The sequence below is a fragment of the Corynebacterium sp. HMSC075D04 genome (assembly GCF_001815635.1).
Classification (GTDB): domain Bacteria; phylum Actinomycetota; class Actinomycetes; order Mycobacteriales; family Mycobacteriaceae; genus Corynebacterium; species Corynebacterium coyleae.
This window is the reverse complement of sequence record NZ_KV821352.1, coordinates 78,631-134,354: the sequence shown is the minus strand read 5'-3', so window position 1 is coordinate 134,354 and position 55,724 is coordinate 78,631. Positions and strand designations below refer to the sequence as shown.

54 protein-coding genes, 2 tRNA genes and 3 pseudogenes (1 of these 59 running past the window's edge) are annotated in these 55,724 nt (G+C 60.8%); 34 read left to right on the top strand and 25 right to left on the bottom strand.

Going from position 1 to position 55,724, the window contains the following annotated elements; genetic code table 11:
* The 4 genes from HMPREF3048_RS07800 to HMPREF3048_RS07785 form a co-directional block, all read right to left on the bottom strand.
* Positions 1-90 carry the 5' end (the start) of an ABC transporter permease gene (locus tag HMPREF3048_RS07800; protein ID WP_070771775.1) on the bottom strand. It extends 657 nt beyond the left edge of the window, so the window shows 90 of its 747 coding nt (coding positions 1-90); the start codon lies at positions 88-90; its stop codon lies beyond the left edge, outside the window.
* A complete protein-coding gene (locus tag HMPREF3048_RS07795) occupies positions 87-1,001 on the bottom strand; it encodes an ABC transporter ATP-binding protein (RefSeq protein ID WP_070771774.1) in 915 nt (304 codons plus the stop codon). Before HMPREF3048_RS07795 ends, HMPREF3048_RS07800 begins: the two co-directional genes overlap by 4 nt.
* 83 nt (positions 1,002-1,084) lie before the next feature.
* A complete protein-coding gene (locus HMPREF3048_RS07790) occupies positions 1,085-1,765 on the bottom strand; it encodes a response regulator (protein WP_070771773.1) in 681 nt (226 codons plus the stop codon).
* Positions 1,762-2,874 carry a sensor histidine kinase gene (locus HMPREF3048_RS07785; RefSeq protein ID WP_070771772.1) on the bottom strand — a complete coding sequence of 371 codons (1,113 nt, stop codon included), beginning with the start codon at positions 2,872-2,874 and terminating at the stop codon, positions 1,762-1,764. The genes HMPREF3048_RS07790 and HMPREF3048_RS07785 overlap by 4 nt, the downstream gene beginning before the upstream one ends.
* A gap of 139 nt (positions 2,875-3,013) precedes the next feature.
* Between HMPREF3048_RS07785 and HMPREF3048_RS07780 the strand changes: the two genes are divergently transcribed.
* Together HMPREF3048_RS07780 and HMPREF3048_RS07775 are read left to right on the top strand one after the other, a co-directional pair.
* On the top strand, positions 3,014-3,202 hold the full coding sequence (locus HMPREF3048_RS07780) for a hypothetical protein (RefSeq protein WP_070423003.1): 189 nt from the start codon (positions 3,014-3,016) through the stop codon (positions 3,200-3,202).
* On the top strand, positions 3,184-3,891 hold the full coding sequence (locus HMPREF3048_RS07775; protein WP_070423002.1) for a hypothetical protein: 708 nt from the start codon (positions 3,184-3,186) through the stop codon (positions 3,889-3,891). Before HMPREF3048_RS07780 ends, HMPREF3048_RS07775 begins: the two co-directional genes overlap by 19 nt.
* Positions 3,892-3,928: 37 nt before the next feature.
* Here HMPREF3048_RS07775 and HMPREF3048_RS07770 read toward each other — a convergent pair whose 3' ends face one another.
* The gene (locus HMPREF3048_RS07770) at positions 3,929-4,243 is read right to left on the bottom strand and encodes a metal-sensitive transcriptional regulator (RefSeq protein WP_070423030.1); all 315 of its coding nucleotides are present in this window, start codon (positions 4,241-4,243) and stop codon (positions 3,929-3,931) included.
* Between the two features lie 34 nt (positions 4,244-4,277).
* A complete protein-coding gene (locus HMPREF3048_RS07765; RefSeq protein WP_083316821.1) occupies positions 4,278-6,395 on the bottom strand; it encodes a heavy metal translocating P-type ATPase in 2,118 nt (705 codons plus the stop codon).
* Between the two features lie 174 nt (positions 6,396-6,569).
* Between HMPREF3048_RS07765 and mnmA the strand changes: the two genes are divergently transcribed.
* Positions 6,570-7,649: a tRNA 2-thiouridine(34) synthase MnmA gene (gene mnmA, locus HMPREF3048_RS07760; protein ID WP_070771771.1), complete on the top strand. Its 1,080-nt coding sequence runs from the start codon at positions 6,570-6,572 to the stop codon at positions 7,647-7,649.
* A gap of 159 nt (positions 7,650-7,808) precedes the next feature.
* Here mnmA and HMPREF3048_RS07755 read toward each other — a convergent pair.
* Together HMPREF3048_RS07755 and HMPREF3048_RS07750 are read right to left on the bottom strand one after the other, a co-directional pair.
* A pseudogene (locus HMPREF3048_RS07755) lies at positions 7,809-8,406 on the bottom strand (IS256 family transposase); the annotation flags it as partial.
* 912 nt (positions 8,407-9,318) lie between these two features.
* Positions 9,319-9,678 (bottom strand): annotated as a pseudogene (locus HMPREF3048_RS07750) (IS256 family transposase); the annotation flags it as partial.
* A 178-nt stretch (positions 9,679-9,856) separates the two neighbouring features.
* On the opposite strand from HMPREF3048_RS07750, the gene HMPREF3048_RS07745 reads away from it, so the two are divergent.
* A complete protein-coding gene (locus HMPREF3048_RS07745; protein ID WP_070771769.1) occupies positions 9,857-10,435 on the top strand; it encodes a hypothetical protein in 579 nt (192 codons plus the stop codon).
* A gap of 307 nt (positions 10,436-10,742) precedes the next feature.
* Here the strand turns inward: HMPREF3048_RS07745 and HMPREF3048_RS07740 are convergent, their stop codons facing one another.
* Both HMPREF3048_RS07740 and HMPREF3048_RS07735 read right to left on the bottom strand, forming a co-directional pair.
* Positions 10,743-11,366 carry a response regulator gene (locus HMPREF3048_RS07740; RefSeq protein ID WP_070771768.1) on the bottom strand — a complete coding sequence of 208 codons (624 nt, stop codon included), beginning with the start codon at positions 11,364-11,366 and terminating at the stop codon, positions 10,743-10,745.
* A gap of 181 nt (positions 11,367-11,547) precedes the next feature.
* Complete coding sequence (locus HMPREF3048_RS07735; RefSeq protein ID WP_141758882.1) at positions 11,548-12,669, bottom strand: sensor histidine kinase; 1,122 nt, start codon at positions 12,667-12,669, stop codon at positions 11,548-11,550.
* Positions 12,670-12,729: 60 nt separating this feature from the next.
* Here HMPREF3048_RS07735 and HMPREF3048_RS07730 point away from each other — a divergent pair, with 60 nt between their 5' ends.
* Positions 12,730-13,116, top strand: a complete 387-nt coding sequence (locus HMPREF3048_RS07730; RefSeq protein WP_070771766.1) for a hypothetical protein — start codon at positions 12,730-12,732, stop codon at positions 13,114-13,116.
* A gap of 7 nt (positions 13,117-13,123) precedes the next feature.
* On the opposite strand, the gene HMPREF3048_RS07725 is transcribed toward HMPREF3048_RS07730, so the two are convergent.
* From HMPREF3048_RS07725 to HMPREF3048_RS12295, 3 genes are read right to left on the bottom strand one after another with little or no spacing between them, the layout of a single operon-like run.
* Entirely contained in the window at positions 13,124-13,798 is a 675-nt protein-coding gene (locus HMPREF3048_RS07725; RefSeq protein ID WP_070423028.1) for a 3'-5' exonuclease, read from the bottom strand.
* A 45-nt stretch (positions 13,799-13,843) separates the two neighbouring features.
* Positions 13,844-14,464: a Fic family protein gene (locus tag HMPREF3048_RS07720; protein WP_070422997.1), complete on the bottom strand. Its 621-nt coding sequence runs from the start codon at positions 14,462-14,464 to the stop codon at positions 13,844-13,846.
* Entirely contained in the window at positions 14,455-14,619 is a 165-nt protein-coding gene (locus tag HMPREF3048_RS12295; RefSeq protein WP_167594517.1) for a hypothetical protein, read from the bottom strand. Before HMPREF3048_RS12295 ends, HMPREF3048_RS07720 begins: the two co-directional genes overlap by 10 nt.
* A gap of 127 nt (positions 14,620-14,746) precedes the next feature.
* Here HMPREF3048_RS12295 and ligA point away from each other — a divergent pair, with 127 nt between their 5' ends.
* Complete coding sequence (ligA, locus tag HMPREF3048_RS07715) at positions 14,747-16,774, top strand: NAD-dependent DNA ligase LigA (protein WP_070771765.1); 2,028 nt, start codon at positions 14,747-14,749, stop codon at positions 16,772-16,774.
* Here the strand turns inward: ligA and HMPREF3048_RS07710 are convergent.
* The 4 genes from HMPREF3048_RS07710 to HMPREF3048_RS07695 are packed head-to-tail and all read right to left on the bottom strand — an operon-like array spanning position 16,719 to position 19,188.
* Positions 16,719-16,997, bottom strand: coding sequence for a hypothetical protein (locus tag HMPREF3048_RS07710; RefSeq protein WP_070771764.1), 279 nt, complete (start codon positions 16,995-16,997; stop codon positions 16,719-16,721). The two genes, ligA and HMPREF3048_RS07710, sit on opposite strands and share 56 nt — an antisense overlap.
* Positions 16,994-18,007: a serine hydrolase domain-containing protein gene (locus HMPREF3048_RS07705; RefSeq protein WP_070771763.1), complete on the bottom strand. Its 1,014-nt coding sequence runs from the start codon at positions 18,005-18,007 to the stop codon at positions 16,994-16,996. Before HMPREF3048_RS07705 ends, HMPREF3048_RS07710 begins: the two co-directional genes overlap by 4 nt.
* Positions 18,007-18,471 (bottom strand): ArsR/SmtB family transcription factor, encoded by a 465-nt coding sequence (locus HMPREF3048_RS07700; protein ID WP_070771762.1) that lies wholly within the window; start codon positions 18,469-18,471, stop codon positions 18,007-18,009. Before HMPREF3048_RS07700 ends, HMPREF3048_RS07705 begins: the two co-directional genes overlap by 1 nt.
* Positions 18,472-18,522: 51 nt before the next feature.
* Positions 18,523-19,188, bottom strand: a complete 666-nt coding sequence (locus HMPREF3048_RS07695) for an ACT domain-containing protein (protein WP_070452292.1) — start codon at positions 19,186-19,188, stop codon at positions 18,523-18,525.
* 101 nt (positions 19,189-19,289) lie between these two features.
* Between HMPREF3048_RS07695 and gatC the strand changes: the two genes are divergently transcribed.
* The 5 genes from gatC to HMPREF3048_RS07670 are packed head-to-tail and all read left to right on the top strand — an operon-like array spanning position 19,290 to position 23,968.
* A complete protein-coding gene (gatC, locus tag HMPREF3048_RS07690) occupies positions 19,290-19,589 on the top strand; it encodes an Asp-tRNA(Asn)/Glu-tRNA(Gln) amidotransferase subunit GatC (protein ID WP_070771761.1) in 300 nt (99 codons plus the stop codon).
* Between the two features lie 3 nt (positions 19,590-19,592).
* Positions 19,593-21,074 carry an Asp-tRNA(Asn)/Glu-tRNA(Gln) amidotransferase subunit GatA gene (gatA, locus tag HMPREF3048_RS07685; protein ID WP_070771760.1) on the top strand — a complete coding sequence of 494 codons (1,482 nt, stop codon included), beginning with the start codon at positions 19,593-19,595 and terminating at the stop codon, positions 21,072-21,074.
* Between the two features lie 22 nt (positions 21,075-21,096).
* Complete coding sequence (locus tag HMPREF3048_RS07680) at positions 21,097-22,383, top strand: MFS transporter (protein ID WP_246818873.1); 1,287 nt, start codon at positions 21,097-21,099, stop codon at positions 22,381-22,383.
* A gap of 10 nt (positions 22,384-22,393) precedes the next feature.
* Positions 22,394-23,425, top strand: a complete 1,032-nt coding sequence (locus HMPREF3048_RS07675; protein WP_070569341.1) for an ATP-dependent 6-phosphofructokinase — start codon at positions 22,394-22,396, stop codon at positions 23,423-23,425.
* A gap of 18 nt (positions 23,426-23,443) precedes the next feature.
* On the top strand, positions 23,444-23,968 hold the full coding sequence (locus tag HMPREF3048_RS07670) for a mismatch-specific DNA-glycosylase (protein WP_070771758.1): 525 nt from the start codon (positions 23,444-23,446) through the stop codon (positions 23,966-23,968).
* Between the two features lie 288 nt (positions 23,969-24,256).
* Here HMPREF3048_RS07670 and HMPREF3048_RS07665 read toward each other — a convergent pair whose 3' ends face one another.
* Both HMPREF3048_RS07665 and HMPREF3048_RS07660 read right to left on the bottom strand, forming a co-directional pair.
* Entirely contained in the window at positions 24,257-24,574 is a 318-nt protein-coding gene (locus tag HMPREF3048_RS07665; protein WP_070771757.1) for a transcriptional regulator, read from the bottom strand.
* Positions 24,574-25,011 carry a hypothetical protein gene (locus tag HMPREF3048_RS07660; RefSeq protein WP_070452306.1) on the bottom strand — a complete coding sequence of 146 codons (438 nt, stop codon included), beginning with the start codon at positions 25,009-25,011 and terminating at the stop codon, positions 24,574-24,576. Before HMPREF3048_RS07660 ends, HMPREF3048_RS07665 begins: the two co-directional genes overlap by 1 nt.
* A gap of 531 nt (positions 25,012-25,542) precedes the next feature.
* Between HMPREF3048_RS07660 and HMPREF3048_RS07655 the strand changes: the two are divergent.
* Both HMPREF3048_RS07655 and HMPREF3048_RS07650 read left to right on the top strand, forming a co-directional pair.
* Positions 25,543-25,933, top strand: a pseudogene (locus HMPREF3048_RS07655) (6-phosphofructokinase); the annotation flags it as partial.
* 75 nt (positions 25,934-26,008) lie between these two features.
* Entirely contained in the window at positions 26,009-27,013 is a 1,005-nt protein-coding gene (locus HMPREF3048_RS07650; protein WP_070771756.1) for a bile acid:sodium symporter family protein, read from the top strand.
* Positions 27,014-27,022: 9 nt separating this feature from the next.
* Here the strand turns inward: HMPREF3048_RS07650 and HMPREF3048_RS07645 are convergent, their stop codons facing one another.
* Entirely contained in the window at positions 27,023-27,976 is a 954-nt protein-coding gene (locus HMPREF3048_RS07645) for a GNAT family N-acetyltransferase (protein WP_070771755.1), read from the bottom strand.
* Positions 27,977-28,077: 101 nt separating this feature from the next.
* Between HMPREF3048_RS07645 and gatB the strand changes: the two genes are divergently transcribed.
* From gatB to HMPREF3048_RS07630, 3 genes are all read left to right on the top strand, one after another.
* Positions 28,078-29,580, top strand: coding sequence for an Asp-tRNA(Asn)/Glu-tRNA(Gln) amidotransferase subunit GatB (gene gatB, locus HMPREF3048_RS07640; protein WP_070484358.1), 1,503 nt, complete (start codon positions 28,078-28,080; stop codon positions 29,578-29,580).
* Between the two features lie 126 nt (positions 29,581-29,706).
* Complete coding sequence (locus HMPREF3048_RS07635) at positions 29,707-29,949, top strand: type II toxin-antitoxin system Phd/YefM family antitoxin (RefSeq protein WP_070422983.1); 243 nt, start codon at positions 29,707-29,709, stop codon at positions 29,947-29,949.
* Positions 29,946-30,365: a type II toxin-antitoxin system VapC family toxin gene (locus HMPREF3048_RS07630; protein ID WP_070422982.1), complete on the top strand. Its 420-nt coding sequence runs from the start codon at positions 29,946-29,948 to the stop codon at positions 30,363-30,365. The genes HMPREF3048_RS07635 and HMPREF3048_RS07630 overlap by 4 nt, the downstream gene beginning before the upstream one ends.
* Positions 30,366-30,433: 68 nt before the next feature.
* On the opposite strand, the gene HMPREF3048_RS07625 is transcribed toward HMPREF3048_RS07630, so the two are convergent.
* A complete protein-coding gene (locus HMPREF3048_RS07625; RefSeq protein ID WP_070422981.1) occupies positions 30,434-31,837 on the bottom strand; it encodes a YkvI family membrane protein in 1,404 nt (467 codons plus the stop codon).
* 158 nt (positions 31,838-31,995) lie between these two features.
* Between HMPREF3048_RS07625 and HMPREF3048_RS07620 the strand changes: the two genes are divergently transcribed.
* Complete coding sequence (locus tag HMPREF3048_RS07620) at positions 31,996-32,865, top strand: DoxX family protein (protein ID WP_070452316.1); 870 nt, start codon at positions 31,996-31,998, stop codon at positions 32,863-32,865.
* Positions 32,866-32,883: 18 nt separating this feature from the next.
* On the opposite strand, the gene ilvD is transcribed toward HMPREF3048_RS07620, so the two are convergent.
* Both ilvD and HMPREF3048_RS07610 read right to left on the bottom strand, forming a co-directional pair.
* Positions 32,884-34,722: a dihydroxy-acid dehydratase gene (gene ilvD, locus HMPREF3048_RS07615; protein WP_070771754.1), complete on the bottom strand. Its 1,839-nt coding sequence runs from the start codon at positions 34,720-34,722 to the stop codon at positions 32,884-32,886.
* Positions 34,723-34,725: 3 nt separating this feature from the next.
* Entirely contained in the window at positions 34,726-35,271 is a 546-nt protein-coding gene (locus tag HMPREF3048_RS07610) for a PH domain-containing protein (RefSeq protein WP_070771753.1), read from the bottom strand.
* A 326-nt stretch (positions 35,272-35,597) separates the two neighbouring features.
* Here HMPREF3048_RS07610 and HMPREF3048_RS07605 point away from each other — a divergent pair, with 326 nt between their 5' ends.
* Genes HMPREF3048_RS07605 through ilvC form a run of 3 tightly spaced genes read left to right on the top strand, consistent with a single transcriptional unit; the run spans position 35,598 to position 39,011 of the window.
* Positions 35,598-37,397 (top strand): acetolactate synthase large subunit, encoded by a 1,800-nt coding sequence (locus tag HMPREF3048_RS07605; protein WP_070484259.1) that lies wholly within the window; start codon positions 35,598-35,600, stop codon positions 37,395-37,397.
* A gap of 2 nt (positions 37,398-37,399) precedes the next feature.
* Positions 37,400-37,918, top strand: a complete 519-nt coding sequence (ilvN, locus tag HMPREF3048_RS07600) for an acetolactate synthase small subunit (protein ID WP_070422976.1) — start codon at positions 37,400-37,402, stop codon at positions 37,916-37,918.
* Between the two features lie 55 nt (positions 37,919-37,973).
* Complete coding sequence (gene ilvC, locus HMPREF3048_RS07595) at positions 37,974-39,011, top strand: ketol-acid reductoisomerase (protein ID WP_083279502.1); 1,038 nt, start codon at positions 37,974-37,976, stop codon at positions 39,009-39,011.
* Between the two features lie 134 nt (positions 39,012-39,145).
* Here ilvC and HMPREF3048_RS12100 read toward each other — a convergent pair whose 3' ends face one another.
* Positions 39,146-39,631: a hypothetical protein gene (locus HMPREF3048_RS12100; RefSeq protein WP_070484248.1), complete on the bottom strand. Its 486-nt coding sequence runs from the start codon at positions 39,629-39,631 to the stop codon at positions 39,146-39,148.
* Positions 39,632-39,877: 246 nt separating this feature from the next.
* Between HMPREF3048_RS12100 and HMPREF3048_RS07585 the strand changes: the two genes are divergently transcribed.
* From HMPREF3048_RS07585 to HMPREF3048_RS07550, 8 genes are all read left to right on the top strand, one after another.
* Positions 39,878-40,789 carry a cation diffusion facilitator family transporter gene (locus HMPREF3048_RS07585; protein ID WP_070771790.1) on the top strand — a complete coding sequence of 304 codons (912 nt, stop codon included), beginning with the start codon at positions 39,878-39,880 and terminating at the stop codon, positions 40,787-40,789.
* Positions 40,790-40,810: 21 nt separating this feature from the next.
* On the top strand, positions 40,811-42,577 hold the full coding sequence (locus HMPREF3048_RS07580; RefSeq protein ID WP_070771752.1) for a DUF262 domain-containing protein: 1,767 nt from the start codon (positions 40,811-40,813) through the stop codon (positions 42,575-42,577).
* Positions 42,578-42,611: 34 nt separating this feature from the next.
* Positions 42,612-43,463 (top strand): hypothetical protein, encoded by an 852-nt coding sequence (locus HMPREF3048_RS07575; protein WP_070771751.1) that lies wholly within the window; start codon positions 42,612-42,614, stop codon positions 43,461-43,463.
* 66 nt (positions 43,464-43,529) lie between these two features.
* A complete protein-coding gene (locus HMPREF3048_RS07570) occupies positions 43,530-44,546 on the top strand; it encodes a 3-isopropylmalate dehydrogenase (protein WP_070569316.1) in 1,017 nt (338 codons plus the stop codon).
* A 10-nt stretch (positions 44,547-44,556) separates the two neighbouring features.
* The gene (locus HMPREF3048_RS07565) at positions 44,557-46,050 is read left to right on the top strand and encodes a cell wall-binding repeat 2 family protein (RefSeq protein ID WP_070771750.1); all 1,494 of its coding nucleotides are present in this window, start codon (positions 44,557-44,559) and stop codon (positions 46,048-46,050) included.
* Between the two features lie 50 nt (positions 46,051-46,100).
* Entirely contained in the window at positions 46,101-47,963 is a 1,863-nt protein-coding gene (locus HMPREF3048_RS07560) for a DUF294 nucleotidyltransferase-like domain-containing protein (protein WP_070771749.1), read from the top strand.
* A 1-nt stretch (position 47,964) separates the two neighbouring features.
* Entirely contained in the window at positions 47,965-48,528 is a 564-nt protein-coding gene (locus HMPREF3048_RS07555; RefSeq protein ID WP_070484230.1) for an exonuclease domain-containing protein, read from the top strand.
* Positions 48,529-48,583: 55 nt separating this feature from the next.
* On the top strand, positions 48,584-49,375 hold the full coding sequence (locus tag HMPREF3048_RS07550) for a fumarylacetoacetate hydrolase family protein (protein WP_083279509.1): 792 nt from the start codon (positions 48,584-48,586) through the stop codon (positions 49,373-49,375).
* Between the two features lie 26 nt (positions 49,376-49,401).
* On the opposite strand, the gene HMPREF3048_RS07545 is transcribed toward HMPREF3048_RS07550, so the two are convergent.
* Positions 49,402-50,541, bottom strand: a complete 1,140-nt coding sequence (locus tag HMPREF3048_RS07545; protein WP_070484227.1) for an isochorismate synthase — start codon at positions 50,539-50,541, stop codon at positions 49,402-49,404.
* A 156-nt stretch (positions 50,542-50,697) separates the two neighbouring features.
* Between HMPREF3048_RS07545 and HMPREF3048_RS07540 the strand changes: the two genes are divergently transcribed.
* From HMPREF3048_RS07540 to HMPREF3048_RS07515, 6 genes are all read left to right on the top strand, one after another.
* Complete coding sequence (locus HMPREF3048_RS07540) at positions 50,698-51,702, top strand: CE1 family esterase (protein WP_083308071.1); 1,005 nt, start codon at positions 50,698-50,700, stop codon at positions 51,700-51,702.
* Positions 51,703-51,791: 89 nt separating this feature from the next.
* Positions 51,792-53,288, top strand: coding sequence for a glutamate--tRNA ligase (gltX, locus tag HMPREF3048_RS07535; protein WP_070771748.1), 1,497 nt, complete (start codon positions 51,792-51,794; stop codon positions 53,286-53,288).
* A gap of 177 nt (positions 53,289-53,465) precedes the next feature.
* Positions 53,466-53,537, top strand: a tRNA-Gln gene (locus HMPREF3048_RS07530).
* A gap of 30 nt (positions 53,538-53,567) precedes the next feature.
* Positions 53,568-53,640, top strand: a tRNA-Glu gene (locus HMPREF3048_RS07525).
* Between the two features lie 174 nt (positions 53,641-53,814).
* Positions 53,815-54,984, top strand: a complete 1,170-nt coding sequence (locus tag HMPREF3048_RS07520) for an alpha/beta hydrolase (RefSeq protein WP_070771747.1) — start codon at positions 53,815-53,817, stop codon at positions 54,982-54,984.
* Between the two features lie 34 nt (positions 54,985-55,018).
* Positions 55,019-55,724, top strand: a 706-nt coding sequence (locus HMPREF3048_RS07515; protein WP_246818874.1) for an alpha/beta hydrolase-fold protein, incomplete at its 3' end; no start/stop codon positions are given.

Here is a 55,724-nt window from a genome sequence, read left to right as displayed (position 1 = left end):
CATGTTGGCGAATAGGACGATCCCCACCGTCATGAGCAGGCTCAGCCACACGATTTTGGTGCGTTTGAGTTTGGCAAATTCCACCATCATGCGCTTGCCACCTCGTCGTTGGTCAAGCCGATGAAGATGTCCTCGAGGCTGCGCCGTTTTCGCAGGACCTGGTGGAGTGGCACGCCGTGTGCAACCAAAAGGGCGATGGTATCGGCGAGGTGGTCGTCGTCAAGCCCGGAAAGCTCCACACCACCCTCGACCCGTTTCGGTTGCAGTGCGCGAAGGACCGAAACTGCGGTTGCAACCTCAGGCGTCTGGATGAACACATCCGGCAACTGCGCGCTGTACAGCTCGTCTTGGGAGCCCTGAAACACGAGCTTGCCGTGATTGATGATGGTCAGGTCGGTCGCCATCTTCTCAATTTCGGACAACAGGTGGCTCGACACCAGCACCGTGCGGCCTTGGTCGCGTGCGAGGCTGATGATGAGTTCGCGGATTTCCTCGATGCCGGCGGGGTCGAGGCCGTTGGTGGGCTCGTCGAGAATAAGTAATTGTGGGTCGCGTGCGAGTGCCATCGCGATGCCGAGGCGCTGCTTCATACCCAGCGAATAGTTTTTCACCAGCTTGTCCATCTGGCTCTCGAGGCGCACCAGCGACACCGCGCGGCGCACCGCTTCGGGATCGGCGCCGAGCAGACGCGCGACAATACGCATGTTTTCACCACCCGTGAGGTGTGGGTAAGCGGCGGGGGCTTCGATGAGCGAGCCGACACCGGCAAGGACATGCGCGCGGTTCGCTCGCGTCATGGGGTGTCCGAGCACGCTGATGTCGCCATGCGTGGGGGCGATGAGGCCGAGCAGCAGCTTCATCGTGGTGGATTTGCCGGAGCCGTTCGGCCCGAGCAAACCGTGCACGACGCCGGGAGCGACCTTGAGGTCTAGGTTGTGGACGACGTCTGTGTTTCCGTAGGTTTTGGTCAGACCGTGGGTCTGAATCATCGGTGTTTCCATGCGTTCAAGGTTCGCGCATGGCACGGGCCTTCCGCGTCGGCGCGGGGCACGATTTTGCGTGTGATACCCAGGTATGACGCGGCTTAGGAATCCAGCAGGTCCGCGCGCGAGACCAACCCGGTCCGGTACGCGAAAAGTGCCGCGTGCACCCGGTCGCGCGACTGCGTCTTCGCCAGCACCCGGCCCACGTGGGTTTTCACCGTGGGCATGGAGATGAACATACGCTGAGCGATCTCGCCGTTGCTCCAGCCCCGGGCAATCGCGACAAGCACCTCGCGCTCGCGTTCGGTCAGCTCGCCCAGCGCCAACCGGTCGGCGGGAGATAAGGCCACCGCATCCTCTGTCGGAGCAGCAAGCTTTGCGACGATCCGGTTCGTCGCCCTCGGCGAAATCACCGCGTCACCGCCTGCAACCGTGCGGATCGCGTCCAGCAGCGCCTCCGGTTCCGCGTCCTTGAGCAGGAACCCGCTCGCGCCCGCGCCAATCCCGCCGAGCACGTAGTCCTCGTCGTCGAACGTGGTCAGCACGATCACCTTGGTGTCCGGATGGTGCTGGGTGATACACCGGGTGGCGGCGATGCCGTCGAGGACGGGCATTTGCACGTCCATAAGCACAATGCCCGCCGGATCGCTGTCGCACGCCTGCACTGCCTCCTCGCCGTTCGCGGCAAGCCAGCGGACCTCCATGTCCGGCTGGGAGTCCAGCACGTTGCGGATGCCGTGGAGAAACAACGCTTGGTCGTCTGCGAGTCCGAGAGTGATCATGAGTTCAGCGGGATCCTTGCCGTTGTGGTCCAGGTGCCGGCGGGGGTGGCGGATGCGGTCACCGTGCCGCCGGAAAGCGCCGCGCGCTGCCGCATGCCCTCCACTCCGTGGCCCGGACGAGTGGTCGCGCCGGGAGCGACCGGGTTCGTCATTTCTACCACGACGTTATCTGCGCCCCAGCGCACCGCGAGCTCGGCGTGGCCGGTGCCGTGCTTCATGGCGTTGGTCAGGGACTCCTGCACGATGCGCTGGACGGTAAGCGCGGTGGCCGGGGCCAGGTGCTCGGGAGGGGTGCCCTCGGCGGTGTATGCGACGTTAAGCCCGCCCGCGCGGCTGGTGGCGACCAGGCCGTCGATGTCCAGTTGCGTTGTTGGTTCAAGGGGGCGCTGTTCAGGGTCGCGGAGCAGCTCCACCACGCCGCGCATCTGGCGCAGCGAGTCGCGGCCAACGCTGCCGATGGTGCGCAGCGCCTCGTCCTTCGCCTCCGGGGTGGCGGCAAAGCGTGCGCCGTCGGCCTGTGCGACGATGACGGTCAGCGAGTGGGTGACAATGTCGTGGATCTCTCGCGCGAGGTGGGCGCGCTGCTCCTGGGCATCGCGCTCGAACTGCTCACGCTGTCGGGCCAGATCCTTCTCTGCGGTCTCCTCGGCACGGTGGCGCAGCTCGCCGAACAGCAGCGCCACGGTCAGCAGAATGATGCTCCAGAAGACGTAGGGGAGTCGCTCGGCAGGCTCGAGCGCGGTGAGCGCGGGGATGATGAACGCGGTGGCTGCGGCGTCGCCAAGCAACAGTGCAGCCGTGGCGAAGTCGCGGTGCGGGGCAGGCAGGTGGCGCCTGGCGACGTACGCGGCGAACGGCGCCACGGCGATTGTGCCGACGGGGAGCGAGTTGCAGAACGCCGCGGGAATGAGCACCGTAAGGATCGCAGCGAACGTTTCCAGTGGCCAGCGCCAGCGGGTAAACGGGGCCGCAACGGCGCAGGCCAGCAGTGCGAGCCCGACGACCAACTGTCGCGAATCCGGCAGCAGCCCAACTAGGCAGGGGACCAGCATGAACGCTGCCATGCTCGCATTGCGGATCCGCACTGCGCGGGTAGTGGAAAAGTTCATGGCCGTCCACGCTACTTGCCGCCGCGTGCAGCCGCGTCGTACTGCGGTATGACGTTTAAGAATGAAGGTCTTGCGCTACGATCGCTAGTACTGATCCAGGGGATCGATGTCCAAGGTATCTACGCAGAAGGAGGGGCAAATGTCGACTCCGGTTACCCGGATGCTCTCGAACGACGAGATCATCCGGGAATTGGCCAACATCGAAGAAGAGATGCAACCGTACAACGTCGATGTCTTGCGTCGGCTTCGCGAGGCCGGTGCCCTGAAGTTTGAAGAAGAACGCCTGTTAGAACGTTACGAAGCGTTGTCGTGGATGCTCAACGGGTAGATGTTTTGTCTGAGCACGCCTGGATAGAACACGCAACGACGTTCGTTGGTGAAATACAGGATCTGCTCGAAAACACATTAGTAGGTACCACCGCGCTAGAGACTTTCGAAACCTCCAAAGAGACCTTTCGCTCGTGGTTCAAAATCTCGAAGGAACTCGCCATAGGCAGATCGGGAAGCAACCGTTTACACCTAGCTGTCGACTTCCGGCTACGGCCAAGCAATTCCAGGAGTGGGGTTGCGGTTGAAAAAAGCTCGATAAAGGTCGAATTTAAGGCGACACAACGTTTCGTACCAATTGTTCGCTTCGAGTTCGACCGCGAAGCCAGAAACAAACCCCCGAGCCATTTTCAGTTTCACGCGGAATCCGTACCGTTGGGGTTACTCCTAGCAAGAAGCGGCCGCTACGAGGCTGCGGCGCAGCAGCAGAATATTCACTTTCCCCTCGGTGACCCGCAGTTCCGCGTCACGGTGGAGGACGTTGTGGAGTTAGTTGTTAGAGAATTCGATGCACAACCAATGCCGGGGTGGGAGGAACGCGTGGAGGAGGGGCGTAGACGATTCATTGAAATGCAAACTGAGGCAGTTATCCGGCGGGACCCCGCAAAGGCAGTTGAAGTATTACGCTCCGCCGGATGTTATGTGCAGCCTCCATCGGGGTGGACCGACGTTTCACCTCTCGCTGAGTAGGGACCCGCAACAGACGCACGAGTCCTCCCACGGTTGTCTAGGATTTCACCAGTCGAGCGATAGCTGCTGACGCTTCTTCGATCTTGGCGTCGGCTTCCTGCCCGTCGCTGATCGCATCGGCTACACAGTGCTTCAAGTGGTCGTCCAGCAAACCCAGTGCTACGCCCTTCAGCGCCGCGTTGACCGCACTGATCTGGGTGAGGATGTCAATGCAGTAGGCGTTTTCGTCGATCATGCGGTGAATACCGCGGGTCTGCCCCTCGATGCGTTTGAGCCGAGCGAGGTAGCGGTCTTTCTCGCTGATGTAGCCGTGGTTGGCCGAGTTCCCGGAAGCGGGGGTGGGGGTGTTCATCATTGGTCTCCTGGATGGTGTGCACGGTGTCGGGTCACTTGGACCGGTTAAGTATCCGGTCGGTGCTGCTCTGTGGGGTGAGATCGAGGCGGCGGAGCAGCTGCGCATTCAGAGCCACGACGACGGTTGAGGCCGACATCAGGATTGCGCCGACGCTCATCGGCATCACGAACCCGATTGGTGCAAGGATACCGGCAGCCAGCGGAACGGACAGCAGGTTGTAGCCGGCCGCCCACCACAGGTTCTGCTTCATCTTCCGGTAGGTCGCACGGGAGAGCTCGATGACCGAAAGCACCGACCGCGGGTCGGAGCTTGCCAGGACGACACCCGCCGAGCCGATGGCCACGTCTGTGCCGGCACCGATCGCGATGCCGACATCGGCCTGGGCCAGCGCGGGGGCGTCGTTGACACCGTCACCGACCATCGCGACCCTGTGGCCCTCGGCTTGTAGTTCCTTGACTTTCGCGGCCTTGTGCTCGGGACGCACACCTGCGAAGACCCGGTCAATGCCCAGGTCCCTGGCTACGGTGTCCGCGACGGCCTGCGCATCGCCGGTGATCATGACGACTTGGGCGCCCGCAGAGTGCAGTGCGTCGACGGCGTCGCGGGATTCGGGGCGGATTTCGTCGGCAAGCCGGAGTGCTCCGATCACCTCGCCGTCGGCGAGGACGTGGAGAATGATCGCGCCCTCCTTTCGCCACTCGTCGGCGACCGGGAGCTCCCCGGCGGAATGCTGCTCAAGCAGGTAGGGGCCACCGACCTCGATTACCTCACCGTCAACAGTTGCCTTCACGCCCACTGCTGGGGACGAAGAAAAGTCGATTGCCTGCGGGACGGCTACGCCACGGGCCTGAGCAGCCCCGGTGATGGCGCGGGCGAGCGGGTGTTCGCTGTCTGCTTCGGCGGCCGCTGCCAGGGCAAGCACGTCTTCTTTATCACGCCCGCCGGCGGGTTCGATCGCGGTGACGGTGGGCTCACCTTTGGTGAGGGTGCCAGTCTTGTCGAACAGTACTGCGTCGACGGTGCGCATCGATTCGAGCGCGAGCCGATCCTTGATCAGCACCCCGCCACGGGCGGCGCGCTCGGTCGCGATCGAGACGACCAGCGGGATCGCAAGGCCTAGGGCGTGGGGGCAGGCGATGACGAGCACCGTGATAGTGCGCACTACCGCTTCATTTGACACACCGACGACGGTCCAGACCACGGCGGTCAGAATGGCGGCGCCGAGGGTGAACCAGAACAACCACGCGGCGGCCTTGTCTGCGAGGCGCTGCGCCCGCGATGACGATTCTTGCGCATCGGTGACGAGCTTTTGAATGCCGGCCAACGCGGTGTCGTCACCCGTGGCCGTGACCTTGATGCGCAGGCCCGAGTCTGTCGCGATGGTGCCAGCGACCACGTGCTCGCCTTCACCGCGGCGCACCGTTTTTGATTCACCGGTGACCATCGACTCGTCCATGCTGGCGCTGCCGTCGACAATTGTGCCGTCAGCAGGCACGGACGCGCCGGGTCGCACGATCACGACATCGCCGACCTCAAGATCCGCCGGGGTGACCTTCACCACTTCGTCGCCGTCGATCTTCTCGGCCTCGTCGGGCAGAAGAGCGGCGAGCGAGTCCAGGGCCGAGGTGGTCTGGGCGAGGGAGCGCATCTCGATCCAGTGCCCCAGCAGCATGATGACCACCAGCAGCGCCAGTTCCCACCAGAAATTCAGCCCGCGGTCTAGCAAGTTCAGGCTCGCACCCCAAGAGGAGACGAAGGCGACCGTGATCGCGAGGGCGATCAGCAGCATCATGCCGGGTTTGCGGGAGCGGATCTCTGAGACAGCACCCGTCAAGAACGGGCGACCTCCCCAGAAATAAATGACCGTGCCCAAAAGCGGCGAGATCCACCGGACCCATTCCGCGTCAGGCAGCTGGTAGCCGATGAGATGGGCGAAGGTTTCGTTAAATCCGACGACCGGGATCGCGAGAACCAGCATGATCCAGAAGAGCCTGCGGAACTGGGCAACGTGGTCTCCGTGTCCTGCGTGTCCTGCGTGTCCTGCGTGGTCGTGACCACCGTGTCCTGCATGGGCCTCGTGAGCGTCATGCTCATGATGGCTGGCGTGCCCACCGGGTCCGATGCCGGAGTGGGCGTGCCTGTCGTTCATGGTTCTGTCCTTTCGTCGCAATTCATGGTTGTGATCGGTTCGGCCGCGCCGGGGGCTAGCGCGGCGATCGTGTCCCACGCTAATACCCCATGGGGGTATATGTCCAGATGGTGGTCTCGATGCATGCAGCCGGACGTTTCACCTTTCGTGGGAGCGGGACTACACTGCGCCGACATGCGAGTATTAGCAGCCATGAGCGGGGGAGTTGACTCTTCAGTTGCGGCGGCGCGTCTGGTGGAGGCGGGTCACGACGTAGTCGGTGTGCACCTCGCGTTGAGTAAGGATGCGCAACAGACGCGCGAGTCTGCCCGCGGGTGTTGCTCGCTCGAGGACTCTGCCGATGCGCGTCGCGTGTGCGACAAGTTGGGCATCCCGTTTTACGTGTGGGACTTCTCGGACCGCTTTAAAGAAGAGGTCATTGACAACTTCGTGTGGTCGTATGAGAACGGCGAGACTCCAAACCCGTGCTTGCGCTGCAACGAGAAGATCAAGTTTGCAGCCCTGCTCGATCGCGCGGTGACGCTCGGCTTCGATGCGATTGCCACAGGGCATTACGCAATTATCGACGACGCCGGCAACCTGCGCCGTTCCACCGACCCGAACAAAGACCAGTCCTACGTGCTCGGTGTGCTTACTCGCGACGAGTTGGACCGCTGCATCTTCCCGGTCGGCGATACGGAGAAGCCCCAGATCCGCGAGGAGGCTGCCCGCCACGGGTTTGCCACCGCGTCCAAGCCGGATTCTTATGACATCTGCTTCATCCCCGACGGCAACACACAGGCGTTTCTAGGCCGTTCCATCGGCATGCGCCCCGGCATGATCCGGGACACCGAAGGCAACGAACTTGCCGAGCACGACGGCGCGTTCCAGTACACGATCGGCCAGCGCAAGGGCTTGAACCTCCGCGTGCCTGCTGCTGACGGCAAGCCGCGCTATGTCACCGATGTGGACACCGCCACCGGCACCGTGACCGTGGGCCCGCGCGACGCGCTGCGCGTCACGGAGATTACCGCCGACCGCCTGAAAGTGCTGCACCCGGCGATGGAAGGCGAGTTCGAGGCGAACGTGCAGATCCGCGCCCACGGCGGGGTAGTGCCGTGCACTGCGCGTATCGAGGGCGACCAGATGACACTTACCCTCCACCAGCCACTCGAGGGCGTGGCCCGCGGCCAGGCAGCGGTGCTGTACCTGCCGGACCCGGACGGTAAGGGCGACATCGTGCTCGGCTCCGGCACGATTTGCGCCACTGGGTAGAGTTCTGGCCCACCGGGTCCTGCAAACCTCGTTAGTCGCACCTCGTTTATAGCCGAAAAGGAGATGCGGACAAGCTGTTGGAGTGCATGTGGGGGACTTTGTCTCGTTGTTCTGTACTCAGTGCTTGTCGGCGTGTCGCGGAGGTTAGATTTGGCCTTTTTAGATGCCGATTGAGTGGGTGTAGTTGGTGTCGATAGCGTTGTCGTAGAGGGCTGGGCGTCGAAGTTTCGTGGTCGGCTTGGTTCTAGGTTTGGGTCAGGGTAGATACTTTGGCGAGTTGACCCTGGCCCCAGTTGGACTGTCTGGCGATTCGTATTGGATCGTCAGGCAGTTCCGTTTTCAGATACAGCCACCAATCCAGCATGCGGCGTTGTCGCTCGCCGGATCTGCCGCGGTATGTTCTGGCGAGCAGTTTGAGCTGGGCGTTGATGCCGTCTTCTAGGTTGTTGGTGGTGGATTTGATCCGTTCAGACGCAAGGACTGCGGTTGGTGGGGTGAGGTAGACAAACAGCAGATCGGACCGGAATAGGTGGTTGAGGCTGTTGTAGGCCTTGCGCACGTTGTGGTGTGGCCACACGCGGGTCCAGGCACCTGTTTTTGGGTCTTTGATCAGGGTTTTCTCGTTCATCCATCCCCGGTAGATCGTGGAGAATTCGTGCAATTGCGCGCCCAATGTGGCGGCTTCGTCCAGGGCAGTGATCCGGATCAGTTTCAGCGCGAGTGTGTAGATGGTGCGCCCGGCGTCGGTGCGAGGTTGGTGGTGTAGCCTGTTCAGAAGACTGAAATGGTAGCGGTGTGGTGAGTATTTGGTAGCGGCTGAGTGAGCATCCGGTAGCGGAGGCTCACCCGGGCTCGGCACCGTCGGCGAGCCGGTGAAGAATTCAGGGATGGCCGCGTTGTCAGGGGCGGGTTTGGTACCGGCGTCCTGAAGGCTCGGTACTGCCGCGTTCCAATTAGTTGGTACGTGGACAGCCGAACTGAGCCGACTGCACGGCCCCGGCTGTTAGGCATTAGTCGTTCGAGCAGCCCACTGAGGCGGCGCCGTTGCGCATGGTGATGACTTCTATGCGGATTCGGTGGCCATTATGCTGCAGACGGCTCTCCGGCAGCGTTACTCGCAACTGCCTGCCTGCAACGGTTCAATGTGTCTTCGGCGCTTAGAACGCTCGGACCCCGGGCTGCCCAGAATGCCCACCACTGTTGTCGGCCTGGTGTCGAGACAGCGGTGCAGTCCGCGAGCAGGCTCCAGACGTCTACTTCTTATAACAGGTCACGCTGACACAACATCACCGAAACAGGGTGCTTCCAGCATCAACTGTGAAAGAGATCTGCAGTACCGAGTACGTGGAGCACCGGTACCAACTACGCGGAATCGTGGTACCAACTACTCCGAATCGACAGGTATCAAGGATGAACTTGGGCCGCTCCTGAAGCGAGATGAAATGCAACCCGGCTTCGTTAGTGCCGATGAGTTGGGGCGGTCGGGGAGGCTTCCGCAGCATAGCTCCAATTTCAAATGCGGACTTCATCTGGAACGTCCCGCACCCTAATGAAGCGGATACAGGAACCATCATCACCCCATGCAATTTGAGCTGCTACCGGATGCTTCACTGAAGCGCTACCGGATAGTCACGACACTGCTACCAAATAGCCGGTCGCAACAGTGTAGCCGGCGTACTACGCGTTGGGCGTGGACGGGGCAGCGTTGGATTATCGTGGTGGGCCAGCGTTTTTTGATCGCGCTGTATGCGCCTTGGCCGTCGGCGATGACGGCGATGAGTGGGGCTTCAATGCGTTCGAGCAGTCGTTGATAGTCGCGTGTGGTTTCGTATTTGCACCAGTGCCAGGCGATGACGTGGTCGATTGTCGCCGCGACGATCAAACAGCCATCGGGGGTGTAGGTGGCGTTGAGGAATACCTGGTTGTAGATCCGCTTGTCGTGGCCGTCGGTGGGTTCAGGCACATCAACGAGCCAGAACGGTTCGAATCGGCGTTGCAGCGTGCGCGGCGAGCACCCCACACGGCGGGCAAGGATCGAGTCGGCACCTCTAAATCCATGGTTTTTACAAGTCGATACTTTCGTATCAATATCCTTCCAGATGGCGGAAAGACGTTGAAGAGACTTAATTTCCCCATTAGATGTAGTGGTGGGCAGTTTGAAAGCTGCTGTCTTGTCCCTCTTTTCATCAATCCGAAAGGATCTATTTATGTGTTTGAAGAAAGCTTTAATCCTCCCTGTAGCTGTTTCTACCGCTCTCGTCACAGTCCCTGTCGCTACGGCCAGCGCAGCTCCTGCCATGCAGGAGCGGGAGTGCGTCGAGACTCTCCAGGTTCCCACTACTCTCGGTGCAGACCGAGAGACTGTTTCGGAAAATGACCTCAAACAAATCAATGAGGATATCGAGTCCGCGGGTGGTTCCCCCTTGCCTGCGGGAACAGTTGAGTACGGGTTCAACGCTGATGGTGACGCGGTAGCCATTGACTCCAATGGTCGGGAAACGGTCTTGTCTTCAGCAAAGAAGATGGATGCTGAGCTGAATTCAGTACTAGTCCAGACTAGGTCCGCAGAGGGCCAAGACGATAAAGGAGTTCTTAGCGCAGCTGCCGCAACCATTGCTGGTTGTGCAGGTGGCGTAATCGGTTACGATACAATCCTGAAAATTTTGGAAAAGAGGGTTTCCTACTGGGCCTTGGTGAAGTTCCTCGCTAAGAGAATTGGACCAGGACTTGCGATCAGCTGCATTGCCGGTGCAGGTGGCGCCCTTGCCACCTACATGGGATGGTAAAAAATGCGCTTAGTGGTAACGATCTGCGGATTCTTAGTGGCACTTGGCATATTTCATTTTTACACTGATATGCCTTGGTTCCCTTCTGTGTTCTTTGGAGGCATCGCTGGGCTTATCGCAGGTGTAGCTCTGACAAAATCCGGGCGGCAGGCAGCCCGTCGAATTGTGTATAACCTTTCTCGGGGATGGTCCTAGCACCGAGCGCCAGGATTGAATCAAGGTGGGGTGCAAAACACTCGCACTATGAAAAGGTTGGTGGGCTCACTCGAGCACTAAGCGGCGTGGGTCCGCCAACTATATAGGCCGTTCAGAATGAGAGCGCTATAAGCTCTGCCCTGGATCTGCAGTCCATCTTCTTTAGCAGGGAAGACACCATTCTTTTTACGTGGGGCTCCGAATAGAACAACGCGTTCGCTATTTGCCTGTTACTTTTTCCTTGGCACAGCAATTGCATGACGGTTTCCTCGTTATCGGTCAAGGAGGCTTGCTCTATCCGTTCGGAGAAACGCCCCCATGAGGACCGGGCAACCAGCCGTTTCACGCATTGAGGTGACAGACTGGTCCCTCCGTTGAGTGCATCCCTGAGCGCCTGAATGATTTTCTGCGGTGGCTGGCCTTTAATGACGTACCCGGACGCCCCACGCGCAAGAGAAGTAATCATCGTATCGTCGGTGTCGTATGCTGTCATCACGACAAAGACCGGTGGGGCATCGAAACTGTTCAACTTCTTCAGCAGTTCGATCCCATCCATATCGGGCATACGTACATCAGACAATACGATGTCGCAGGTGTGATTGTTGAGCCATGTCAGTGCACTGCGCCCGTTTGTGGCAGTGGCGATAACTTCTAGGTCTGGAGCTTTAGAGAAGTAAACCGGAAATGATTCACGGATTACGGGATCATCATCAACAAGCAGGATCGTGAAACTCATTTGCTGCACCAAGGGTGTGTTTGACCTTTACTGCACCCCAGCCAGTCCTTAATAAACTGGTTCGTTTGGATCACTGGTTCACCCTCAGTGGGAGGTGCCACGACTGGTGGGAGGGGACCTGCCGCAAGGCCAACGGTGAAGATTAGAGAGGCCAAAATTTTCATATCAATTACGGAACCTTTCAAACCGGAACCTGGAAAGTGATCGTCCAACGGGCATCAGTGCTATCTAGTGTCATGCTTCCGCCTACGATAGCAATCGTTCGTTGCATAGAGTCTAGACCGAAATTGCTGGAGCCAGCTCGCCCACGGCCAAGCCTATAGGTGTTGGCGAGAGTCACCGTCACTTCTTCGGTATTTGCAGTCGCGGTGATACTAACTGTGGAATAAGGGACGGCATATTTGATGATGTTGGCACTAGCTTCAGATAGGCATTGAGTGAGCGCCCTTTTGATAGACTCAGCGCCAGGATCCACACGAATAGTCGTGGTGGTCTCAACGTGAAACCCGGCCTCCTGAAGTGAACGGGCAGTTTGCATCACTGTCATTGTTAGTGCCGGTTCGGTCACCTGCGGATGATTAATCGTCTGGGCATTGAGCTCATCTACCAGCGTGCGGATGTCACCCATTGATTTACGCGCTGTGGTGGCACACCGCTGTAGAGCTTGCTCCTTCTCCGGCATGGAGATCGCTAGTGCTTCAAGTCTTGCTATCAGCGCGGTTAAATCAGCAGCCACCATGTCATGAAGAAATCCCGCTACCTCTACCTGACGTTTGCGCATCTGGAACTTCTGTCGCATCTCTTTTGTGTGCATCCTAGCGATAAACCACCCGGCAGCAAAGGCACTGACCATCATGAGAGTAAAGGTGGTGACAGACTGGGGATCCATACTCAACGACTTTTGATCAGGGGAGAAAAACCCGAGTAGCGTCGTAATAGCAGCAAAGACCATAGCAGTCTTGTACTTGTGTTGCGCAGTAACCACCGTAACCAGCAGAACCGCCGTCAATGTCAACAGATCGGGTGAATGGCCAGACAAGTTAACGAACGCGAGCAAAATAAGACATCCCAAAACTGCAGCAGTAGGAAGATATGCCGCAAGAGGCAGTGTAGCCACTAAAAAGAGGAATAAAACCCCGGTACCAACATCGACAGGAGCGATCACCAGCACACGCAAGCCCCACAAGACAAGGGCAAGCAGGCACAGCACCAGTGCTATCGATAGGCGAATAGAACGAAAAAAATTAACAAACACATTGAATACCAATAGCTCTATCGATGGAAAACATAAAAGAATAGTCAAGAATGAAGGTCACGGTTCACCCCAACACTCAGTTTCTGAATGTCCAACTGTCGACAATAGATGTCTCCCCTCCTGGGAGGTGATCTTCTTCAACACTGCGCCACCGATTACGAGGCCATCGCGGCGATCCCAGAGCCGCAAGAAACCCTGCAACGCTTCGGCGAGCACCTGCTGCACACGCCGATGCTTATCGACGACACCCCGTGGCAGACCACCGACCCCCGCACCTGCAACCGCGACGCGCTGGCCCGACTGCTCGATGCGGGTGCTCGCATTGCGATCCCGACCATGCAGCCGCGCGAACTGTATCGCGTGTTCGACGAGTTACAGATCGACCCGGCACAGACCCAGATCGATGTGTACGCCGAGCCGGCAGACACGCTGCTTGCAAGCGCGCGCAGTTACGCTGCCGCTCGCGAAATGCACGAAGAACTGGCCAGCCAGTAGTGGCACTTTAGCCCTGCATTGGCCAAGCGGTGAGCACGCCGGAGGCGTCGCGCCCGTTGGCCTCAAAGTACTTCTTGCGGTCGGTCTGCATGCGGAAGTACTCCACGGCCTGCCACTCCATGAGGTCGCCGGACTCCATCTCGGCCAGGTCTGGGTAGGCCTTGCGCACCTGCATCCACGCCACACGTGCGGCGGCGAACGCGTCGGCGGTCGCCTCGTGGGCGTTGTCGATGCGCACCCCGTAGTGCTCACACATCGCAGTCAGGTTCCGTGGGCCCTTGCGGTAGCGGTCCTTCGCCCGGTCGACCACCAGCGGGTCGAACACAGGGCCGGTGACGGTGAAATCACCGGTGAGGTTGCGCAGCACCGTCAGGTCGTAGGGGGCGTTGAACACCACGAGTGTCAGGCCGTCTTCCCAGCCCTTCTTGATTGCCTCGACCGTCTCGCGCACCACCTCGTCGTGGTCGCGACCCTCCGCACGCGCTTTCTCCGTCGTAATGCCGTGCACCTTGGCGGCTTCTTCGGGGATTTCAATCCCGGGGTCGGCGAGGGTTTCGTTGGCGTCGACCACGCCGTCGTCGATACGCACTAGCGCAGACGTGACCACGCGAGCCTCGCGCGGGTTAGCGGAGGTGGTCTCCAGGTCGAAGGAGAGCATGCGGGAGGCATCGAATGTGGCCATGCCGGTCATTGTAACGAGCGCGCCGACACGAGTGATCCAAAGTCGTTAACCGAGCTTGCGGACTCCGATAAAGCTGGAGAGCGGAGTTGGATCTCGATTGAGGTCATAAGTGCGCAACAGGTCGATGTACACGCTCTTATCCAGGTCCCAGTCGTATTCATAAGTATGGGGAAGACCCTGTGACGCAGCAAATACGAGATCAGCCATGAGACGGGTGACTCGGCCGTTACCGTCGGTGAACGGATGGATACGAACTAGCTCAGCGTGGGTAGCAATACCCAACTGTCTGGCGGTGAGTAACGAAGCCTCTGCTTGATAACCAAGATTGCCAAAGGAAGCATGTAACTCAGTGGAAATGAATTGCGGATCCACACCGATATTGAGCCCAGTGCGACGGAACGCTCCAGACCAGGTCCAGATGCCGTCGAATAACCACCGGTGAAGCTCGACAAGGAACGATGTTGTCAGTATCTCGTCGAGATGAAGTTCCGAATTGTCGATGTCCTCGAGAACCCTCGCACGAGTAACTGCAAGGGTCTGCTGTTCGAGGCTATGAATTGTGAGCTTGTCAGGGATACGGTCAAAATGTTCGAGCAGCGCCGGTTCGAGCGCACTCATCTCATCTCCGTCGAGCGGGGTTTCGCCGTAGCCGGGGTCTAACCCCATCCGCGTTCCTCGAAAAGCCGTGAGAGGATTTGCTGTTCAAGCTCGGACGGTTCGTAGGTCTCAGGAACGGCACGGCTCTCAAGTGCCATCGAGGCACGTGCAGCGCGGATCGATGCCCCGGATGCTTCAAAGCATTGCGCGTGTGTTGCTGTCATGGTGTGCCTCCCTTCTTCTAGCGCATTGTAGTAGCAGATCGAGTGCCTTGCGGAATACAGCCTGGTGAACTTGGGAGGCCTGCTGCAAGCGACAGGATGATTGTTCTAACACCTACACTGGCTCCTCGTGAGTGAAATTTCCGCTGATCTGCACCGTGAATGGGACGAACTAGCCGCAGAGGTCCGCAAGCACCGCGACCTGTACTACAACGGCCAGCCGGTGATTACCGACGCCGAGTTCGACGAGATGTTCCGCCGCCTCCAGAAGATGGAGGAGGAACACCCGGAGTTGGCGGTGCCGGATTCGCCGACCAAGCAGGTCGGTGCGCCGACGGCCGATTCCGCGTTCGCGGACGTGACACACCCCGAGCGCATGATGAGCCTGGACAACGTGTTCTCCGAAGATGAGATGCGCGAGTGGCTGGACAAGACCCCGGGGCCGTACCTGACGGAGTTGAAGATCGACGGGCTGTCCATCGACCTGATCTACGAAAACGGGGAACTGACCCGCGCAGCTACGCGTGGCGATGGCACCACCGGCGAGGACATCACCGCCAACGCGCGCGTCATCGAGGACATCCCGCACAAACTCACTGGCGACGCACCCGCGTTCCTCGAGGTCCGCGGCGAGGTATTCATCCGCCCTGAGGACTTCCCGGAACTCAATGAGTTGCGCCAAAAGGAAGGCGGCAAACCATTCGCCAACCCCCGCAACACGGCAGCCGGCGGCCTGCGCCAGAAGAATCCGGAGGACGTGAAGAAGCGCAAACTGCGTATGATCTGCCACGGCATCGGCGCGCGCGAAGGCTTCAATCCGGCGACCCAGCACGAGGCGTACGAGAAACTCGCCGAGTGGGGCCTGCCGGTCTCCGAGTACACGCGCCGGGCAGAGACTGCGAACGATGTGCTCAAGGCCGTGAAGTACTGGGGCGAGCACCGCAATGATGCGATCCACGAGATGGATGGGCTTGTGGTCAAGGTGGATTCCGTCGCCGAGCAGCGCGGTCTTGGCGCGACCTCGCGTGCGCCGCGTTGGGCGATCGCGTACAAGTATCCGCCGCAGGAAGTAACCACGAAACTGCTCGACATTGAGGTCTCTGTCGGCCGCACGGGCCGCGCGACGCCGTACGCGGTGCTGGAGCCGGTGTTCGTCTCAGGCTCAACGGTGTCCATGGCGACCCTGCACAACCAGCACGAGGTCAAGCGCAAGGGTGTGATGATCGGCGACACCGTGGTGGTGCGCAAGGCCGGCGAGATCATCCCGGAGGTGCTTGGCCCGGTTGCGGATCTTCGCGACGGCACCGAGCGTGAGTTCGTTTACCCCGAGAACTGCCCCTCGTGCGGCACGAAACTTGCTCCCGCGAAGGAGGGCGACGCGGACTGGCGCTGCCCGAATACCCGCTCGTGCCCCGCACAGCTCGCCACCCGCCTGGAGTACATCGCATCACGCGGCGTATTCGATATCGAGGCACTCGGCGAGAAAGGCGCGCAGGATCTCATCGCGTCGGGCGTGCTTATCGACGAAGCCCACCTCTTCGATCTCACCGAAGACGATTTGAAGAAGTCCAGCGTGTACACACGCAAAGACGGTCAAGTCAACGCGGCAGGCAAGAAACTCCTGGCCAATCTAGAAACGGCGCGCCACGCGGACCTGTGGCGTGTGATCACAGGGCTATCCATCCGTCACGTCGGCCCGACCGCCGCGCGTGCGCTCGCTTCACGCTTCCACTCGATGCAGGCGCTTATCGACGCCCCCGTGGACGACCTCGCCGAAACCGACGGCGTGGGCGACGTGATCGCCGAGAGCTTCAAAGAGTGGTTCACCGTGGACTGGCACCAAAACATCGTGGACAGCTGGGCCGCAGCCGGCGTGACTATGGAGTCGGACGATCAGGACCGCGCCCCGCAGACGCTGGAGGGGCTGACCATCGTCGCCACCGGCACGCTGGAGGGCTTCACCCGAGATGAAATTAAGGAAGCCATCCTGTCGCGCGGCGGCAAGGCGGCAGGTTCGGTGTCGAAGAAAACCGATTACGTGGTGGTGGGCGAGAACGCCGGCTCCAAGGCCGCGAAGGCGGAGGAGTTGGGCCGGCCGATCCTTAACGAGGAGCAGTTTGTGCAGCTGCTCGAGGGCGGCCCTGACGCGCTTGCGTAAGGCGCGCGGCGCTGAGGCCGACCAGCGCTGCCGCCCAGACGGCGAGGGCCCACCACAGCCAGATGGGGAACTGGCCGTTCCAGTTCACGCCAAATGAGAGCATCCACACCACAGCTGCGGAGATGACCGCGTTGACGAGGATGTAAATGGGGCCCTTGGCGTTTCGCACGGCGTTGAAGGTCGCGGACGCAAGGAGCAGCAGAATCATGACGAGTGCGATCATCGGGTCTCCTTCATAAGGTCGATGCCGAGCGCGTCTACCCAGGCTTCGGTGTCGCCCGCGACGAACGCGGCGCGACTGTGGTCGGCGCGTTCCGGGTCCCAGACCAGCATGGTGCGGAAACCGCCGGTGCCGCCGTTGTGGAACGTGATTTCTTCACCGCCTTCGTCGAGGCTTGCCCAGCCGTAGTCGGGCACACCGTGCGAGGACACCCATTCCACGTATTTCGCCATGTCGGCAGCAGTGGAGCGGATCGCGCCAGCCGGTGCCCAGCCGTCCATGTCCCACGGGCCAGCGGGGTGCCCGTTGGCGGCCAGGCCTGTGGGCGCGTCGTCGACTGTGCCGGGCATTGCCACATAGGTCGAGGTCATGCCGGCGGGCTCGAAGATTCGGGTGCACAGCAGTTCGTCGTAGGGCACGCCGGCGTGTATGGCCAGCAGCTGGCCGAGCAGCGCGTGGCCGTAGTTTGAGTATTGTTCCTCGCCGCGGTTGTTCAGCTCGGCGGAACCGGCGGCGTCGAGTATGTCCTGCGGTGTGTCGCGCCGGTAGGGATTGCCGCCGTCGCGGATGTTCGCCACGAACATGTCCGCGAGGCTCAGACTTTCGGTGGGGGCGAGCCCGGAGGTGTGGTTGAGCAGCTCCTCGATGGTCACATCGGCGACGGGGGCGGAGGGGACGTCGATAAGCTCCTGCACCTGAGTATCCAGGCTGAGCTCGCCGGCGTCGATGAACTGGCGGACAAGCTCCGCGTTGAATGTTTTGGTGATCGAGCCGATTTCGAAGTCATTGTGCTCGTCGGCGCCGAGGCCGCCGAAGCGGACTTCGCCGTCGTCGTAGGTGAAGGCGGCGAGATTGTGGTGGCCGTCCTCTGCGAGGCGCTCGAGGGCAGAGGATATCTCGGTATCGCCGGTGTGTTCAGAGGCCACGGAAATGTCGCGGGGGCCGGTGGAGAGCATCAACGCGGCGGCGATGGCGGCGGCGATTACGCCGGCAGCAATGTTGGTAGCGCGCATCAGTGGTCCTCTCCGGCGATCACGATCGCCATGAGCGGGATAACGCGGGCCGGGGGAATCTCGAACATCCCGCCCTGCTTGCGCACCCAGCCGGCGGCCTGCAGTTCCTTCAGGTGGTGGTACGCGGTGCCGGTGGAGGAAACCAGCTCAGATTCGACCAGCTCCGTCACGCTCGCCGGTGTGGCTAAAAGGTGGCGCAAGATGGCGCCGCGGACGGGGTGCGCGAGCGCGGCGATGCGGTCTATCGCGTCGTCCCACGGTTGGTCAGTGATCCACGCTGTTGGGCGGATCCATTCGTAGGAGTAGGTGCCGGTTGGCAGTGTGATGTCGCCGGCGAAGGACACTCTGCCTTGCTCTGTTTCTTTGCTGGAACCGGGGAGTGGGGAGGGCTCGGGTGGTGATGCGTGTTCGAGCGCGGCGACGCGTGCTTCGAGGTCAGAGAGCCGTGCTTCAATCGGTTGCATGCTTTCTAGAATTACAGAATTCTAGAAAGCATGCAACGGCTGAGGTCTGCGCTAGCGCAGGATCGCGCCGATGATGTAGCCCAAATCGCCGACCTCGCGCACCTCGGAGGCCAAGAAATCGGGACCGCCCACACGGCCGACGACGAGCACGAGGTCGGTGCCGTGCAGGGGTGCCACGGTCAGGGCGGTGTCCAACTGGAACCAAGACTCTGGCACCCATTCGTCGAAATCGGGCTGCAAGATGCGCGCGCCCTCGATTGCGGGCATCTGCGGGGTGGAACCGTCATCCTCGGGCGCGGCGGAGGAGGCAGCGACGCGCTCCAAACCGGCGTCGGTGTTGCTCAGCACCACCGCCCAGGAGGAGGTGACGGCCTTCGGCATGACGTTGACCAACTCTTCGAGCGTGTCGGCCTGTTTGCCCGAATGTGCCGCGATCTGGGCGAGCATTTGGATCTGTCCGCGGCGGTCGACGCGCCCGGTGAAGGGGCGGATCGAGTCCACTTCGGCGCCGTCGACGGATGCGACGGCGGTGATCAGGGTGTCCACCATGACTCCGGTGGGCAGGGTGACCACGATGTCGTCGGTCACGGTGCCGTCGAGTGAGGACTCGACGATGTCCACGGAGTTGATGTCGGCCTCCACGATGCCGAACGCCTCAGCGAGCTGGCCGAGGCTGCCCGGCACATCGGGGAGTGAAACGCGGATGAGGTACGACATGGCCTTATTTATAGCAACTGGGGGAGAAGAAGCGGTGGCGCGACGTGACGTAAGATAAGGCGCGTTAATCGCAACCCACGTTATGCCGAAGGGATGGGACTGTGGCTGAGATTTCACGCGACGAGGTGTCGCGCATCGCACGCCTGGCGCGAATTGCGCTGAAAGACGAGGAGCTGGACACGATTGCCCAGCAGCTGGACACGATTGTGGAAGCAGTGTCGAAGGTGCAAAGCGTGGACACCGAGGGCGTGACCCCGATGAGCCACCCGCACTCCATCGACGCCGGTATGCGCGCCGATGTGGAAAAGAAGGTGCTGACGCAGGAGCAGGCGCTGGATCAGGCGCCGGCTGTGGAGGACGACCGCTTTATGGTGCCGCAGATTCTCGGAAAGGGAGACTAAACGATGACGCAGTACACGATTCCGGCAGAGGGGCTCGTCGCAAAGCCAGCGCACGAACTTGCGGCGATGATTCAGGCTGGCGAGGTCACCTCGCGCGAAGTTACCCAGGCGTTTTTGGACCGCATCGCGGAGATTGACGACGAATTGGGGGCCTTCCTGCACGTCGGCGCCGAAGAGGCCCTGGCTGCGGCTGACAAGGTCGACGAGCAGGTAAAGAACGGTGAGAAGCCGGCGTCTGCGCTTGCTGGTGTGCCGCTGGCACTGAAGGACTTGCTGGTGACCACGGATGCGCCGACGACGGCTGCGTCGAAGATGCTTGAGGGCTACATGAGCCCGTACGACGCCACTGTGGTCAAGAAGCTGCGCGCCGCTGGCATCCCGATTCTTGGCAAGACGAATCTGGATGAGTTCGCGATGGGTTCCTCGACGGAGAACTCCGCGTACAAGCAGACGAAGAACCCACACGATTTGGAGCGCGTCCCGGGTGGTTCCGGTGGCGGTACCGCTGCGGCGCTTGCGTCAGGTGAGGCGCCGCTGGGCATCGGTACCGATACGGGCGGCTCGATCCGCCAGCCGGCATCGCTGACCGGCACCGTTGGCGTGAAGCCGACCTACGGTGGCGTGTCGCGCTACGGCGTGATCGCCTGTGCGTCCTCGCTTGACCAGGTCGGCCCGTGCGCGAACAATGTGCTTGATACTGCGCTGCTGCACGAGATCATCGCTGGCCACGACGAGTTCGACGCCACCTCCGTGGACCGCGAGGTTCCGGCGTGTGCCGACGCTGCTCGTGAGGGTGCGTCCGGCGACCTCAAGGGTGTCAAGATCGGCCGCGTGAAGCAGTTCGAGCGCCCCGGCACCCAGGAAGGTGTCAAGGAAGCCATCGACGCCGCCTACGCACAGCTCGAGCGCCAGGGCGCAGAGATCGTCGAGGTCGACTGCCCGAGCTTCGACGACGTCATGGGTGCGTATTACATCATCCAGATGTCCGAGGTGAGCTCGAACCTCGCACGTTTCGACGGCATGCGTTACGGCCTGCGCGTCGGCGACGACGGCTCCCGCTCCGCTGAAGCAGTCATGGCAGCCACCCGTGGCGAAGGCTTCGGCGGCGAGGTCAAGCGCCGCATCATCCTCGGCACCTACGCGCTGTCGGTGGGCTACTACGACGCCTACTACCTGCAGGCGCAGCGTGTGCGCACCCTGATCGCCCAGGACTTTGCCAAGGCGTTCGAGGGCTGCGACGTCATCGCGGCGCCGTCTGTGCCGTCGACCGCGTTCAAGCTGGGCGAGAAGGTCGATGACCCGTTGGCCATGTACAACTTCGACCTGTTCACGCTTCCGCTGAACCTGGCTGGTTTGCCGGGCATGTCGGTTCCGGCGGGCAACGCCTCCGATACCGACCTTCCGGTTGGTCTGCAGTTGATCGCCCCGGCGTTCGAGGACGCACGCCTCTACCGCGTGGGTGCCGCATTTGAAGCCGGCCGTTAATCCCTGGAATACCCTCGCAGCCTTGGCTGCGGGGTATTTTCTTGTCCTGATCGACCAGGGCTTTATGCCCGTGATCACTCCGCTACTGCCGTACGAGGTTGGAGGGGCAGTGTGGCTGACCAGTGTGTACTTGCTGTGCACGGTCGCACCCATGCCGGCTACGGGGCGGCTTGGCGACGCCTTCGGGCAGCGCCGCATGTTCCTCACCGGCCTGGCCGTCTATGTTGCGGCGCTGGCACTGGCAGGCGCGTCGTGGTCGTTCGGTTCCCTGATCGTCGCGCGTGCGCTCCAGGGCTTCGGCGCGGCGGTGTTCCTGCCGCAAGCCTTCGGTCTGATCCCGCGCGTGTTTGCCGACGACAAGCAAGGCCGCGCATTCGCCGTGTGGGGCGTGATCGGTTCGGTGGCCTCGCTGATCGGGCCGGTTGTTGGCGGTGCGATTGCGCAGTCCCAAGGTTGGCGTGCGGCGTTTTACGCCCAGGCTGGGTTAGGCGCCGTTGCGCTGGTCGCCGGTGTCATCGCTCTGCCGCGATTGACGACGACAGGGAAGCGGGTCACCTTATTACCGGTCGTGCTGTCCTTCGGCGGGCTTGGGCTGTTGGTCTACGGCATCCAGTTCGGCTATTGGCCCTCGATCCTGTTCGGTGTGCTGCTGCTGGGCGTGCTTGTGCAGTCCGCACGCAACGGTACCGACGACGGGTTCCTACCAATCGAGCTCCTTTCGGACCGCGCTTTTGCACTAGGCACACTCGGCGTGGCCTCCATGGGGTTCACCGTCGCCTCGATGTTCATCCCCCTGATGTACTGGCTGCAGACGGTCGCCGGAGCGTCGCCGTCGGCAGCGGGCCTGATCACGGCGCCGATGTCGGTACTTGCGCTGGTGCTTACCCCGGTGGCCGGCTACCTGACCGATCGCCGCAACCCCGGCAAACTCTGCGCGATCGGGTTTGCCCTCAGCACTGTGGCGCTGGTGCTGGCGATCGCGCTCATCAACGCCGGCGCCAACCTGTGGTGGTTCACCGCAGTCACAGCGCTGCTGGGTATCGGCGGCGCGTTTGTCTGGGCGCCGAACGCGGCAGTCACCATGCGCGGCATCACCGAGGGACAGACCGGCGCTGCGTCCGGGTTGTACAACACCGCGCGCCAGGTTGGCAGCGTGCTCGGCGTGGCACTTGTGGGGGCAGTGCTCGCCTCCGGGGAGATCGATGTGACGGCGTCGAAGGCGCTGGTGTTGCCGGTTGTGGCGATGGTGGTGGGCGTGGTGTCGTCGATACGCATTGCGCCGCGGGCAGGGGCAGGCGCAGCGCGCTAGGCTGGCGTGCATGCGACTTGCCACGTTGACCTCTGGAGGAGATTGCCCCGGACTCAACGCCGTTATCCGCGGCGTGGTCCGTACCGCGAACACCGAATACGGCTCCACCGTCGTTGGATACCGCGACGGTTGGGTCGGTTTGATGGAGGACCGCAGGGTCGATCTTTACGACGACGCCTACATGGACTCCCTGCTTCTACGCGGCGGCACGATTCTGGGCACGGGGCGACTGCACCCGGACAAGTTCAAGGCTGGAATCGACACGATTAAGGCCAACTTGGACGATGCTGGCATCGACGCACTGATCGCCATCGGTGGTGAGGGCACGCTCAAGGGTGCGAAGTGGCTCTCCGACAATGGCATCCCGGTTGTGGGCGTGCCGAAGACGATTGACAACGACGTTGCCGCGACCGACTACACCTTCGGGTTCGACACCGCAGTGTCCGTGGCCACCGACGCGATCGACCGCCTGCACACCACAGCAGAATCCCACAACCGCATCCTGATCGTTGAGGTCATGGGCCGCCACGTCGGCTGGATCGCCCTGCATGCCGGCATGGCGGGTGGTGCGCACTACACCGTGATCCCGGAAGAACCGTTCGACATTGCGGAGATCTGCAAAGCGATGGAGCGTCGCTTCCAGATGGGGGAGAAGTACGGCATCATCGTCGTCGCCGAAGGCGCGGTGCCCAAGGAGGGCACGATGGACGCCGGCCTTGGTGAAGAGGATGAGTTCGGCCACAAAACCTTTAATGGCATGGGCCAGATCATTGGCGACGAGGTGAAGAAGCGCCTCGGCTACGACGTGCGCACTACAGTGCTTGGCCACATCCAACGCGGCGGCACGCCGACCGCCTACGACCGCGTGTTGGCCACCCGCTACGGCGTCCACGCCACCCGAGCGGCACACGTCGGCAACTTTGGCAGCTGTGTGGCCCTACACGGCGAAGACATCGAACTTGTTGCGCTCGAGGACGCCGTGGCAAAGCTCAAGACGGTCCCGGAGCGTCGCTACGCCACCGCGAAGGCGATGTTTACATAGCACCCGGACGCGCACTCTATGAAAAACCGCATTCCTAACCCCTGCCGCCTGCTCATCGTCGGCATCAACCCCGGCCGCCTCACCGAGGAGGTGGACGCGCCGTTTGCCTACCCGGGCAATCGCTTCTGGCCGGCGTTGGAGGCCGCAGGCATCACCCCATACCGTGTCCACGCCAATGAGGGGTTATCGGAGGAAGACGCGGCCATGCTCGCCGAGCGCGGCATCGGGTTTACCAACCTGGTGGGGCGCATGACGCCGAAAGCGTCGGACCTTTCCAAGGCGGAGCTCGTGGAGGGAGGTGAGGTGGTGCGGAGTGTCGTCGAAAAGCATCAGCCCAGAGCTGTGATGTTCGCTGGAATCGGGGCGTACCGCGATGCTTATCGACGACCAAAGGCCACCCGCGGTCTTCAACCCGAAACCCTCACCGGAGTGCCGGTGTGGGTGGTGGGCAACCCCAGCGGGCTCAACGCGCATGAGACCGTGGCCACGCTCGCTGAGAGCTACCGGGAGGTCTGGGAGGCGACAGCGCGGGAACGGCGGTAAAGCCAGATCAGCAGCACCCACAGCAGGACCGTGACCGCGATCGAGCCGACGAGACCCGCGACACCGGGAAGCTCACGGGACTTGACTACCGCGAGAGCGAAATGTTGCGCTATCGGCACATCTGTCCTTCCCTCTCGGTCTTGGGTTGAAGAAATTGCGAGGATGTCGGCGGAGGAGCATAAACCTAGTGGGACGGGGATTGTTGGATCTTCCGATTCGATGAGTAGTGCTCTTGAGTTTTAGGGCACTTCCATCCCATTCACGGTTAAAGATGGTCTCTTCTCTCAACTATTCTGTGTGTGCGGAAAAGCCCATAACTATACGGTCAAGGCATGCGAGATATGAGGAATACGATTGGCGACCTTTCCTAGTCAGGGAGAGGTCAGTTGTGGACTTCTTTCCTACAAATCCCTTCGCAACGCTGACCATTCCCGCGTCTTCGAGAGCGCTAATACTTTTTGACAAGGTAGGATAGCTGAGGTCTAGGTGTTCTTTTAGCGTCTGGTATGTAGCAGAATCTACCGACGCTAGGCACGCCATTACCCCCAGCCTGTTGGGCGAATGAAGGAGGGGGTCGATCCCCTCCAAGGCTTGACTGATCTCCACTAGCTACCCGACTTAACTTTCCAGGCGCCAAGCCCCGCAAACGGGATGGCCGTCAGCGCAGCAATTAGAAAAGCCACTGCCGGGGGATTCGCGTCTCCGCTCGTGTTTGCCCAGCTCCATTCGCCGATCACGACAACGGCAATCGATAGGAGAGTGGCGGCCACGTAAGCCCTTTTCCATCCGTAGGGTTGAACCTTCCTTGTTTCTCTGATCCCCACCGCAACGGCAAGGGTCGACAGGAGATAGAGGAAAGGGGATAGTACGTAAGCTACGGACAGCCATACGGAGGAAGAGGTCTGCGAGATTAGGTGGATGCTCACGAAGAGAAATGTCAATCCCGACATCAACAAGATCCAGTACCCCTCTTTTTTGGAGACCTTTTGAGGCGATGCTGATCGGCTGGCTTGGGCTCTGTCGGTGAAGCGACCTGCAGTCATTTTGGCGATCCTTCCTTCAAGTTGCCTACAGTGTAACCGCTTTCCATTATGGCAACAAGGTGGGATCAGTGCGAATGTCCGCGCCAAGGGTGTCATTAAATTTCCAAGTCTCTCCATTGGAAGAAAAGTATTAACGGAGGGTGGTTCTTCCTGCATTGAGCCGTCGGGCAACTTCGGCTTTCGTTATCCCCTCACTCACCCACTTGCGCGCCTGAGCTAGCTGTTTGTCGCGGAGAGCTTTTGCCTGCCCGACCTTTGTAGACACCGCGGGCTTTGGCTCTGGAAATACCTTCGGCCTGTCGCTCGCGAATGATGGCACGTTCAGCCTCAGGCAACGGCCCGAAGTGTGCACCTGGACGGAGGCCGCGGCCCTGGAGCAGCTGCTTTGCGACGTCCTGCAGGCCCAAACCGGCGACACTTTGTGGGGGACAGTGCACGTGGGCAATGGGCCGTCGATAGGCAATGCGCTCGCTGTTGACCGCGAGAAGACGGCGGCATTTGTGTGGGTGCAGAGGCGGGGCGAGCTGTATCGCGAGCACGACAGGTGGTGCGCACTACACCGTGATCCCCGAGGAGCCGTTCGATATTGCAGAGATCTGCAAAGCGATGGAGCGTCGCTTCCAAATGGGGGAGAAGTACGGCATCATCGTCGTCGCCGAAGGTGCGGTGCCGAAGGAAGGCACGATGGACGCTGGCCTTGGCGACGAGATGAAGAAGCGCCTGGGCTACGACGTGCGTACCACAGTGCTTGGCTACTTGCGACGGTGTGCACGCCACCCGTGCAGCCCACGACAGCAACTTCGGCAGCTGTGTGGCTCTTCGTGGCGAAGACATTGAACTTGTTGCGCTCGAGGAAGCCGTGGCAAAGCTCAAGACGGTGCCCGGGCGCCGCTACGCCACCGCAAAGGCGATGTTCACCTAAGCCACGCTGGGGTTTCCTAACGCAATCTCCAAAACCGCCCCGAGAGTCCATAATGTGAGAGTATAATCTCACGCTATGAGTCAATCGAGTGGTGGGGCGACCACCGCCGAAGATCGTTCGGCCCTGATCGCCTCTGTTGTCTTCCCGATCCTCGTCGTTGTCGGCGGCTGCATCGGATATTTCACCCCGTCTGTTGTTGCGCCGATTACCGGGTGGACAACCTGGCTTCTGGGCGTGGTCATGTTCGGTATGGGATTGACGTTGAAGGTTGCTGGTTTTGCGATCATCGCGAAGCGCCCGACGCCTGTGCTGATCGGAGTGATCGCGCAGTTTGTCATCATGCCGGTACTGGCGGTGCTCATTACGTGGCTGCTGAAACTGCCGCCGGAGATCGCCGCAGGCGTCATCCTTGTCGGCTGCGCCCCGGGTGGCACGACCTCCAATGTGGTTACGTACCTCTCCCGCGGTGATGTGGCGCTGTCGGTTGCGATGACCACGGTGTCCACGCTGCTCGCGCCGATTTTCACGCCACTGCTCACCCTGTGGTTGGCGGGGCAATACCTCCCTGTGAGCGCTGGTTCGATGGCGATCTCCACAGTCAAGATGGTGCTGCTTCCGGTCCTGCTCGGCCTCGCGATTACGTTCTTCCTACCGAAGATCGCCCAAGCGATCTTGCCGGCGCTTCCGTGGATTTCTGTCGTCGCCATTGGGGCGATCGTCGCGATCATCGTCTCGGGTTCACGGGACAAGATCGTCGAAGCGGGTCTGCTTGTCTTGGTAGCTGTGATGATCCACAACCTGCTCGGCTACGCGCTTGGCTACTTCACCGGCAAGGGGACGAAGCAAACCGAATCGGCCTCGCGCACCATCGCGGTGGAAGTCGGCATGCAAAATTCTGGCCTCGCCGCCACGCTCGCTGTGCAGTACATGACCCCGCTTGCCGCGCTGCCGGGTGTCATCTTCTCGGTCTGGCACACCCTGTCCGGCGGGATCTTCGCCATGGTCATGCGTCTTCGCGATGACCGCGCGAAGCGTGCCGAGAACCCAGCAGCGCCTGCCGCAGAACCCATGGTGGTCTAGGGCCATCCACTACAAGTCGCCGCGACGTGCCACCCACACGAACGCGGCGATCTTTTTACGCCCGACAGCGAGCGCATTGCCTAGCGACGGCCCATTGCCCGCATGAATCGTTCCCCACAACGTGTCGCCGGGGTGCGCGGGAAGAACGTCGCACAGGTGCTGCATGGCGGCGGGGGCGAGGCCGCGGCCGCGCGCGTGGTCGTCGAGAAGAAACTCGTAGACCTGAAACCCGCGCATCCCGTTGGCGTCGTCGCGCGCTGCGGCGATAACGCCGGCGCGTTGGCCTCCAACTTCCACTGCGTACAGTGCGCCTGTTTCTGCGCAACTTTGCAACTGCGGCAATGTCGCTGCTTCGGTCCAGGTCGCCACGTCGGGCGTTTGCTTCACGACGTTGCCCAGCACCTCATCTGCGTAACCCGTCATCTCCTCGGGGGCTGCTGGAACGAGACGCACCAGGTGGCTCTGCGGACGGCGTGGACTAGCACGCAGCTCGGAGACGAGGCCAGCAACGATCCACTGATCCACATCGGCGCTCTCCGGCGGGTTGGGCAATTCGAACCGGATTGCAACCGGCACAAAATCAGCGAACTCGCGGTGCAACTGTGCTGCATACGGTGCTAACCCGTCGTACTGCGGTGATACGGACGTAGCGACGACATGCACAAACGGCTTCTTGGGATCCAGCCCCAAAAAGCGGATGCCGGCGACGCACCAGTGACCATCAGTGAACTCAACGTGCCGGTTCGCCCACGCAAGCGGGTCCTCTACGGTCGGCCCGCCGATGCTGTTGAGGTGATCGCGGAATCCGGCGCCGAACTCGTCGTTAGCCACATGCTCTGCTTGCGGGCGCATCTCCTCCGTCGCGAGGTAGAAACGTTCTTCCTCCGAGTACCAGTCGCGCAGCTGGCTGGGCATCCAGGCCGCATAAGCACTCGCCATTTGGGCAAGCAATGCGTTCGTCATCGTTAGTGCCTTTCCGTCTGAGGGAAGTTTTTATTTTAGGTACGTGTCGCCACGGCGAGCTGTAGCGCGAGCGAATCGGGTAGGGCAGTAGAATGGCCGGCATGACTGCCTACGATCTGATGGATTACGACGAGGTACTGGAAAAGTACGACCCGGTTATGGGGCTTGAGGTGCACGTCGAGCTCGCTACTGAGACGAAGATGTTCTCCACGGCCTCTGCCCACTTCGGTGCGGAGCCGAACTCCAACGTTGACCCGGTTTCGCTCGGCCTGCCGGGCGCACTGCCGGTGGTCAACGCCAAGGGTGTGGAGTGGGCAATCAAGATCGGCCTGGCGCTGAACTGCAAGATTGCGGAGTCATCCCGCTTCGCGCGTAAGAACTACTTCTACCCGGACCAGCCGAAGAACTACCAGATCTCCCAGTATGACGAGCCGATTGCGTACGACGGCTACCTGGACGTCGTGCTCGAGGACGGCACCGAGTGGCGTGTGGAAATCGAACGCGCACACATGGAGGAGGACACCGGCAAGCTCACCCACCTGGGCTCCGCTTCCGGTCGTATTACCGGTGCTACCGCTTCGCTTGTGGACTGCAACCGTGCAGGCGTGCCGCTGATCGAGATCGTGACCAAGCCGATCATCGGCGCTGGCGAGCGCGCCCCGGAGGTGGCGAAGGCATACGTCGGTGCTCTGCGCGAACTGGTCAAGGCGCTCGGTGTTTCCGACGCTCGTATGGACCAGGGCAGCATGCGTTGTGACGCCAACGTGTCCCTGCGCCCAGTCGGCCAGGAAGAGTTCGGCACCCGCACCGAGACCAAGAACATCAACTCCCTGAAGTCGGTCGAGCAGGCCGTGCGCTTTGAGATGCAGCGCCAGGCTGCCGCGTTGGAAAACGGCGAGGAGATCGTCCAGGAGACCCGCCACTACCAGGAGAAGGACGGCTCCACCTCGAAGGGACGTCCGAAGGAAGAGGCATCCGACTACCGCTACTTCAACGACCCGGACCTGCCGCCGGTGATCGCGAAGCCGGAGTGGGTTGAGGAAATCCGTGCGACCCTGCCCGAGTTGCCGTGGGTGCGCCGCGCTCGCATCCAGGAGGAGTGGCAGCTGCCGGAGAAGGAATTCCGTGATCTGGTCAACGCTGGTGCGCTGGATCTCATCGTGGACACAGTGGAAGCTGGCACGACCCCGGACGAGGCTCGTTCCTGGTGGGTGTCCTACATCGCGGGCAAGGCCAATGAAGCAGGCAAAGACCTGGACGCGCTTGGCGTTACCCCGAACGACGTCGCACGCGTGGTTGCGTTGGTCAAGGAGGGCAAGCTGACCACCAAGCTCGGCCGCCAGGCGATCGACGGTGTGATTGAGGGGGACGGCAACGTTGATGAGGTCGTCGCAAAGCGTGGTCTTGAGGTTGTGCGCGACGACGGCGCCATTGAAAAGGCTGTCGACGACGCACTTGCTGCCAACCCGGACATCGTGGAGAAGTACCGCGCAGGCAACAAGAAGGTCACCGGCGCAATTGTCGGCGCCGTGATGAAGGCCACCCAGGGTAAGGCAGACCCGGGCCAGGTCAACCAGCTCATCGCCAAGAAGCTCGCCGAGTAACCTTCAGCGAAGCACCACACAGCCGGCCCCGACTTACGTACGGGGCCGGCTGGTTCTTCTTTGGTGGGTTGTAGGTAATGGTAACAATGCATATCCTGTAGGTACGTACCTGCAGGGAGGTGTGTTATGACCGCTATTTCCGCCAGAGAATTCAATCGGGATGTCAGTGCCGCGAAGCGCGCCGCGCTGGATCACCCTGTGATCATTACTGATCGTGGGGAGCCGTCACACGTTCTGCTGTCGATCGACGACTATCGTCGGCTCTCATCGTCAGAAACTGGGTGGGTGAAAGCAGTTCAAATGAAGGATGAAGATATAGAATTCGACCCTCCGCGAGCTGAATTTAAAGTGCGGAGTCTCGACCTGTGAGGTATTTATTCGATACCAACGTTATTAGTGAGCTGCGGAAGCCGCCCGGCCGAGTGAATCCTCGAGTGGCGAGTTGGGCCGACAACCTGGCAGAGGGAAACGTATACATCTCTTCCATCTCAGTTTTTGAGATCGAAAGAGGAATTCTGCTCAAGCAACGTACGGATCCAGTGCAGGCTGAAAGGTTGCGCGACTGGTTCAATGGTCAAGTTAAAGTTCAATTCAAAGGGCGCATTCTTCCTTTTGATGAGGACGTAGCCTCTGTGGCGGCTGCGATGCACGTCCCAGACCCGAAAGCGACTGCGGATTCTTTTATCGCTGCTACCGCTCAAGTACATAGCCTTATCGTTGCGACACGGAATACCCCTGGCTTTGAGTCGATGGGCGTTGAGCTAGTTAATCCCTGGGAGATGTAACCGCGAAACGCGAAAGCCCCGGCCAGTGTGGTGGATGGCCGGGGCGGGGGAGTCGTCGTCAAGCAGTGCTACTTGTTTTGAGGCTTGACGGCCGGGAACTCGCCAGTCTTGTACATCTCCTCGTAGGACTTCCAGTGGATTTCGTCGCCCGGGGTATCGGGTGCGCCCTCGTAGGACTCAGACTCCGGATCGAGCGCAGGCACGTCCGCGATATCGAATTCGCTGGAAGAGTCCGCGTGCAGATCCGCAGCAACCTCTTCCTGGACGGACTGCCACAGGTCTTGGCCGCCCATGTGGGAATCGCCGGTGAGCTCGTCGACTTCGTTGCGCTCGGCGCGGGTCAGCGGCTCGCCTTCCGGATCGAGCGCGGTCTCGGCAAGCTCTGCAAGACGCTCGCGGCGTCCCGTCTCCTCCTGGATGTTCTTGCGGTCGCGGAACCAAGCCACACCCATAGCAATGCCAAGGGCAAGACCGAGGTAGCCCAGAACCGGGTAAACCCAACCAAGCAGGTCAGCGAAGCCAATGAAGGACAGGGCGTAGCCGACGAGAACCGCCGCGAAGTAGTACGGGCGGAACTTGCCCGGCTTGTCGTGGCTGAGGCGACGACCGCTGGCGTAGAACATGCCGACGGCGGTGTTGTAAATCATCAGGTAGATGACAATGGAGACGAACACGCCCACTGCCGGGTGCATGTTGTCGAAGACCATCAGTAGCGGCATGTCTGCGTCCATCACGTCTGCCATGTTGCAGAACAGAATGAACGTGAGGATCAGCAGCAAGACAGCGAACATAATGCCGCCCAGCAGGCCACCCTTACCGGCCTGTGCAGGGTTCATGTGGGAGCCAGCAAAGACGAGCATCATGGAAACGTCCATGATCATGACCAGGGTTGCGTAGTTCAACGCGGTGATCAGCCAGTTACCAAACGTGCCTGATGCGCTTTGGTTCTGCTGTGCAATCTCGTTGATGTATCCGAAGTCGGACGGGATGTTCGTCAGTGTGATCACAAACGCGGCGAGCAGGCAGATGATCAGCAGCGGCGTGATGAAGGAGAAAACGTTCGTGAGCCTGTCGATGTCAAGAAGACCGGACAGGAGCAGCAGCACAACCATGATGGTCGATCCGGCCCAAGTTGGCAGGCCGAATTGTTGCTCGAGGTTCGCGCCAGCACCGGCGACCATGACGAAGCCGATGCAGAACAGCGTGAACACGGTGGTGATGTCCATGTATTTAGCAATCCACGGACGCGAGACACTCTTGAACACGGCACTGTGGTCATCGGCCATGTAGTAGGAACCGAGCTGGTAGACCCAACCACTGAAAATTGCGATCGCGGCACCTGCGATGGCGGCGCCGATGATGCCCTTGTAGCCAAAGGCAAGGAAGTATTGGATGACTTCCTGCCCGGAGGCAAAACCAGCGCCGACAGTCAGGCCCACGAGCGCGAGGGCGACTTTGAGCGTTTTACTCATCGATAAACAATCCTTATATAAATTTGCGTAAAAGATTTAGAGCGCGTAGCAGGGTAACACCATTACACGGGCTTGGCTAACTAGGTTTGTTGACATCGGTGCAGCGCACCCCGGCGAGTTGACAAATCACAGCGAAGTTTTCGCCTAAGTTGTAGGCCATGGCTAAAAATCCACGCGATCTCACACCCGACGATCTGAACAACCTGGAAAACGTCGCTGACGTGCCAGAATACAAGGGGGATGCTGCGACGGAGATTTTTCCGCAGACTTCCCAGACGGGCGACGAGGTGCGCCTGAGTGCCGATAAGGCAGCACAAGCCTCTGCGCCGTCCGCAGGCTCTACTGCGGTCCCCTCGGCGTCTGCATACTCATCCGACCCGGCACCGGTGACATCCGCGTTCATCCGTGAATCTGAAACCATCGCACCGGCAGCCCCCGCAACCTATGCGGAGGAGCCGGTCGAGCCGGTTGCGGTGGATCCGGCACCGGTTGCAGTAGAGGAGGAAGACGCCCGCCGTGGCACGACTGATTTCGGCTTGCTGCTGCTGCGTCTGTTCCTCGGCGCGTACCTGATTATTGATTCCGTCGCAGTGTTCTTCCGACTCGGCGGCAACGACGGTATCGCCGGCCTAGAAAATGCATTCGCCAACTACCCGTACGGCAACGGCCTGGCTGTTGTTGTTCCCACCCTCGAACTCACGGCCGGCGTGTTCTTGGTCCTTGGTCTGCTCGGACCGATTGCGGCAGCTGTGGCGATCGCCGTCACCGGCTTTTTGGCGCTGCACGCATTCAACGGTCAGACGGACGGCTTCAACGTCTTCGCCTGGACGCCGGAAACGTGGGTGCCGGTCATGCTGCTGGCAGTGTCTCTCGCAGTGCAGTTCACAGGCCCAGGCCGCTACGGTATCGACGCCTCGCGCGGTTGGGCGAAGCGTCCGCTGGCATCGTCCTGGATCTGCGCCATTGTGGGTCTTGCCGCAGCAGGTGCGGCGTGGTGGTTCGGCACCGGGATTAACCCGTTTGCCTAAACCACACGCACGCTGCGTTTAGTCCACTTGGCGGACGGCGCCCTTGTCGGCGCTGGTTGCCATCTTGGCGTATGCACGCAAAGCCTTCGAAACCTCGCGGACACGGTTCGGTGTCCAGGGGTTGTCGGAGGCTTCCATAGCTTCACGGCGCTTTTCCAACTCTGCTTCCGGCACATCCAGCTTCAGTTCGCGGTTGGACACGGAGATGGCGATGGTGTCGCCGTTTTCGATGAGGCCGATCAGGCCGCCTGCGGCAGCTTCGGGGGAGATGTGGCCAATGGACAGACCGGAGGTGCCTCCGGAGAAGCGACCGTCGGTGATCAGTGCGCACTTCTTGCCCAGGCCAGCGCCTTTGAGGAATGACGTCGGGTGGAGCATTTCCTGCATGCCCGGTCCACCTGCTGGGCCCTCGTAGCGGATGACCACAACCTCGCCTTCGAGCACCTCGCGGTTGAGGATCATGGACACAGCTTGCTCTTGCGAATCGACGACGCGTGCTGGACCGGTGAACTCCCATAAGCCTTCTTCGACGCCTGCGGTTTTCAGGATGGCGCCGTCCGGGGCTAGGTTGCCGCGCAAGACGACAAGGCCGCCGTCGGAGGTAAACGGGTGCTCGACGTCGTGGATGACGCCATTTTTCGCATCCGTATCCAGGCTTTCCCAGCGCGCGCTTTGTGAGAATGCCTTCGTGGTGCGCTCACCGCCCGGTGCGGCGTGGAAGAGCTCGAGCGCTTCCTCGGTAGCGCTTCCGCCGCGGATGTCCCAGTCTGCGAGCCATTGGCTTAGCGACGAGTACGTGATCGAATGCACATCATCATGCAGCAATCCAGCGCGGTGGAGCTCACCCAGGATGGCTGGGATGCCACCTGCGCGATGGACATCCTCGACGTGTGCCTCACCGTTCGGGGCAACCTTGGACAGGCAGGGGATCTTGTGTGACAGATCGTCGATATCTGCCAGGTCGAAGTCGATTTCACCTTCTTGGGCTGCGGCCAGGATGTGCAGGATGGTGTTGGTGGAACCACCCATTGCCATGTCGAGCGCCATGGCGTTGCGGAATGCATGGACGTTGGCCACGTTGCGGGGTAGGACGGATTCGTCGCCCTGGCCGTAGTAGCGCTCGCAAAGGTCCATGATGGTCTGGCCAGCGCGCTCGAAGAGTTCGCGGCGTGCGGTGTGGGTTGCCAGGGTGGTGCCGTTGCCCGGCAGTGACAAGCCAAGTGCTTCGGTGAGGCAGTTCATGGAGTTAGCGGTGAACATGCCGGAGCAGGAACCACAGGTGGGGCAGGCGTTGTTGGCGATACTGTCGAGCTCGTCGTCGCTGACGTCGTTGTTAGCGGAAAGCGCGATGGCGTCGATGAGATCGGACTTCGGCTTAGTCACACCGCCGACAGAAAACGCCTTGCCGGCCTCCATCGGGCCACCGGAGACGAAGACGGCGGGGATGTTCAGACGCATTGCGGCGTTGAGCATGCCTGGGGTGATCTTGTCGCAGTTGGAGATACACACCATGGCATCCACGGTGTGGGCGTTGACCATGTACTCCACCGAGTCGGTGATGATCTCGCGCGAGGGCAACGAGTACAGCATGCCGGAGTGGCCCATGGCGATGCCGTCGTCGACCGCGATGGTGTTGAACTCCTTGGGTACGCCGCCTGCGGCGCGGACAGCGTCGGCCACGATGTCACCAACATGTTTCAGGTGAACGTGGCCAGGCACGAACTGCGTGTAGGAGTTCACGATGGCAACGATGGGTTTGCCAAACTCGTGCTCGCCGGTGCCTGTAGCGCGCCACAGGGCACGGGCTCCGGCTGCTTGGCGGCCAACGGTGGTGACACGTGAGCGAAGGGGGATCACGGTTTACTCCTTAGGTTCGTTCGCGGACGGGCGAGGTCCCGGCAGATCGGGGTGTTCTGCGAGGTAGGCATCGTATTCCTCGCGGGTAAGCAGGATGCGGTCGCCGTCTTTATCAATGATTTCGTACTTGCCGTCTGCTGCTTGCTCGGCGGATGCAATGACGTCTGTAATTCGTCCTCCGGATGCCTCGGCGAGCGCGGGCAATGAGTTGAACGTTACGCCAGGCAGGGGATACTCGGTGCCGCTTTTTGCAGCGACGCGTGCGGAAGTTCCCTTGAAAGCGATGCCGGCCAGGTCTTCCCAAGGAAGAAAGGCATTTTTGCGAACGAGGTAACGGGTTTTAATTCCTTTGTTATCCACTGTGGTGGAGGAGCAGAGTACCCATGCGAGCCACACAATGGGGATAAGAAGGAGCCAAATGAGATATTTCGGCGCCCACATGATGCCCATGAGTGCGATGCCGGTTGCGAGCACGATGGCGAGGATGTGCTCACGGGTTGGTTTAAACACTTTTTGGGTGGTCGGGGACGTTCCCTGTGTGGCTGTCATACCCCGGCATGCTAGTCATGTTGATGCCGGGGGAAGTAACGGGATGCGCCGGGGTGTCGTCGATACGCGTGATTTCTGTGAATAAAAATGCGCGAGGGGTGGGCTGGCTCACTATTGTCATGTACGTGATCAATCAGCGACTTGTAATTATTGTACCCACGCGGCGCTTGCCGTAGCGGGTTCGTTTTACACGCCGCAGACACAAGCGCCCTCGAGAGCACACCGCTCGCCGGGGGCTTTTATTTTTAGGTAATTCGAACACAAGGAGTGCAACGGTGGCAGGTTCACAACCATCCCCGTCGACGGAGAGCAATGGACCGGAGCGGATGAAAGGCGCGGACGCGGTCGTTCGCAGCCTGGAGGAGCTTGGCACGGAAATTGTGTTCGGCCTTCCGGGTGGCGCGGTGCTTCCGCTTTACGACGCCCTGTATCGGGCAACGAAACTACGCCACGTGTTGGTGCGCCACGAGCAAGGTGCGGGCCATGCAGCAGAGGGATACGCGGTGGCCTCGGGAAGGGTCGGCGTTTGCATTGCTACGTCTGGTCCCGGTGCGACGAACTTGGTAACACCGATCGCGGACGCTTACCTGGACTCGGTGCCGATGGTGGCGATCACGGGCCAGGTTGGCTCGTCGCTTTTGGGTACCGATGCGTTCCAGGAGGCGGACATCCGCGGCATCACGATGCCGATTACAAAGCACAACTTCATGGTGACCGACCCGGAGCAGATCCCGTTCGCGCTTGCGGCGGCGTTTCATATTGCCTCGACCGGCCGTCCAGGCCCAGTGCTCGTGGACATCCCGAAGGATGTGCAGAACGCGGAGATTGAGTTTAAGTGGCCGCCGAAGATCGATTTGGCTGGCTACAAGCCGAACACGAAGCCGCACAACCGTCAGATTGCCCAGGCAGCGAAGCTGATTTCTCAGGCGAAGCGTCCGGTGCTTTACATCGGTGGCGGTGTTGTGAAGGCGAATGCGAACAAGCAGCTGCTCGAGTTTGTTGAGGCGACCGGGATCCCTGTGGCTACGACTTTGATGGCGCTCGGAGCGTTCCCGCAGTCGCACCCGCTGTACCTGGGTATGCCGGGTATGCACGGTTCGGTACCGGCAGTGGGTTCCTTCCAGGAATCCGACTTGCTCATCGCTGTTGGCACGCGTTTCGACGACCGCGTGACCGGCGATACCGATACGTTTGCGCCGCACGCCAAGGTCATTCACGCTGACATCGACCCTGCAGAGGTGGGCAAGATCCGCGCGGTGGACGTTCCAATCGTTGGCGATGCCAAGCGTGTGCTGTCGGAACTGACCGATTACTTTGAGGAATCCGGAAAGGCCAAGGCGCCGTCGATTGAGCCGTGGATTGAGCGTCTGCAGGATCTGAAGCGTCGTTTCCCGCGCGGTTATGACAAGAACGAGGACGGCACGCTCGCTCCGCAGTTTGTGATCGAGACGCTGTCCAAGGCCGCCGGGCCGGACGCAATTTACTGCTCTGGTGTGGGCCAGCACCAGATGTGGTCTGCGCAGTTTGTGGACTTTGAAACGCCGCGCCACTGGATCAACTCTGGTGGTGCTGGCACGATGGGCTTTTCCATTCCGGCTGCGCTCGGTGCGAAGGCAGCGCACCCGGATGCAGAGGTGTGGGCGATCGACGGCGATGGTTGTTTCCAGATGACCAACCAGGAGATCACCACCGCTGCGCTCGAAGGCTTTCCGATCAAGGTTGCACTGATTAATAACGGCAACCTGGGCATGGTGCGTCAGTGGCAGACGCTGTTCTACGACGGCAATTACTCTCACACGAAGTTGGGTGGGGAAACCTACGTTCCGGACTTTGTGCAGTTGTCGGAGGCGCTCGGCGCGGTTGCGTTCCGGGTGTCGAAGGAAGAAGACGTGCTGCCGACGATCCAACGTGCGCGTGAGATCAACGATCGCCCGGTGGTCATTGAGTTCATCGTGGGCGAGGACGCGCAGGTGTGGCCGATGATCTCTGCGGGCTCGTCGAATAGTGACATTGAGTATGCGCGCGGAATGCGCCCGTTCTTCGATGATGAGGAGTCGGCTGCGGAGTCGCCGCAGGCAATCAGCGAGGCCATCGAGACCGCTGCGGCGGAGCAGGAAGGGAACTAACAATGACACAACCAGATGCAATCACTCGCCACACGCTTTCAGTGCTGGTTGAGGACGTTGACGGAATTATCACCCGTGTTACCGCCCTGTTTACCCGTCGCGGGTACAACCTGGTCTCGCTCGTTTCGGCGAAGACGTCGAAAGAGGGCGTGAACCGGTTGACGGTGGTGGTCGATGCAACGGAGCGTTCTGTCGAGCAGATCGTCAAACAGCTCTACAAGCTGATCCAGGTGCTTAAGGTGCAGCAGCTTGACGACGACACCACGGTCGGCCGCCAGCTGCTGCTGGTCAAGGTCAACGCGGACAATCAAACACGTCCGCAGGTGGTGGACGCTGCCAACCTGTTCCGAGCGCGCGTGATCGATGTTGCGGTGGACTCTGTTGTTATTGAGGCCACCGGTGAGTCACCGAAGTTGAAGGCGTTTTTGGACGTCATGGATACGTTCGGTATCCGCGAGCTTGCCCGATCAGGCACGGTAGCGCTGACGCGTGGCGCTAAAACTTTGGCTCCATTGGACTAAAAACACCCACAAACTGAGGCGGCTGTGTCATAATGTGAAACGCCCGTCTCACAGAATGAAGAAAGAAGCGAGAACTATGGCTATTGAAGTGCTTTACGACCAAGACGCAGACCTGTCCCTGATCCAGGGCAAGAAGGTTGCAATCATCGGCTACGGCTCCCAGGGTCACGCGCACGCTCAGAACCTGCGCGAGTCCGGCGTCGAGGTGGTTGTTGGCCTTCGCGACGGCTCCAAGTCCGCAGAAAAGGCCCGCGAGGCCGGCTTTGATGTGAAGACGAATGCTGAGGCAGCTGCATGGGCTGACGTGATCATGCTGCTCGCCCCGGATACCTCCCAGGCCAAGATCTTCGAAGAGGACATCGAGCCGAACCTGAAGGACGGCGACGCCCTGTTCTTCGGGCATGGTCTGAACATCCATTTCGGCCTGATCAAGCCGGCAGACAACATCACCGTCGGCATGGTTGCCCCGAAGGGTCCGGGCCACCTGGTGCGTCGCACCTTCGCCGACGGCAAGGGTGTGCCGTGCCTGATCGCCGTGGAGCAGGATCCGCAGGGCAACGGCCGTGAGCTTGCGCTGTCCTACGCTGCCGCAATCGGTGGCGCACGCGCTGGCGTTATCCCGACCACCTTCGAGGCCGAGACTGTCACCGACCTGTTCGGTGAGCAGGCAGTGCTCTGTGGTGGCCTCGAGGACCTGATCATGACCGGCTTCGACGTCTTGGTCGAGGCTGGCTACGAGCCGGAGATGGCGTATTTCGAGTGCCTCCACGAGATGAAGCTGATCGTCGACCTGATCTACGAAGGCGGCATTGCCAACATGAACTACTCCGTGTCTGACACGGCAGAGTTTGGCGGTTACCTCTCTGGTCCGCGTGTCATCGACGCCTCGGCGAAGGATCGTATGCGCGACATCCTGAAGGATATCCAGGACGGCACCTTTACCAAGCGCCTCGTCGCCAACGTTGAGGGTGGCAACAAGGAGCTCGAGGGTCTGCGCGACAAGGTTGCACAGCACCCGATTGAGAAGACCGGTGCAGAGCTTCGCGACATGATGAGCTGGGTGAAGAACCCGCTTACCGACACTGCCCGCTAATTCGGCAGGTAAACGTAGCCCTCGGATCAATGTGATTCGAGGGCTTTGTCGTGCTTCTCCCGCACAAGCCCGCACGGCAGAGCAAACCCCGCGCCCGGAGAGTGGGTGCGGGGTAGTCGGATCGCGCCGAATAATTAGTTGGTGGCCGGTGCGTCAGCCGGAGCCTCCTCCTGGGCGCCTTCCGGTGCGATGGAGTCGATGACCTCCTCGACGACGTTTGTCGTCTCGGTCGCGGTAGCGTCGGCCTCGTTGGCGTCAGTGTTGGCGTCCCCAGCGGCGTCCTCGGCCGGTGCGGTTTCGGTAACGGTGCCGTCTTCGACCGTGGTGGTCTCGTTAACAACCTCGGTGGCTGCAGTCGTGGTGGAGGTGTCTACGGTGGCGTCGCCCTCGGTGTCGTCGCCGGTAAACAGGTTCCACAGCAAGGCCAAAAGCAGGAGTGCTGCCAGAATGCCCAGGAGCCACTTCCACCATCCGCCGCCACCGTTATCGTCGTCAGTCACTGCAGTGGAGCCAGCAGCCGGACGCGCCGGTGCGGTGGTCGAAGCCTCAGGGGTAGTGCGCTCGACGCGAACATCCTCGGTCGGGTCGTTCGGGTTTTGATTCGGGTTCGGGGTAGTCATTTGCTAATTCCTTTCGTTATTACTTATCCGCGCCGCTCGGGGCGGATTCATGGTGAACCGCCCGTGACGTGCTCGGATATGCGAACGGTCGCCCACTGTAACAAAGTATGACGATTTGGCTCGGCAGGATTTCGCCCCGGGGAGGCGCGAAGGATTCGTTTCTCCTCGTGAGCGCTGCGGAAAGCATCCCGGCAGCGATTTTCAATAAATTGTCATTAACGTGTTGGTGTTCCTATGGTTGTCGTTATGCACAACCATTCAGATCACGCTCATCATGATCATGCTCATGGCGCACGTGTTGACGCGCCGACGAAGGCGATCGGCGCTGCACTTGCCGTTACCGCAACGGTCTTTGTTGCGGAGTTGGTCGGAGGTGTGATTTCGGGATCGGTCGCGCTGCTTGCGGATGCGATGCACATGTTGTCGGACGCGGCCGGGCTGATCATTGCGATGGCGGCGGTGCTCGTCGGTAAGCGTGCAGCCACGTCATACGCGACCTACGGCTACCGCCGTGTCGAGGTGCTCGCGGCGATGATTAATGCCGCGACAGTGCTGGCAGTCTCCGTCTGGATTGCAATCGAGGCCTTGCGCAGGCTGCGGGATCCAGCCCCGATTGATACGGGTCCGATGATGATCATCGCCGCGATCGGCCTTGCGGCGAACGCGTTGTCGGCGTGGATTTTGTACTCCCAGCAAAAGGAGTCGATCAACGTACGCGGTGCATACCTCCACGTGTTGGTGGATATGTTCGGGTCTATCGCCGTGCTGGGGGCCGGCGCAATTGTCGCGTTGACCGGCTTTACTGCGGCTGACCCCATTGCGTCGTTGCTGATCGCGAGCCTGATTGTTCCTCGTGCGTGGAAACTCATGGCGGAGTCGGTGGGTGTGATGCTGGAGCGTGTGCCCGAAGGGTTTGACGCCGAGGAAGTCGAGGCTGAGTTACGTGCACTGCCTGGGGTGAGGGATTTGCATGACCTGCACTTGTGGTCGCTTGACGGGGTGTCGGTGATTGCAACGGTTCACATTGTGGCGGCGGAAGGAGAAGACCGCGATCAGTTGCTGGATCGGGTTCAGGCGGAGTTGCACCGGCTGGGTGTGGAGCATGCGACAGTGCAAATTGAGCTGCCAGAGCACATCGAGCACGAGACGGTGTGCTGATTCTGTCCTACGCTAAGGCATATGGGCTTTACTACGCCGAGCTATTCGCTCAAGGATCTATTTTCCCGCGCTGAGCGCGGCGAGCTGCAGCTGCCTGATTTTCAGCGCTCATACCTGTGGGACGTGGATCGGGTGCGCACGTTGGTCACCTCCGTGCTGCGTGGCTACCCGGTCGGTTCTTTCCTCGCGCTCGATACTCGCAACGCGGAGCAGCGTTTTAAACCACGCCCGCTTGAGGGGGTGAATGTTGCTGGAGTGGAACCGGGCCTGTTGCTTCTCGACGGCCAACAGCGCCTCACGTCGCTCTTTCACGCATTTAAGGGTGATGGGGAGGTGAGCACGGTGGACTATCTTGGGCGACCGATTTCCCGGAAGTTCATGGTGGACGTACGAGCGGCGGTGGCACACACGCCGATGCCGGTGGAAGCCGTGTTTGCTGTCGATGGGGAAGGGAATGTCCGATCCCACTTTGGGCCGGACATTCCAGGTGGCATCCGAAATCGCGATGACATGATCGAGCACGCTGTGATGCCGGTTTCGATGTTGCTCTGGAAAGAGGGCAACGATCTCCTCGTCGATATGGCGGCACATGCACAACACGACGAGGTGCGTACTGCCGTGAAGCGATTTATCAATGCGGTGATGCGTGAGCTGCCTGCGTACGACATTCCAATGATCCGCCTGGACCGCGATACTGCACAAGAGGGAGTGGGGCAGATCTTTGCGTTTGCTAACTCGGCAGGTGTGCAGATGGATGTGTTCGAGCTCCTTACCGCGACATATGCAACCCAAGACCCGACGTTCGACTTGGCTAGCCACTGGGAAGAACTCGCAGCCCAGTTTGATTGCTATGACGTGCTCAAGGGCATCGGCCGTGTGGAATTCCTGCGTGCACTGTCACTGTTGCTGACCAGTCGGCAGGGGCCTGCTTTGGGCCACCGTGGTGACATCCTCAACATCACGATCGAGGATTACCGTGCACATGCCGATGAGATGACCCGCGGGTTCGTTGCGGTCGCCCAGTTCCTGCAGGAGCGACGTATCGTCGCTGCGGATCAAGTCCCTTACCCTGCGCAACTCATCCCGCTCGCGGTTATGCTTGCGCGCCTGGCCGAACGTCCCGAACTTGCAGGAAAGAAGGAAGTCGGTGACAGGCTCAACCGTTGGTTCTGGTGCGGCGTGTTCGGTGAGCTTTATGCCGCGCACGCGCCGACAATCCGCATCGGCGTAGACGTCTCTGAAGTCATCCCGTGGGTCTGCGGAGAGACCGACGCCGAGCCACGTACGGTCGCCGATGCACGTTTCCACGAATCCCGTCTCTATACCGCAACCGCGGACAGTGGGATCTACCGTGGGCTGTATTCGTTACTGATGGCACGCGGCGCGCGTGACTGGCGCACTGGAGAGCACTTCGACAAATCCACAGTGGCCGAACTGAAACCTCGCTTCGGCCAGATCTTCCCGTGGGAGTACCTGCGCGAATTCGGTGTCGACGAGCAGCTGGCCGACAGCGTGCTCAACCGCACGCCGATGGGCCGTCGTACCGAGGTCGTCATTGAGCAAAACGAGCCGAAACGCTACCTGCCCAGGCTGCAGTCCAAGTCGCTGCTTGACGACGATGACTTTGACGCCCTGCTCGAAAGCCACGAAGTCGACCCAGAAGCACTGCTGACATCTAACTGGGAGCGATTTATCGCTGATCGTCGTGAACGGTTCATCGGCATGATTGAATACGCGATGGATCGCAACGTTCTCAGCGACGAAGGATTGCGCGACGACGCAGAATAGGAACAGCACAGGGGAGAGACACGAAGGAGGACCGGTGAAGTATTTCGGGTACGCATCGCTTGCCGTGCTATCGGCGGGCGTACTGCTCGCCGCATGCACTCCGGATGTCCAACTTGGCCCTTACGATCGCGCCCGTAGCGTCAACGTCGCAGGGCATGTCTCCAAAACGTTTGAGCCTCACCCGGTGGTGCTCGACGACCCACTTGGCATGGAAACCGCGAAGTTGTTCTTCCCGCGCTCCGAAACGCTCGTGCTTTCCGACGACACCCCGGAGGCGCAACTTCGCGCAGCCTCCATCGCAGTGACCGCACATGCCCCGATGATGGTCTACGACGGAGCACGCCACGCCGAATACGTCTCCATGATCGCCGACATGCACACGGTGACCGTCTTAACTGTCGGTGATGTCGCTATGGCTCCCGCATCTGGTGCAGTACGTATCCGACGCGACCCCGGCGGGATGCGCGCGCTCGGCGAGATGACTTCGCTGCGCTTCGTTGAACGCACTATCGATGACCCTGCTGACAGTGCCCGCGCAGTCGCCGAACTCAACGGTAACGATCCCACTTGGCTACGTGCTACCTGGGCAGATCCCGTGGCTAAACCCGGCGCCCAAGCGCAACCGTTTCCCGTCCAATCGCGCCGGGATGCGCATATGTCGCCGAAGGTGGTGGCCACGTGGCAGTCGTCGATACCCGCGATTGCGAATGCGAGGAGTTACGGTGCCGCGGTGGAGATCGTGCCGCTGCCGGATCCGCGGAAAGCGGAAGCGACGTTGTTCGCCATGGCGGGGCTTTCTGATAAGTCGCTTATTGCGCTGGGGGCGCAATTCGGCTCGAGTGAGGAGTTGGCGTTTCGTATCCGTCAGTCGGAGCGGAATCGTTAAACCCAAGCGCTAAGGAGTGCTAATGTGGGCGCCAGAGTCTACACAGTGAGAAAGGTGTCCCAGAATATGAAAATCGCGGTGATTGCTGGCGACGGTATCGGCCAAGAAGTTATGGCGGAGGGGCTCAAGGTCCTCAATGCTGTGCGCGATGACGTCGAGACCACCGAATATGACCTCGGAGCGCGCCGCTACCTGCGCAACGGCGAGCTGCTGACGGACGAGGACTTGGAAAGCCTCGCCGAACACGATGCGATTCTGCTCGGCGCGATCGGCGACCCGGCGCGCGTGCCTGCGGGTGTGCTCGAGCGCGGCCTGCTGCTGCCGCTGCGTTTCAAGTTGGACCATTACGTTAATCTGCGGCCGTCGAAGCTCTACCCATCGTCGACGAGCCCGCTCGCAAACCCTGGTGAGATCGACTTTGTTGTGGTCCGTGAAGGTACCGAGGGGCTCTATGCTGGTAACGGCGGTACCTTGCGTCAGGGCACCCCGCACGAAGTTGCTTCCGAGGTTTCTCAGAACACGTATTTCGGCGCTGAGCGTGTTGCTCGGTACGCGTTTGAGTTGGCAATGACGCGCCGCAAGAAGGTCACGCTCGTGCACAAGACCAACGTGCTGGTCAACGCAGGTGGCTTGTGGCAGCGCGTGGTCGACGAGTTGTCGCAGGAGTTCCCGGAGGTCGAGGTGGACTACAACCACATCGATGCTGCAACGATTTACATGGTGCAGGACCCGTCGCGCTACGACGTGATTGTCACCGACAACCTTTTCGGCGACATCCTGACTGACCTGGCAGGTGCGGTTGCGGGCGGTGTGGGGCTGGCGTGCTCCGGCAACATCAATGCTGCACGTGAGTTCCCATCCATGTTCGAACCGGTGCACGGCTCTGCACCGGATATCGCGGGCCAGGGGATTGCTGATCCCACGGCAATGATTCTGTCTGTGGCGATGATGCTGCGCTTCCTTGGCGACGACACCAACGCCGCCCGCATCGAAGAAGCAGTCGAGCGCGACGTGACCCAACGTGGAGACACGCCGGTGCGTACCACCGAGGTAGGTGAGCGCATCGTCGACGCCCTCGCGTAGGGTCGAGCGCATGGTTTCTTCCCGGAAGATCACACGTGCGTCCCTTGCCATTTTCTGTGTTTCTGCGCTTGCCCTGACTGGCTGCGGCGCAGGCGACGGAGGACTCGGTGGGGGCTCTCAGTCCGATGCTGGCGCCAAGAACGCCCTTGCCACCGATGGTGACGAGGTGGTTCAGGACGCCGACGGCACGGGTGTGGAAGTCTCGCAGCGCTTCTTCGAGTCGTCGGACACGGTGGTGGTCTCCGCGAAGGATCGCGATCAGCAGCTTCGGGCTGCCGCGATTGCAGTGGAACTAGGTGCGCCGCTTCTGGTGCGCCTCGATGGCACCGACGCCGCGATTGATGCTGAGGTTGAACGCCTTGGCGCGTCCCGGGTAATTGAGGTTCCGGGCGATGACGACGCGGTAGCAGCGACTGAACCGGTCGTAGCCGAGCGTGCCGAAGAAGATGTGGCGGCGATTGCGGCACTCGAGGCAAAGAACCCGCGTGGCTTGCAGATGCCGCCAGTGTTTGCCACGGCGGTCTCCTCGCGTGCGTCGGTGGCCACAGCTCGCGCAGCAGGTGCGGATGTGCAGGTGTTGGCGGCTGCGGACCCGCGGGCGTCGTCGCAAAGCATGCGCGATGTTATGGAACAGGACGTGCTCGCGCTTGGCCGCCAGTGGGGCTCGAACGAGAACTTCCGTGCGCGTGCAGCACTCGCCGCCAATGGTGAACTGCCTGGTGGCGGCGGACTGGTGTTCCCAGGCCGGCGCATGATTGCGCTCTACGGCCATCCGTACGGCCCAGAGCTCGGAGTGATGGGGGAGCAGGACCCTGCCGCAGCAGTTGAACTGGCGAAGCAATACGCCTCCTGGTACGAGCCGCTGGAGGATCAGCCGATCATTCCTGCCTTCGAGGTCATTGCGTCGGTGGCATCGGAATTCCCGGGCGATGACGGTAACTACTCCAACGAGACGCCGATGGAAGATATCGCCCCGTATGTGGATGCCATCGTGGACGCAGGTGGTTACGCCGTAATCGACCTGCAGCCGGGCCAAGGCAACTTCTTGGAGCAGGCGAAGATCTACGAGGAGCTGCTCAAGCGACCGAACGTTGGTTTGGCACTTGATGCGGAATGGAAGCTAAACCCTGGTGAGCAGCCGCTTTCGCGTATCGGTAGCGCAACCGCAGCCGAAATCAATGAGGTCGCCGACTGGCTTGCAGCGCTTGTCCGCGACAACAACCTGCCACAGAAGGCATTGATTCTGCACCAGTTCCAGGTTGGAATGTACCCGGACCGCGAAAACATTGTCACCGGGCAGCCGGAACTGGCATGGATCCTTCACGCGGACGGTCATGGGCTGCCGGAGCAGAAGTTCGACACGTGGAACATCCTGCGTCAGGGGTTGGACCCGAATTACTTCATGGCGTGGAAGAACTTTATCGACGAGGATTCTCCCATGTTTACTCCGGAGCAGACCTATGCCGACGTGAATCCTCGCCCGTGGTTTGTGAGCTACCAGTAGTTTTCCAAAAATTCGCCGTGTGGGGGTCGTGCTCACGCTAGGCTTCGGGCATGAGCGTGGAATTGGACGAGGTCTACGGCTTCCTGGCCCAGCACGAGCCGTTTTCAAGCCTCCCTGAAGAGAAGATCCGGGCCCTGCCCGCACAGATGGGGATCACCTATGTGCGCCGCGGTCAAGTCGTTGTGGATCTCGGCCAGCCCAACGACACGCTGTACATCATTCGCTCGGGTGCGATTGACATCGTCAGCGATGACAACTTGCTGCTGGACCGTCGCGATACAGGCCTGAACTTCGGCTACTCCACGCTGGTAGGTCCGCGTGAATCGCAGTATGTGATGGAAGCGGTGGAAGACAGCGTGTTGCTCATGCTGCCGCGCGAGGTGTTCACAGGCCTGCTCGATGCGCATCCTGAGCTGCACAGGTTCTTTGAATCGGCGTCTCGTCGTCTCAAAGTGGCAGCGGAAGAGGTGCGTGATGGGGGGACGGCGAGTGTGCTGCGTACGCCCATTGCGCATATTGTCGACGGCCGCCCTGCCGTCACCTGTGACGCAACTGCACCAATCGCGCACGCTGCCGGTGTGATGAACGAGCACGATGCGAGTTGCCTCGTCGTCGTCGGAGGTGAGCAGATCGGCATCCTCACAGACAAGGACATGCGTTCTCGCGTTGTCGCAGCGCAAGTGGACCCGTCACGGCCTATTGCACATGTGATGTCCTCACCAGTGCGCACCATCCCGGAAACAGCGTTGGTGTTCGAGGCGATGCTCGCGATGAGCGAGTTGGGGATCCACCACCTGCCGGTTGAAGGCGCCGGAGGTGTGTGCGGTGTGCTGACCTCATTCGACATCATGCGCCTGCTGCAAGCAGACCCGATCTACTTGGCAGCAGATGTGCAGCAGAGTACGTACGAGGAGCTCGAGGGAGCCTACGATGCCGCGGCAAACGTGGCTGTGCGGTTCTTTGAGCGAGGCGCGTCCGCTGCTGAGACACAGCGCCTGCTGACATCGATTGCGGATTCCATCGCTCGCCGTCTAGGCGAGCTAGCGGAGGAGAAGCTGGGGCCAGCACCGGTGCCGTACGCCTTTGTCGCGGTAGGCAGTCAGGCTCGCGCGGAGATGGGGCCAGCCTCCGACCAAGACAACGCGTTGGTCCTCGCGGACAGTTACGACGAAGAAACCCATGGGGAGTACTTCGCCGCGCTGACACAGTTTGTCTGCGAAGGTCTCGCGCATGCAGGTCAGGCGTTATGCCCGGGGGAGATGATGGCGTCGAACCCAAAGTGGCGCATGACGCAGTCGCAGTGGTCGCGCATGTTCCACACTTGGGTCACTGCACCTGATCCGAACGCGTTGCTGCACGCGCAGGTATTTTTCGATTTCCGCGCGATCTTCGGCTCAGGCGAGGGGTGGCGCTCGCTGGCTGATGAGGTGCATGAGGCGGCGTTGTCGTCGGCGCGCGGGTCGCGCCGTCTACATACACACTTGGCAGCTCTGGCTACGTTCCGAGAGCCTCCAGTGGGCTTTTTCCGTGGCTTCGTGCTTGAGCGCGACGGCGAGTATGCGAACACGCTAGACATCAAACGCGGTGGTACTGCCGCTGTGGTGCAGATGGCTCGGTTGTACTCCATCGTGGCCGGTGTCAGTGCGGTGGATACGCCTACACGCCTGCGTGCCTCTGCCGGCGAGGCGGTATCGACGAAGGGAGCGTCGGATCTGGCAGACGCTTACGAGTACCTTTCGGACCTTGTCATGAAACACCAGTCGCAGCAGGTGCGCGCCGGGGAGGAGCCGAACTACCGCATTGATCCGAAGCAGTTGCAATCCCTGGATCGGGCCGCGTTGCGCGATGCGTTCGGTGTGATCAAGTCGCTGCAGAACGCGCTGGCGTCGAAGTACCCGACGCGGGCGGTGTGAGATGTTCTTTCGACCGAAAGCGCGGGTGCTTAACGACGACGCCCTGCTGGCCGTCGACGTCGAAACCACCGGACTCAAGCCGGAGAAGCATGAGATGGTCTCCATCGGTTGGGTTCCCGTCGACGGCCGTGTGATCGATCTATCACAGGCACAGTACTTCGTTCTCGCAGGTGCCCAAGTTGGCGATACTGTGACGCTTCACGGGGTGACTGACGATGATATTGCGAACAAAGGCGTCGTCGCTGCCGAAGTACTCGACGCGTTTGATCGTGCCCTTGAAGGACGCAAGTTGTTGGCCCATTTTGCGCAGATGGAGCTAGGTTTCGTCGCAAAGCTGCAAAAAGATGTCAAGGGCAAGCGATGGGGCCTGCGCGAGAGCGAGGTAGTGGATACCTTCGCGATGGAGCGGCGACACATGGAGCGCATGGGTACGTATCCGCGCGGCGAGGACCTCAGGCTTGCGCGCGTGCGACAGCGCTACAATTTGCCCGACTACGCGAACCACAACGCGCTTACCGACGCGATCGCGTGCGCGGAGTTGTACCTGGCGCTGAGCGCGCAGTAGACGTCAGTGAATCCCAAATGCGCCACAATGACAGTGGGGTTGTATGCTCGATCACATGCGTTTTGGACGAATTGCAACACCTGAAGGAATGACGTTCGCCGTTATCGACGATGCGGGAACGACCGCAAAGGCGATCAAGGGCACGCCGTTTAGTGCGCCGGAGTACACCGGCAAAGAATACGACCTTGACCAGGTGAGGTTGCTTGCACCGACGCTACCGTCGAAGATCGTCGCTGTGGGACGCAACTACGCGGACCACGTAGCTGAGGTGTTCAAGCAATCCGCCGAGCACCTGCCGCCGACAATCTTTATCAAGCCGTCGACCGCCGTGATTGGCCCTGGTGCCGCTATTAAGATCCCGGAGTTCGCCACAGGCGTCGAGTTTGAGGGCGAGCTGGCGCTCGTCGTTGGCGTTCCATGCAAAAACGTCAAGGCTGAGGACTGGAAGTCTGTGATCCGTGGCGTGACCATCATCAACGATGTCTCCTCGCGTGACCTCCAGTTCGCGGACGGTCAGTGGGCGCGCGCCAAGGGCATGGACACCTTCGGTCCGCTCGGTCCTTGGATTGAGACGGACCTGGATAAGTTCGACTTTGCCAACCTGCCGATCAAGGCGCACCACACCCACGACGGTAAAACGGAGACCAAGCAGGACTCCAACTCGAACCAGATGATCAAGTCGGTTGGAGAGATGGTGGAGTGGGTCTCCCAGTCCTTTACTCTGCTGCCGGGCGATGTCATTGCAACCGGTTCGCCGGCGGGTACCGCAGAGATGGTTCCGGGCGACTACATCGAGGTTGAGATCCCAGGTATCGGCAAACTGGGCAACCCCGTCGAGCGCGCCTAGAACGCAGGCTCGCTTTTGGGCCGTGTTTACAGGCCCAGCGCGCGCATGATCGTGCGCAGTTTGGCTGAAGTCTCGTCGAGTTCGGCCTGTGGGTCGGAGTCTGCGGTGAGCCCGCCACCGGCCCAGGCGCGGGCGTGTGTGCCGTCGCCGTTGACCTCCGCACAACGGATGGCAACCATGTATTCGCCATCACCTGCGGCATCGGTATATCCGACCGCGCCGGCGTAGAAACCGCGATCCGATTCGGCGGTGGTAATCAGGGCTTCTGCGGCGGCGGGTGGGGTGCCGCACACAGCAGGGGTGGGGTAGAGACGCATTGCCAGATCCAGCGCTGTTGGTGCCGGTTCCTTCAACGTGCCGCTAATCGGTGTGGCAAGGTGCCACATCTCGCTGGTCTTTTCTAGGATTGGGCGCTCTGAAATCTGCAGGTCAGAGCAAAGTGGCTCGAGGACCTCGCGGATGTGCTCGACAACGAAGCGGTGTTCGTCGAAATCCTTTTGCGACGACGCCAGTGCCTCCGCTGCGGCGCGGTCCGCCGCCGGATCGTGCGGTACACGTGCTGCCGAACCTGCAAGGGGATAGGAGGTCACCTTGTTGCCACGGCGGCGCACCAGGACTTCGGGGGAGGAGCCGACTAGGAAATGTCCCGTGCGGCCAGATGGGGTGAGGTCCGCGATGAAACCGTCGTGCGTGTAGGACAGATCGATCAGCCTGGCCGCGACGAGGCGTGGATCAACGGGCGGGTCGAAGGCGATGTCTACCGCACGGGCAAGCACAACCTTGTCCAACAGGGAGTTGCGGATAGTACCCACTGCGGCCTCAACGCGTCGAAGATGTTCCTCGGGGGAAGGGTCGACGTCGATAAGCGTTGCGTGAAGGCGAGAACCTGCGCCAATCCGGTAATACGGGTGCGGCTCTAGCGGGCCTGGCTCCCGAATGATGTGCTCTGGCACAGTGAGCGCCGCTGGGCAGTCCTGGTCAAAGGGGAGCGCACCTACAACCATTTCCACCTCGCCGCGCTCTAGCGCGTTGTTCGCTTCCCAGGCGTCGCTAAACGTGCGGGTGGCGCCTTGAGTGCGGACCGATCCTTCTGCGCGCGAAAGGAGAAAATCGGGCGCAGTGTCGGGGCGGCCGGATGGAGGGCCGGCAAGCGGGTTGACGGACATGGGCAAACACTCTAACCGGCTACGCTCGAAGACGCCTCGTCGGATCAGTTGCTTCGGATATACCCCAGGTTTATTGTTGCCTGTGTGAAAAATGGTAACAATGTGGCAGTTGGTGCGAAACGGGTTGGGCGGATCCGTAAAGCACTGGCAGGAAGCGTGGCAACGCTCATGATCGCCGCTGGGGTGGTCACTCCTGTCCCTGCACAGGCGCAAGACTTGTCTTCGCAGGCGAATCAGGCAGTTACAAACGCGGTCAACCAGGCAAATGCTGAGTGGAACAAGTTTGTCCAGATGGCCAACGACTCCCTGCCGCAAGGCTCATCGTTGCCGATCAACCCAGTTCCCGCCCCGCAAATTCCCGCGCCGAATCTCCCCGGTGCGTGGGCGCCCCAAGCGCCGGCGCCGGTGGCGAACGGGGCCAACGGCGAGGTCCGTGTAGCGGGACGAAGCTACCTCGTCTGGGTGCCGCGAGGGTACAACCCTGCACGTCCCACCCCGGTGATGGTGGGGTACTCCGCATATCAGGATTCCACGGAGAATTTTCGTAACTATTCACGCCTGCGTGAATCATCTGTCGGCCGCGACGCGATCATCGTTTACCCGCGCGCGATCGGAGCATCGTGGGAGGGATCCGCAACCGCAGCGACACGTCCAGGCCAAGACATCGCCTTTGTCCGCGCAATGATCAACGACGTCCAGCGCTACTACAACATCGATCGACGCCGGATCTACGCCACCGGCATGTCCACCGGTGGCGGCATGGCCGCAGTCTCCGCCTGCCACATGGCGGACTTGTTTGCTGGCGTTGCTGGCGTGTCCGGCGCGTACTACGCCCCGGTGAACCGTGGCTGCCAGAACCTGCCGGTCGCGTTCATGGCCATTCACGGCACCAACGACACACTCACCCCGTACCACGGCACTACTCGACGAGGCCAGCAAGTGCTGCCGGTGCCGGAGCTGTTTAAATCCTACGAGCGCCGCAACGGGTGCTTCGGGGGAGTCGATTCGCGCCCGGCAGGCAACAATGCGACTCGGGTGTCGTCGCGAAACTGCCGCAAGGGCGTGGAAGTGATCAAGGTGCATGGCTCGAACCACTTCTGGTGGTACTCGCCGTCTGCAGCAGACGAAATGTGGCGCTTCCTCATGCGCAACCCGAAGTAACGCGATATGTTGCTGGATCCTGGGCGGTGAGCGCCGGGGGTGGTTGGGCGTCGACAAGCGCAATGCATATGGCGCGCTACGATTGCCCCATGACTGAAAACCCCAATATGCGCGTTCGCTTTTGCCCGTCGCCGACCGGAACCCCACACGTGGGCATGGTCCGCACCGCCCTGTTCAACTGGGCGCAAGCCAAGCACTCCGGAGGCAAGTTCGTGTTCCGTATCGAGGACACGGATGCCGCCCGTGACTCCGAGGAGAGCTACCAGGCGATTATTGAGTCGCTCGAGTGGCTCGGCCTTGGCTGGGATGAAGGTATCAACGTCGGTGGCCCGCACGAGCCGTACCGTCAGTCGCAGCGCTCTGACATCTACGCCGATGTGCTGAACAAGCTCATCGAGGCCGGCGAGGTCTACCCGGCGTACTCCACCAACGAAGAGGTCCAGGAGCGTCACAAGGCCGCAGGCCGCGACCCGCAGCTGGGCTACGACAACTTTGACCGTGACCTCACTCAGGAACAGATCGATGCTTTTGAGGCCGAAGGCCGCAAGCCGGTCTGGCGCCTTCGCATGCCGGACCAGGATTGGACCTGGAACGACCTTGTGCGCGGTGAGGTCACCTTCAAGTCCGAAACCCAGCCAGACTACGTTGTCGCCCGCTCTAACGGTGCGCCGCTGTACACGCTGGTCAATCCTGTTGACGACGCGCTCATGGGTATTACCCACGTCCTGCGCGGTGAGGACCTGCTGTCCTCCACGCCACGTCAGCTCGCGCTTTACGAGGCGCTGAAGCGTATCGGTATTACGGATTTCACCCCCGAGTTCGGCCACCTGCCGTTCGTGATGGGCCAGGGCAACAAGAAGCTTTCCAAGCGTGACCCGGAATCCAACCTGTTTAACCACCGCGACAACGGCATCATCCCGGAGGGCATGATCAACTACCTCGCGCTGCTGGGCTGGTCGCTTTCTGCGGATCAGGACATCTTCTCTGTCGACGAGTTTGTCAAGGCCTTCGACGTCTCGGACGTGCTGGGTAACCCGGCCCGCTTCGACCAGAAGAAGCTTGAAGCAATCAACGCCGACCACATTCGCCTGCTTGAGCCGGAAGACTTCCGAAACCGCCTGCGCGAGTACTTCACCGAGTACACCGACTTCCCAGCGGATTACCCGGAAGACAAGTTCACCATGGCGGCGGATCTCGTGCAGACCCGTATCAAGGTGCTCTCCGATGCGTACGACCTGCTGAAGTTCCTTGTCATCGCGGACGATGACTTGGTGCTGGACGAGAAGAGTGCAAAGAAGAACCTCAAAGACACCGCCGTCGAGCCTTTGGATGCCGGTATTGCAGCGCTTGAGGCGATCGGTGAGGGGGAGTGGACCACCGAGAACATCGAAGCAGCGCTGAACAAGGCGCTGATCGAGGACCTCGAGCTCAAGCCGCGTGTCGCATTCGGCGCCCTGCGCGTGGGCACCACTGGTGCCGCGGTGTCCCCGCCGCTGTTCGAGTCCATGGACCTGCTTGGCCGTGAGTCCACGCTGAAGCGTCTCAAAGCTGCCCGCGCCGTTACGCCGTACCAGGCTGCAGAGTAGGAGCGCTACGGAGTAGGAACTACAACGCTGTTGTTTTCGTACGTTTAGGCCACCGCGTTTCTATGCGGTGGCCTGCGGATTTGGTACACATAGCGATTCATGGTTATAGTACTCCATGTTGTTCAGGCAGACAGCGCGGAACGGAAACGGAAAGCGCAGGTCAGAACTGAAAAACAATGGCCTATGGTGTAATTGGCAACACTACGGTTTCTGGTACCGTCATTCTAGGTTCGAGTCCTGGTAGGCCAGCTGCAGAGCAATTGCGTTCTGTGTCCTAATGCCCCGTTCGTCTAGCGGCCTAGGACGTCGCCCTCTCACGGCGGTAACACGGGTTCAAATCCCGTACGGGGTACAAGAAGAAAACCTCCGATCTGGTTCGCCAGGTCGGAGGTTTTCGCGTTCGAGTCTTCCCGGCAGGTACCTTGTGTCTATGTTGTGGTTGTTGCCGTCGTTTCTAAGTGGCAGAGCGCGTCAAACTGGCTCAAGCGTGATCGACGCGCTCAGCGTTCCAGTAGCGGCGTCTAGCTTGTTTTCCACGATTCCGTTGCTTGCGGTGCCGGCACTGTTTCTCACGACGCTCGGCGGGGGAGTATTCGGCTCGTCCATGTACGAAGGCTCCAGCGTCGGCGGCTCATCCGGAGGGTCCAGTTCGTACCAGCTGAGCGATACGTTCCCAGACCCGGACGCGCGTCCGGCCGAGTTGAAGTCCCTAACGCACATCGAAAACGACGTCTACGAGGTCGTCGTCTATTCGCACGCCATGGGCAAAGAAGTGAAAAACGAGGTGATTCTTCCCGGCGGTCCTGACAACGACACCCCGCGCCCGACCTTCTACCTTCTTATGGGGGCCGACGGTGCCGCGAACGGATGGTCGTGGCGTAATTCTTCGGACTACCAGGAGTTTTTCCAGGACAAGTTGGTCAACGTGGTTACACCGATTGGGTCGGTGTCCTCGATGCAGGCTGACTGGTATCGCGAAGATAAAGCAACAGGGCGAAACAAGTGGCTGACATACCTGACCAAAGAGCTGCCGCCGCTTATCGACGAGCACTTCCACGGCACCGGCCACGACGCCATCGCCGGCATTTCCATGTCCGGAGGGCCCGCGCTGAACATCGCGTCCATCGCGCCGGAGCGCTTTGCCGCCGCGGCCTCCTACTCGGGGTGCCCGGCCACAACCGGGATGCTGGGGGACACCTACGTGCGTGAAGCGCTGAAGATGAATGGCGCTGATCCGAAGAAGATGTGGGGCATGTCGAGCGACCCGGCCTGGCGGGCGCATTCGCCGGTGTTGAACCTGGATGCATTGCGGGACACTGCGCTGTTTATCGCCGCTGCCCAGGGGGTACCTGGCGCGATCGATGCGTCGAAGACATCATCGGAGCGCATTGGCCCGCCTGTGACCATTGAGGCGGCATCCTATGCGTGCTCTGCCTATTTCGCCGACAAAGCCAAGCGGGCAGGCTTGGATGTGGAGTGGTACCCACAGGTGGAGGGCACACATAGTTGGGGGCTTTTTGAAAAGTCCATGCGTGAGAGCTGGCGCGTTATCGGTCCGGCGTTGAATGTGGAGCCGTTTGAGCGCGAAACACCGGTGACAAAGTCGCCGCTGCCAAGCGAAGCGCCACAACCTTTGGGGCAGCGCGGCTCGTCAGGCTCGTCAGGCTCGTCAGAATCGTCAGGGTCGAGTTCGTGACAGCTGTTGGGCTACAGTTTGGCGTGTGAAACCAATGATTCGTCGCGGTGTGGCCCTGTGTGCAGCCACTACGTCAGTGAGCTTGCTCGTCGCCACGCCAGCACCGGCGGTGGAATCACGTGAGAGCCTTGGGCTCGTCGAAAAGCAAGAAGCACCTGGATGGACGGGATCATCGCTGATCAACGGCTTCCGTCAGATTGGGCCGGATACTCCGCCGCTAGCAATACCGATCATCCTGATCGGCGCGATGATGAGCGGTATTTTCGGCCACCTGCTGTTCGGACGCTTTGTGTTCGAGGGCAGCTCCCGGGCGGCACAGTCACTTGGCTCGAGCACGGTGGTGGACCAAACGTTCCCGGATCCGGACGCGCCGCCTGCGCAGTTCCGCAAACTGGAGCACTTGCAGGACAACGTGTGGGTGCTCACGGTCTACTCGCCATCGATGCGCCGCGAGATTGAAAACGAAATCATCTTGCCGGAAGGCGGGCCTGAGAACACCGATCCGCGCCCGACGTTCTACCTTCTGGGCGGCGCAGGTGGTGGAATGGTGACCCCGTGGTGGAAAGATGGTCGCGCTTCTGAGTTCTTCGCAGACAAGCACATCAATGTGGTCACTCCGCGCGGCTCTATCGGCTCGCAGCAGGCCGACTGGGCTGGAACGCACGACAAGCACGGCAGTTACAAGTGGACGACGTATCTGACCAAGGAGCTGCCGCCGCTTATCGACGAGCACTTCCACG

Excerpts from the sequence above, each read along its gene's own strand:
- HMPREF3048_RS07770 (WP_070423030.1), bottom strand. The coding sequence starts at position 4,243 with ATGAACACCCCCACCCCCGCTTCCGGGAACTCGGCCAACCACGGCTAC.
- gatB (WP_070484358.1), top strand. The coding sequence starts at position 28,078 with ATGACTGCCTACGATCTGATGGATTACGACGAGGTACTGGAAAAGTAC.
- HMPREF3048_RS07555 (WP_070484230.1), top strand. The coding sequence starts at position 47,965 with ATGTTCTTTCGACCGAAAGCGCGGGTGCTTAACGACGACGCCCTGCTG.
- HMPREF3048_RS07745 (WP_070771769.1), top strand. The coding sequence starts at position 9,857 with ATGTGTTTGAAGAAAGCTTTAATCCTCCCTGTAGCTGTTTCTACCGCT.
- gatA (WP_070771760.1), top strand. The coding sequence starts at position 19,593 with ATGACGCAGTACACGATTCCGGCAGAGGGGCTCGTCGCAAAGCCAGCG.
- HMPREF3048_RS12100 (WP_070484248.1), bottom strand. The coding sequence starts at position 39,631 with ATGACTACCCCGAACCCGAATCAAAACCCGAACGACCCGACCGAGGAT.
- HMPREF3048_RS07720 (WP_070422997.1), bottom strand. The coding sequence starts at position 14,464 with ATGGGGTTAGACCCCGGCTACGGCGAAACCCCGCTCGACGGAGATGAG.
- HMPREF3048_RS07635 (WP_070422983.1), top strand. The coding sequence starts at position 29,707 with ATGACCGCTATTTCCGCCAGAGAATTCAATCGGGATGTCAGTGCCGCG.
- ilvC (WP_083279502.1), top strand. The coding sequence starts at position 37,974 with ATGAAGAAAGAAGCGAGAACTATGGCTATTGAAGTGCTTTACGACCAA.
- HMPREF3048_RS07700 (WP_070771762.1), bottom strand. The coding sequence starts at position 18,471 with ATGCAACCGATTGAAGCACGGCTCTCTGACCTCGAAGCACGCGTCGCC.
- HMPREF3048_RS07605 (WP_070484259.1), top strand. The coding sequence starts at position 35,598 with ATGAAAGGCGCGGACGCGGTCGTTCGCAGCCTGGAGGAGCTTGGCACG.
- HMPREF3048_RS07670 (WP_070771758.1), top strand. The coding sequence starts at position 23,444 with ATGAAAAACCGCATTCCTAACCCCTGCCGCCTGCTCATCGTCGGCATC.
- HMPREF3048_RS07650 (WP_070771756.1), top strand. The coding sequence starts at position 26,009 with ATGAGTCAATCGAGTGGTGGGGCGACCACCGCCGAAGATCGTTCGGCC.
- HMPREF3048_RS12295 (WP_167594517.1), bottom strand. The coding sequence starts at position 14,619 with ATGACAGCAACACACGCGCAATGCTTTGAAGCATCCGGGGCATCGATC.
- HMPREF3048_RS07785 (WP_070771772.1), bottom strand. The coding sequence starts at position 2,874 with ATGAACTTTTCCACTACCCGCGCAGTGCGGATCCGCAATGCGAGCATG.
- mnmA (WP_070771771.1), top strand. The coding sequence starts at position 6,570 with ATGCGAGTATTAGCAGCCATGAGCGGGGGAGTTGACTCTTCAGTTGCG.
- HMPREF3048_RS07705 (WP_070771763.1), bottom strand. The coding sequence starts at position 18,007 with ATGCGCGCTACCAACATTGCTGCCGGCGTAATCGCCGCCGCCATCGCC.
- HMPREF3048_RS07565 (WP_070771750.1), top strand. The coding sequence starts at position 44,557 with ATGGTTTCTTCCCGGAAGATCACACGTGCGTCCCTTGCCATTTTCTGT.
- HMPREF3048_RS07620 (WP_070452316.1), top strand. The coding sequence starts at position 31,996 with ATGGCTAAAAATCCACGCGATCTCACACCCGACGATCTGAACAACCTG.
- HMPREF3048_RS07545 (WP_070484227.1), bottom strand. The coding sequence starts at position 50,541 with ATGTCCGTCAACCCGCTTGCCGGCCCTCCATCCGGCCGCCCCGACACT.
- HMPREF3048_RS07550 (WP_083279509.1), top strand. The coding sequence starts at position 48,584 with ATGCGTTTTGGACGAATTGCAACACCTGAAGGAATGACGTTCGCCGTT.
- HMPREF3048_RS07710 (WP_070771764.1), bottom strand. The coding sequence starts at position 16,997 with ATGATCGCACTCGTCATGATTCTGCTGCTCCTTGCGTCCGCGACCTTC.
- HMPREF3048_RS07725 (WP_070423028.1), bottom strand. The coding sequence starts at position 13,798 with ATGGCCACATTCGATGCCTCCCGCATGCTCTCCTTCGACCTGGAGACC.
- HMPREF3048_RS07740 (WP_070771768.1), bottom strand. The coding sequence starts at position 11,366 with ATGAGTTTCACGATCCTGCTTGTTGATGATGATCCCGTAATCCGTGAA.
- HMPREF3048_RS07730 (WP_070771766.1), top strand. The coding sequence starts at position 12,730 with ATGTCTCCCCTCCTGGGAGGTGATCTTCTTCAACACTGCGCCACCGAT.
- HMPREF3048_RS07765 (WP_083316821.1), bottom strand. The coding sequence starts at position 6,395 with ATGAACGACAGGCACGCCCACTCCGGCATCGGACCCGGTGGGCACGCC.
- HMPREF3048_RS07660 (WP_070452306.1), bottom strand. The coding sequence starts at position 25,011 with ATGACTGCAGGTCGCTTCACCGACAGAGCCCAAGCCAGCCGATCAGCA.
- HMPREF3048_RS07585 (WP_070771790.1), top strand. The coding sequence starts at position 39,878 with ATGCACAACCATTCAGATCACGCTCATCATGATCATGCTCATGGCGCA.
- HMPREF3048_RS07675 (WP_070569341.1), top strand. The coding sequence starts at position 22,394 with ATGCGACTTGCCACGTTGACCTCTGGAGGAGATTGCCCCGGACTCAAC.
- HMPREF3048_RS07795 (WP_070771774.1), bottom strand. The coding sequence starts at position 1,001 with ATGGAAACACCGATGATTCAGACCCACGGTCTGACCAAAACCTACGGA.
- HMPREF3048_RS07790 (WP_070771773.1), bottom strand. The coding sequence starts at position 1,765 with ATGATCACTCTCGGACTCGCAGACGACCAAGCGTTGTTTCTCCACGGC.
- gltX (WP_070771748.1), top strand. The coding sequence starts at position 51,792 with ATGACTGAAAACCCCAATATGCGCGTTCGCTTTTGCCCGTCGCCGACC.
- HMPREF3048_RS07780 (WP_070423003.1), top strand. The coding sequence starts at position 3,014 with ATGTCGACTCCGGTTACCCGGATGCTCTCGAACGACGAGATCATCCGG.
- HMPREF3048_RS07695 (WP_070452292.1), bottom strand. The coding sequence starts at position 19,188 with ATGTCGTACCTCATCCGCGTTTCACTCCCCGATGTGCCGGGCAGCCTC.
- HMPREF3048_RS07580 (WP_070771752.1), top strand. The coding sequence starts at position 40,811 with ATGGGCTTTACTACGCCGAGCTATTCGCTCAAGGATCTATTTTCCCGC.
- HMPREF3048_RS07645 (WP_070771755.1), bottom strand. The coding sequence starts at position 27,976 with ATGACGAACGCATTGCTTGCCCAAATGGCGAGTGCTTATGCGGCCTGG.
- HMPREF3048_RS07560 (WP_070771749.1), top strand. The coding sequence starts at position 46,101 with ATGAGCGTGGAATTGGACGAGGTCTACGGCTTCCTGGCCCAGCACGAG.
- HMPREF3048_RS07570 (WP_070569316.1), top strand. The coding sequence starts at position 43,530 with ATGAAAATCGCGGTGATTGCTGGCGACGGTATCGGCCAAGAAGTTATG.
- HMPREF3048_RS07610 (WP_070771753.1), bottom strand. The coding sequence starts at position 35,271 with ATGACAGCCACACAGGGAACGTCCCCGACCACCCAAAAAGTGTTTAAA.
- HMPREF3048_RS07625 (WP_070422981.1), bottom strand. The coding sequence starts at position 31,837 with ATGAGTAAAACGCTCAAAGTCGCCCTCGCGCTCGTGGGCCTGACTGTC.
- ilvN (WP_070422976.1), top strand. The coding sequence starts at position 37,400 with ATGACACAACCAGATGCAATCACTCGCCACACGCTTTCAGTGCTGGTT.